The sequence below is a fragment of the Streptomyces sp. NPDC102270 genome (genome assembly GCF_044766405.1).
Lineage (GTDB): Bacteria > Actinomycetota > Actinomycetes > Streptomycetales > Streptomycetaceae > Streptomyces.
Window position 1 is genome coordinate 10,111 of sequence record NZ_JBIWLX010000025.1, and the last position, 56,278, is coordinate 66,388.

Sequence of the window (56,278 nt, forward strand, 5' to 3'; positions counted from 1 at the left end):
TACGGGCCTGCGCGACCGCGCCTACACGTGGACGGCCGCCGCCTACCTGCTCCTCGCCGGGGCGCACGCACAGCGGGACGACCGGTGAGACCGGTACGGGCGCCTCGCTCAGTCGAGGACCGCGGTGGCCTCGACCTCGACCAGGCGCCCTGGCCGGTACGGGCCTGCGCGACCGCGCCTACACGTGGACGGCCGCCGCCTACCTGCTCCTCGCCGGGGCGCACGCACAGCGGGACGACCGGTGAGACCGGTACGGGCGCCTCGCTCAGTCGAGGACCGCGGTGGCCTCGACCTCGACCAGGTGGTCGGGGACGTCCAGTGCCGCGACGCCCAGGAGTGTCGCCGGCGGAACGGGGGTGACTCCCAGTTTCGCGGCCGCCCGTGAGATTCCCTCCAGGAGCTGGGGCATCCGGTCGGGTGTCCAGTCGACGACGTGGACGTTCAGTTTCACCACGTCGTCGAAGGAACCGCCGGCTTCGGCCAGGGCCGTGCCGACGTTGAGGTAGCACTGCTCGACCTGCGCGGCGAGGTCGCCCTCGCCGACCGTGCGGCCCTCGGCGTCCCAGGAGACCTGCCCGGCGACGAAGACCAGCCTCGTGCCGGACGCGACCGACACCTGCCGGTAGACATCGATCTTCGGCAGTCCCTCGGGATTCAGCAAGGTGATGGACATCCTCTGTGCCTCCATCGTCGGGCGCTGCACGCCCGTAGTCTCTTGTGGTTACTGGAAAACCGTAGGAGAGCGTCCGCTGACATGGAAGAACGCACTTTTCCGTGACCGGGTAACCCGTTGGTGACCCAGCAGCTCAGCGGCCCGGACGGCGGTGTCGGTCGGGCCGTTTATGCTGCACCAACGATCACGCGGGACCAGGGGAGGGCGCGGCATGTTCGGCAAGCTGTTCGGAAAGGATGCGGAGAGACCGGGGGCGAATCCGTACGCCCTGCCCGTCCCGCGCAGACAGAAGAACGGGACGTACCGGCTGCGCGCTCTCGGGGACACCCGGGTGCTCGCGCTGGTGGAAGCGGCCGACACCGGTGACTGGGAGGCGGTCAAGTCGGCCCTGGCTCCCTTCGATCTCGGCCGTGACCACGCGGTGCTGAGCGAGCTCGCCGAGTTGGACGGTCTGCAGGACTGGATCGGGCGGGCCGTCGAGGAGGACAAGGAGCACCGGGCCACGGCCCTGCTGATATCCGGGGCGCGTCACATCAGTTGGGGCTGGGAGGCCCGCACCTCCGCACGCGCCGTGAACGTCACACAGGAGCAGTGGCGGATCTTCCACGAGCGACTCGAGGTCGCCGAGGAGCAGTTGCTCGAAGTCGCCGAGCTGCGGCCCGACTGGGTCACCCCGTGGCGCCGCCTCCTCACCTCGGGGCGTGGCATGTCGCTGGGCCCCGCCGTCAACGAGACCCGGCGCGACGCCGCCCTGCGCCGCGACCCGCTGGACCTGGAGACCCACATCGAGTGGGTGTCCCAGCTGCAGCCCCGGTGGGGCGGCGAGCCCGGCCAGGCCCTCGCGTTCGCCCGCAAGGCCTTCGCCGGCGCGCCCGACGGGCACCGCCTCGGCTGTGTGGTCGCCATGGCCCACATCGAGGAGTGGGTGGAGTCCGACAACCGTGACTGCCTGCAGGACCCTCGCATCCGGACCGAGTTGAGGGAGGCCGCGGAGCGCAGCATCCTGCACCACTCGTACGAACGCGGCCTGGGCTGGCAGGGCGACTACAACATCTTCGCCATGGCCCTTTCGCTGGCGGGCAGCAGCAAGGCCTCCAATGTCTTCCGCGAGCTGGACGGTGTCTTCACCGAGTGGCCGTGGACGTTCATGGCGGACGCCCAGAAAGCCTACGCACGCTTCCGCAAGGCCTTCTGAGCCGAAGGCCGCACGGTCCCCGCCCGTCCCGGCCGGACCATCGCCCACCCCTGCCGTTCCTTCTCCCCGGACTGCCCCATGCCTCTGCGCCACGACTCCGCCGACCACGCCGCCGCCGACCGCACCTTCCAGGTGGATCTGCGCGGCCTCGTCGACCTCCTCTCCCACCACCTCTACTCCAGCCCCCGCGTCTATCTGCGCGAGCTCCTCCAGAACGCGGTGGACGCGCTGACCGCCCGCCACGGTCTCGAACAGGGCGCCCCCGCCGACGCGTTCGGCATCCGCCTGTACGCCGACGGCGCCGTGGTACGCGTCGAGGACGACGGCGTCGGACTCACCGAGGCCGACGTGCACACCTTCCTCGCGACGATCGGCCGCAGCAGCAAGCGCGCCGAGCAGATCGCCGACCAGCGCGCCGACTTCATCGGCCAGTTCGGCATCGGACTGCTCTCCTGCTTCCTGGTCGCGGACGAGATCCACGTCCTGAGCCGCTCCGCCCGCGTCCCCGACGCGCCCGCGGTGGAGTGGCGCGGACGCGGCGACGGCAGCTACACCGTCCGCACCCTGCCCACCACCGCCCGCCCCCGGCCCGGCACCACCGTCACCCTGACGCCCCGCGCCGACGCGGGCGAGTGGACCCGCCCGGCCCAAGTGCACGCGCTGGCCCGGCACTTCGGCTCCCTGCTGCGCCACCCGGTGACCTTCGACGACGGCACCGCCGGACCGGGCGGACCGGGCGCGTCCGTGGGAGCACCCGTCAACCCCGAGCCCGCACCCTGGGCGCGCACCCACCCCACACCGGGAGCCCGCTCCCGCGCCCTGGCCGCCTACGGCGAGCAGGTCTTCGGGTTCACACCGCTGGACACCATCGAACTGGACCTGCCGGCCGTGGGCCTCAAGGGCATCGCCTGCGTGCTGCCCGAGGCGGTACCGGCCGGGCGCCGCCACGGCCACCGCGTCCACGTCAAAGGCATGCTGCTGTCCGAGCAGGCCGAGGAGATCCTGCCCGACTGGGCGTTCTTCGTCCGCTGTGTCATCGACGCCGAAAGCCTGCGCCCGACCGCGTCCCGCGAGTCCCTGTACGAGGACGACACCCTCGCCGCCGTACGCGACGCGCTCGCCGAACACCTGCGCGCGTGGATCGCCAGGGCCGCCGCCAGCGATCCCGAACTGCTCGGCCGCTTCCTCCAGGTCCACCACCTGGCCGTGAAGTCGCTCGCGGTGCACGACGACGAGATCATGCGGATGCTGCTGCCGTGGCTGCCGTTCGAGACCACCGACGGACACGCCACCCTCGACGAGTTCGCGCGCACCCACCGCACCGTGCTCGTCACGTCGAGCGTCGAGGAGTTCCGCCAGGTCGCGGCCATCGCCTCCGCCGCCGGACTCGGCGTCGTCAACGGCGGCTACACCTACGACCGCGCACTGGTCCACCGGCTGCCCGAGGTCAGGCCCGAGGTCAGCGTCGCCGACCTCGACCCGGCGACCCTCACCGCCCACCTCGACCCCGTCGACCGGGAGACCGAGCTGGCCGCCGCGGCCTACCTCGCCCAGGCCCGCGACGCCCTCGCCGTCTTCGACTGCGATGTCGCGCTGCGCACCTTCCAGCCCGCCTCCGCCCCCGCCCTGCTCCTCGACAGCCGGGAGGCCCGGCACGAACGCACCCGCTCCCAGCTCGCCCGCGAGCAGCAGGGCGGCGTGTGGGGCGACATCCTCGGCGCCCTGCGCCAGGAGGCCCCGCGGGCCCAGCTGATCCTCAACCAGCTCAACCCGCTGGTGCGCACCGCGGTCACCATCAATGAGCCCGAGCTGGCCCGTACCAGTGCCGAAGCTCTCTACGGACAGGCCGCGATGCTGTCCCGCCGCCCGCTCAGGCCCGCCGAGTCGAGCCTCATCAACCGCTCCTTCCTCGACCTCCTCGCCCACGCCCTCCGCAAGGACAGCTGACGATGCCCACCACGATCCAGACCACCGACGAGCTGTACCAGGCGCTCCAGGACAACGACGAGCGCCCCTACGGCCGTACCCGCACCGTCACCGCCGAGGAACTCGTCGACGCCGCCGAGCAGTTCGAGGAGCCCGTACCGCTGATCCACGCCCTCCTCGAACTCCAGGAGGCGTACACCTACGGCTCCGAACCCCGTAAGTCGCCCGTCGTCTTCGCCCGCCTGCTCACCCTCTTCGACGAGCAGCCCGACATCTTCGACGAGCGCCTGCGCCATCTGCTGTTCTGGCGGTTCAAGTGGGTGGGCCACGCCCTGCGTCAGCTGCCCGAGATACCGCTGGCCAGCCTGCGCCAGTGGCTGACCGAGATGCGCGACCGCTACGAGAAAGCCGGCCTCGGCCTCCAGCCGTACTACAGCCAGGCCTATCAACTCGCCGCCCACGTCGGCGAGGACACCACCGCCGCCTACGAGCTGTGGGCGGGCCGCGCCCGCACCCGGCTCAGCGACTGCGAGGCCTGCGAGATCTGCGAGCGCGCCCTGTTCCACCTCGCCGCGGGCGACGACGAGCGGGCCCTGCGCACCTGGGAGCCCGTCCTGAACGGGAAGGAGTCCTGTCAGGAGGAGCCGGCCCGCTCCCTCTCCCACGCCCTGCTGCCCCTGCTGCGCACCGGTGCCGCCGACCGGGCCCGCGAACTGCACCTCGCCGGCTACCGAGGTTGCCGCCGCAACCCCTCGATGTCCGGGGAGGTCGGCCGGCACCTGGAGTTCTGCGCGCTGACCGGCAACGAGGCCCGCGGCCTGGAACTGCTCGCCGAGAACCGGAACCTGTTCGACGAGGTCGACTCGCCCCTGGACCAGCTCGACTTCCTCACCGGCGTCGAGGTCCTCCTCCAACGCGTCGAGCACCTCGGCCACGGCGAACTGCCCGCCGCCGGATACCCCGGCCGCACCTGGACGGTGTCCGGGCTGCACGCCGAGGTGCGCGGCCGCGCGGACGACCTCGCCGCCCGCTTCGACGCCCGCAACGGAACCCGGACCCACACAGGCCGCCGCAGGGCCCGCCTCGACCGGGCCCCGCTCCTCGACGCGCTCGAACTGACCCTGCGCACCCGCGGCCTCGACGACGTCGCCCCGGCCGACCCGGTCACCGCGCCGGCCTCCCGTACGACCGCTGCGGTTCCCGATGCCCTGCCTGAACTCATTCTCCAGGCAAGGACGTTGGACGAACAGGGACACCCGGACGCCCAGGCATGCTTTGCCCGGCTGCGCACCCTGGTCGCCGCCCGCGACTACACCCACCCCGACGACCCGGCCGTGGGCCCGCTGGTCCGGCTGCGCGCCGACCTGCTGGCCGACGAGGCGACCTCGGCGGCCAACAAGGACGATTTCGCCGAAGCCGCCGCGCTCGACGAGGAGGCCGCCGCCCTCTACGACGACGCCGCGGAGCCCGGGCACGGGGCGATCGCCCGCGCCTGCGCCCTGCTCGCCACCGCCCAGATCCCCGAAGAGAACGGGGACGACACCGAGGCGAAGGCGGCCGCGCTGAGTGCCGCCCACGCGTCCGTGGTCCGCCTGCACGAGGAGACGGCCGGCCTCGCTCCCTTCCTGGAGGCCCGCCTGCTGCGGCTGCGGGCGACCGCGCTCGGCCTGCGCCTGCAGACGACGGGAAGCAAGGAGCACGTCGCACCCGTCTTCGCCGAGACGGAGCTGCTGCACGCCTTCGCCACCCGGCACGACCTCGCCGGGCAGATCTCCGGCGCCCTGCTGCTGCGGGCCAGCACATACGCCATCTCCGGCGACCTGCCCGCCGCGGTCACCGAGATCGACGCCCTCCTGGACCGGCTGAAGGCGCACGGCCCGGCCTGGCACCTGCCCCGTACCCTCGGGCTGCGCGGCCGGCTCCAGCTCGTGCTCCAGGACCCGCAGACCGCGCACGCGAACCTCACCGAAGCGCTGCGACTGGCTGCCGACTGGCCCGCCGACTCGGTCGACACCAGCCGCCTGCACGGTGATCTCGCCGAGGCCTGCATGCACCTGGGACGCCCCGACGAGGCGCTGCGGCACCTGACGCGCTCGGCGGAGGTGAACCTCCGCGGCGGCAACCGGATCGACGCGTTCTGCACCTACAGCAACGCCGCCCAGCTCAGCCTCGACCTGGGCCGCGTCGAGGACTGCATCGCGCTGCTCGACTCCCTGCTGGCCGAGCCGGACGTCGTCTCCGGAGAGCTGGACGACCGGCTCGCCGCCCAACTGCGTCTGACCCGCGCCCGCGCACTGCGCGCGGGGGAGGATCTCAAGGCCGCCACGGCCGAGTTCGCCGCGCTCGCGGCCGAGTCCGCCGGCTGGGACGACGACCCGGGCAGCCATGCCATGATCGCCGCCGAGACGGCCGTACTCCTCGGCGAGTCCGGCGAGTTCGGCCCGGCCCGCGAGGCCGCGGACCAGGCGATCGCCGCCCACGCCCGGGACCCGCGCTACGAGTTGCTCAGCAACTGCCTGCGTGAACTCGCCCGCCTCCAGGCCCAGCAGCGGGGCCCCGAGGGCCTGGCGGACGCCCGTGCCTTCCTGGCGGACGCCGACCGGATCGCCGACGAGGCCCGCGCCGCCGGGTACGAGGCCCGCGGCCGCTCCCTGGACACCGCCCTGGCCTATGAGCACGGGCGGGTCAACGCCTACGCGGGCGCGTACGAGGACGCGCTGGCCGCCCTGGAGAAGGCCCTGGCCCTGCTCGGCGAACTCGGACCGGAGGACGACCGGGCCGGTGAGTGGGCCGAGTGCGTCCGCCTCGCGGGCGCCGTGGAGGGCCTCTACCTGAAACGCCCGGCCCCCGCCCTCACCCGTCTCGACGCGGCGGTCGCCCACCTGACCGCCCTGGGTCACACCGAGGAGAGCGAGACCCTGGCCTCCCTGGCGGCCCGGCTGCGCGACGAGGAGTGAGTCCGCGTCGCCTAGCATGGTTCACGCAGACGTCAGTTGGCCTGGGGAATCCGCGTCGGGGAGGCGATGGTGCTCGGAAAGGGCACGTGGTTGCTCGTGGGCGCCATGGTCGTGGCCTGGATGGTCCTTTCGGGCCCCAGCGCCCCGAGCGGATCCCTCGACGCCAAAGCACTGCCCGCCAAGTCTGTCCGGGACGTCGTACCGAACCGGGTCATGACGTGGAACCTCTGCAACCCGTGCGAAACGGGCAACGACGACCGGGCGGCGGAGATCGCCGCGTTCGCGCCCCAGGTCATCGGCCTGCAGGAGGCGTGCGTGGGTGACGTCGAGAAGATCCGGGAGTATCTGGAGAACCTGCACGGGCTCGTCTACCACGTCGAGTACGGGTCGGTTCTGCAGAGCTGGGGCCGTTGCGGGGGAGCGCCCTGGAACCCGGGCGGCTACGGCGAGGCGATCCTCTCGGCGGCCCCGATGACCGACGTCGTCACCGAGGAATATCCCGACGGCGGCTCCGAGGACCGTGGCTACATGGAGGTCACCACCACGGTGGGCGGCCGCCCGGTCCGGGTCTTCAACACCCACCTCGCCGAACGGCGTCAGGAGGCGGTCCGGGCGGAGCAGGTCGCCGTCCTCGCCAAGGAGGTCGCCCGGCACGACCGCGCGATCGTCATCGGCGACTTCAACGCCGTGCCGGACGCCTCCGAACTCACCCGGATGTGGGCCCTGGCCAAGGACGCGGACCCCCAGTGCCGTCCCGGGTCCGACGGCACCTGCGAGCCGACCACCGACTGGCAGAGCAAGTTCGACTACGTGTTCCTGCGGGGCTACGTCCCCCTCGGGCAGCGAGTGCATCCGAGCCCGGTCTCGGACCACCACATGGTGTACGCCGACGTGGCCTGACTCCACGGTGAGCCATGGCGGGCCCGGCCTTTCACCGAGTCCGCCACGCCGTCAGCGCTGGAGGGTCAGCAGACCCGGACGGTAGGGCAGGAGGCCGTAGTCCCCGCCGGAGCCGGGGCTGCGCCCCTGGTAGAGGAAGTGCAGGTTGCAGGGATCGACGGTGAAGGTCTGATCGGCACTGGTGCGGATCAGTTCGCCGTGGCTGATGTCGGTGGTCCAGGTGGCGCCGCTGTTGGCCTTGCCGGCGAAGGGGTTGCTCTCGGTCGCGGCCTGGGGTGTCCATGAGCCGTTCAGACTCGTGGCCGTGAACGAGCGGAAGTAGCGGCCCTGCGAGCCGATCGCCTCGACGATCATGAGGTAGCGGTTCTGGCCCTGCAGCTTGTAGACCTGCGGGGCTTCGAACAGGTTGTTCGTCGTATCGCTCATGATCGTTGTGTAGGTCGAGCCGAAACTGCCCGGGAAGTTCCCGATCGGCATGCTGGCCCGGTAGATCTTGCCGTTGTCACCGGCGAAGAACAGGTACATGTTCGTCCCGTCACCGATGAGCGTCTGGTCGATGGGCCCTGTTCCGGAGCCGGAGATGCTTCCGGAGAAGAGCACCTGCGGAGACGACCAGCCGTTCGGGTTGGTGGGGTCGCTCGATGTCCGGTAGGAGAAGGCGCTCCCGCCCCACTGGTAGGCGAGCACCCAGATGTTCTTCGGCGCGAAGTAGAAGAGCGTGGGCGCGACGGTCGAGGACGACATCGTGTTCTGGCCGGCCGAGGCCATCTCTGACCAGTTGGTGAACGGGCTGAAGTTCATCGAACCCCAACTCGTCCCGGTGTCGTGCGTCGTCGCGTAGACGAGTTGCTTGCCGTTGTAGGGGGCGACGGTGAAGTCCTTGAGAGAGACCCATCCCGCCTTGGGCTGCGCCAGTGCGCCCGTCGATGACCAGCGGTACGTCGACGGAAGATCGCATGCACTGGAGTCGTCGCCGACCTTCACGAGCCGCCACTGCTGGTTGGCGCCGCCCCAGTCGTCGTACTGGACGGTGTTGGCGTTGTCGGCGGTGGAGGCGCCCTGTACTTCGAGGGCCTTGTTGCTGTGGCGCGAGATGAACCGCACGTAGCCGTCCGAGCTGTCGGCCAGCCGCCACTGCTGGTTGGTGGCGTTCAGGTCGGCCCACTGGACGATCGAGCCGCCGTTCGCGGTGGACCAGTTGTAGACGTCCAGGACCTTGCCCGAGTGGCGGGACTTGATGCGGTAGTAGCCGCCCCCGGAATCGACGAACTGCCACTGCTGCTGGGCCTGATCGTTCCTGGTCCACTGGGTGATGCGGGCGCCGTCGGCGGTCGCCATGTTGTAGACGTCCAGGGCCTTGCCGCTGTTGCGGTTGACCAGCACATATGAGGCGTTGGGGTCTACGGTCGCCGCGTCGGCGGGCTGGGCACCGAGGAAGGCGGCCACGAGCAGCAAGGGCGCGAGGACGGCCAGTAATCGTCTGAGGCGGACCGGGAACCGGTGGCGCAACAACATCGCGGGGCCTCCTTTGAAGGGCGGGGGACAATCCGAAAGTTTCGAAGAATTCCCGGATGGCTCGACGCCACAAGCTAGGAATGCGGGGCCCTCCGGTCAAGGCCTGTCACCGATCTGCCCACGCGAAGGGGGTTCCGGAAACTTTCGGTCGACGAACGGAAACTTCTTCTGCGCGGAGTATTGACGATGCCTCGTCAATGCCTCAATCATCCCTGTCTGAGAAAGCGGCCACAGTTCGAGATGCCGAACGGTGCCGGCCGTAGTCGCGATCGTCCCGGCCTGCCCAGTGGCTGATGGACGACACATTCCCCTGCGCTTCAGTCCTTGCGTGATGTCCACCTTGGAGGCACAGCCATGCGCTCGTCTGCCCTTCCCAGAACCGTCATCCGCCGGAAGATCAGCGGCCTGGTGCCGGCGCTGGTCGTCGGCGTCCTCGGCGCGGTCGCCGCACTGGCCCCGCCACCACCGACCGCACACGCCGCCGAGAACACGCTCGGCGCCGCGGCGGCGCAGAGCGGCCGCTACTTCGGCACCGCCATCGCCTCGGGCAGACTGGGCGACTCGGCGTACACGACGATCGCCGGCCGCGAGTTCAACATGGTGACGGCCGAGAACGAGATGAAGATCGACGCCACCGAACCGCAGCGAGGCCAGTTCAACTTCACTGCCGGTGACCGCGTCTACAACTGGGCGGTGCAGAACGGCAAGAAGGTGCGCGGCCACACCCTGGCCTGGCACTCCCAGCAGCCCGGCTGGATGCAGAGCCTCAGCGGCAGCACACTGCGCCAGGCCATGAACGACCACATCAACGGCGTGATGGCCCACTACAAGGGCAAGATCGCCCAGTGGGACGTCGTGAACGAGGCCTTCGCCGACGGCAGTTCGGGAGCCCGGCGCGACTCCAACCTGCAACGCACGGGCAACGACTGGATCGAGGTCGCCTTCCGCACCGCTCGCGCCGCGGATCCGGCGGCCAAGCTCTGCTACAACGACTACAACATCGAGGACTGGACCTGGGCCAAGACCCAGGCCGTGTACGCCATGGTGCGGGACTTCAAGCAGCGTGGCGTTCCGATCGACTGTGTCGGCTTCCAGTCGCACTTCAACAGCGGCAGCCCCTACAACAGCAACTTCCGCACCACGCTGCAGAGTTTCGCCGCCCTCGGCGTCGACGTGGCCATCACCGAACTCGACATCCAGGGTGCCTCGGCCACGACGTACGCCAACGTGACCAACGACTGCCTGGCTGTCTCGCGCTGCCTCGGCATCACGGTCTGGGGCGTGCGCGACACCGACTCCTGGCGATCCCAGGACACGCCGCTCCTCTTCAACGGCGACGGCAGCAAGAAGCCCGCCTACACCGCCGTCCTCAACGCACTCAACGGCGGCACCACCACGCCCCCTTCGGGTTCCGGAACGATCAAGGGCGTCGGGTCGGGCCGCTGCCTGGACGTGCCCAGCAGCAGTACGACGGACGGCACCCAGATCCAACTGTGGGACTGCAACAACGGCACCAACCAGCAGTGGACGTACACCGCTGCCGGTGAGCTCAGGGTCTACGGCAACAAGTGCCTGGACGCCGGCGGCACCGGCAACGGCGCCAGAGTCCAGATCTACAGCTGCTGGGGCGCCGACAACCAGAAATGGCGCCTCAACTCCGACGGCTCGATCGTCGGCGTCCAGTCCGGCCTCTGCCTCGACGCCGTCGCGAACGGCACCGCCAACGGCACCCTGATCCAGCTCTACTCCTGCTCGAACGGAAGCAACCAGCACTGGACCCGCACCTGACTTGCGAGTGAAAACCGATCGGTTTACCATACGTGTAAACCGATCGGTTTTCTTCGATGTCGGAGATGGCCTTGATGATGAGTGCGAATGTGCAGAAGAAGAAGTTCTACGCCCTGAACATGTTTGGCGTGGTCGACGTGCAGAAATACCTCGCGTATTTCAGTCGCCTGCCGGAGGCGGCTCCGCAATATGGTGGCCGCATGGTGGCGTTCGGTCGTTTCCGGGACAACGTGGCCGGTGACCTCGCGCCACGGCAGGTTCTGTTCCTCGTCGAATGGGAGTCCGAAGAGGCGTTCAACAGCTTCCGGGACGATCCGGACCTTGGCCGACCTGCATCCGCTGCGGGAGGACGGGACGGCGTCCTATGTCAGGCACCCTTTTCTGGTCTCTAGAAGAAGCCCAGCTTCCTCGGCGAGTACGACACCAGAAGGTTCTTCGTCTGTTGGTAGTGCTCCAGCATCATCTTGTGCGTCTCTCGCCCGATCCCCGACTGCTTGTACCCGCCGAACGCCGCATGGGCCGGGTACGCGTGGTAGCAGTTGGTCCAGACGCGGCCCGCCTGGATCGCCCGTCCGGCCCGGTACGCCGTGTTCATGTCCCGGGTCCACACGCCCGCCCCGAGGCCGTACAGCGTGTCGTTGGCGATCTTCAGGGCGTCGTCGAAGTCGTCGAAGGAGGTCACCGAGACGACGGGGCCGAAGATCTCCTCCTGGAAGATGCGCATACGGTTGTCGCCCTCGAAGATCGTCGGCTGGACGTAGTAGCCGCCCTTCAACTCACCGTCGTACTCGATGCGTTCGCCGCCGGTGAGGATCTTCGCGCCCTCCTGCCGGCCGACGTCCAGGTAGGAGAGGATCTTCTCCAACTGGTCGTTGGACGCCTGAGCACCGATCATCGTGTCGGTGTCGAGGGGGTGGCCCGGCTTGATGAGTTCGGTTCGTGCGATGGCGGCCTCGAGGAACTCGGCGTAGTTGCCGCGCTGGATCAGTGCCCGGGACGGGCAGGTGCAGACCTCGCCCTGGTTGAGGGCGAACATCGTGAACCCTTCGAGGGCCTTGTCCCGGAAGTCGTCGTCCCGCGCCCAGACGTCGTCGAAGAAGATGTTCGGTGACTTGCCACCGAGTTCGAGGGTGACCGGCTTGATGTTCTCCGAGGCGTACTGCATGATCAGCCGCCCCGTCGTGGTCTCCCCGGTGAACGCGACCTTGGCCACCCGCGCGCTGGACGCGAGCGGCTTGCCCGCCTCCACCCCGAAGCCGTTGACGATGTTCACCACGCCCGGCGGCAGCAGGTCCGCCACCAGGCTCATCCAGTAGTGGAGGGAGGCCGGGGTCTGCTCGGCGGGCTTGATGACGACCGCGTTGCCCGCCGCGAGGGCCGGGGCCAGCTTCCACACCGCCATCAGGATCGGGAAGTTCCACGGGATGATCTGCGCGACGACACCGAGCGGCTCATGGAAGTGGTACGCCACCGTGTCGTCGTCGAGTTCGCCGAGCGAACCCTCCTGCGCGCGGATCGCCCCCGCGAAGTACCGGAAGTGGTCGATGGCGAGGGGGATGTCGGCCGCCAGCGTCTCGCGCACCGGCTTGCCGTTCTCCCAGCTCTCCGCGACCGCCAGCTTTTCGAGGTTCGCCTCCATGCGGTCGGCGATCTTCAGCAGGATGCCGGACCGCTCGGTCACCGAGGTCCGGCCCCAGCCCGGGGCGGCGGCGTGCGCGGCGTCCAGCGCCCGCTCCACGTCCTCCGCGGTGCCCCGCGCGACCTCGGTGAACGGCTGCCCGTTCACCGGGGACGGATTCTCGAAGTACTGCCCGCGCACCGGCGGCACGTACTCGCCGCCGATGAAGTGGTCGTAGCGCGCCTGGTAGGAGACGATCGCGCCCTCGGTGCCGGGTGCCGCGTAACGGGTCATGGTGGCCAGCCTCCTTCAGCAGCGCTGCCCGCCGTTGGGCAGCTCTGCGCGTGAGGCTAGGAGCGCGGACGTTGCAACCACGTTGCCGTCGGCGCGGCCAGCTCCCACTCCAGCGCGGCCAGCCGGGCCCGGACGCTGGCTGTGGGACGTACGGCCGCGAGCGCCCGCCACACCTCGACGTCGTCCTCGCCCCACGGCGCGTGCGCCCAGTCCGCCAGCAGGTCGGGGTCCCGGCGGGCGACCAACGCCGTCCGCAGCGCGTCCGCGACCCGGTGCCTGAGCCGCACCACCGCCGGGGCCTGCGACGACGGCAGCAGCGGACCGGCGTACCCCTTCGCCGCCGCCGCGACCGCCCCGCTCTCCAGCCGGCGCTCGACGATCGCCGCGTCCGACTCGACCGGCACGGTCAGCCGGTACGGCCGTGACGCCAGCAGCCCCGGTCCGACAACCTTGCGCAGCCGCGCGAGTTCGGCCCGCAACGTCACCGGGGGCACCGACTCGTCCTCGTACAGCGCGCACAACAGCTCGTCCCCGGTCAGGCCCTCCGGATGCCGGGACAGCAACACCAGGATCTCGCTGTGCCGGCGGCTGAGCCTGACCCTGCGACCCCCGCCGACCAGCAGCGCTTCGTCGCGGCCCAGTGCGCTCAGCTCGGCCCTGCCGGTGGCCGGCTGCTGCGGGAGGAGCAGCGCCAGCTGGGACTCGGCGGCCCGCGCGACCGCCTGGACGAAGCCCAGGCTGTGCGGATGCGCGAGCCCGTCGCCGCCGGTGATGTCCACGGCCCCCAGCACCCGCCCGGTCCGCGGATCGTGCACCGGCGCCGCCGCGCAGGTCCACGGCTGCACCCGGCGGATGAAGTGCTCCGCCGCGAACACCTGCACCGGCCGGTCCACCGCGACCGCCGTCCCCGGAGCGTTCGTCCCGACAGCGGTCTCCGCCCACCGCGCACCCGGCACGAAGTTCATCCACTCCGCCTGCCGACGGGTCCCCGCATGGCCCTCCACCCAGAGCAGCCTGCCGTGCTCGTCGCACACGGCGAGCAGGTGCTCCCCGTCGGAGGCGAAGGTCCCCATGAGCTCACGGAACAGTGGCATGACCCGCGCCAGCGGATGCTCGGCCCGATACGAACCGAGGTCACCTTCGCCGAGTTCGACGTTCGCCGTCCCGTCGGGCCCGACGCCAGCCCGCGCGGAACGCCGCCACGAGTCGGCCACCACCGGGCGCACCGGCCGCTGCACCGTGCCCGCCTCGGTGAACGTCTCGTGCGCCCGCCGCAGCAGTCGGACCCGCTCGGCAGGGTCGGCCCCCGGCTCCAGGGCCACCCATGGATCGGTCAACTCGGCCTCCCGGGAAGGCGATGCGCTGGGGGACATCGTCACTCCCGGTACGCGCGCAGACAACCTCTCCGACCGCCGTCATCCGGACGATGCGCGACTCACACGGCTTCGACCATGCTCAGGTAGCGGTCCCAGTCCCAGTACGGCCCCGGGTCGGTGTGGTCCGCGCCCGGCACCTCGTAGTGCCCGATGATGTGCGCGCGGTCCCTGGGGATGCCGTATCTCTCGCAGATCCCCGCCGTCAGCTTGGCGGACTCCTGGTAGAGGGCCTCGGTGAAGTAGGCGGGCTTGTCCACCCATCCCTCGTGCTCGATGCCGATGCTGCGGGTGTTGTAGTCCCAGTTCCCGGCGTGCCAGGCGACGTCCGCCTCCCGTACGCACTGCGCGACATGACCGTCGGCCGATCGCACGACGTAGTGGGCGGACACCTTCTTCTCCGGGTTGCGGAAGATGTCCAGGGTGCCGGTGTAATCGGTCTGGGTGACGTGGACGACCACCCGGTCCACCTGGTAGGACCAGGGGCGGTCCGACACCGTGAAGTTGGACGGCGTGGCCGGCTGCCACTCGGCGAGCGGGTGGTCGACGGGCTGCGGGGCAGCCCCCGCCCGCGTCTCGGGGAGCAGTGCGTACGGTACGGCGGCCAGGACGGCCCCCTTCAGCAGCCGCCGTCGGTCGAGCAGCGGTCTGGCGCGTTCCATGGATCAACTGCCTTTCGTCTCAGCGGTGTTCGGCCGCGCGGCGGCACCGCGGTCTCCTGGAGCAGGTCGTGCGCTCCGCGGTGAGTCTCGCGCGTCGGCAGCCCTTCCTTGCGGATCTTCGCCACGCGGGTGTGGCTGGTGTCGCAGACGAACAGGACCTGGCCAAGATCGATCGTCCACGGCAGCTGCGTGCCTTGCGTGAATCACGGTACGGGGGCTGCCGGTTGGGCAGGGGAGCGCTCGCTGTTCCGGTGGACGACGTCGGGAATGTGGATAACCCGCTCACCCGAAGGGGTGAGTTGACGGGTGCTCAGGCCCGTTCGCCCACGGCTGCCGGGTCGTCCAGTACGGCCCGCACCACCGAGTGCGCGGCCCCCAGCAGCGGCCCCTGCGAACCGAGGCCCGACACGGACACCGGGCAGGCCGGACCGGCTGTCCGCCGGGCCAGCTCGTCCCGCAGGGAAGGGAGCAGCCAGGGTGCGAGCCCGGCCAGCGCACCGCCGAGCACCACGGCTTCGGGGTCCAGCAGATTGACCGCCCCGGTCAGCGCGATGCCGAGCGCCTCCCCGGCCTCGCGCAGGGCGCCCCGTACGGCCTCGTCGCCGTCCGCCGCGTGCTGGGCGAGCAGTCCGACCCGGTCCTCGCCCAGCTCCAGGCCGGCCGCCCGCAGCACCGCCTCCTCGCCGGCGTACTGCTCCAGACAGCCGCGCCCGCCGCACGGGCACCGCGGTCCGTCCGGGCGGACCGGAACATGGCCGAGCTCGCCCGCGAAACCACGGGTGCCGCGCAGCAGTTGCCCGTCCACGACCAGTGCCGCGCCGATGCCGATCTCCGCCGAGACGTGCAGGAAGTCATGGGGGGTGCCGTCGCCGAGCCAGAGTTCCGCCAGCGCGCCGAAGTTGGCCTCGTTCCCCACGGTCAGCGGGAGGTCCTCGGGCAGCAGGATGCCCAGGTCCGTGTCGTGCCAGTCGAGGTTCGGGGCGCGCACGACGGTGCGGGCGTCCCGTGCGACCAGACCGGGCACCGCCACCGCGAGACCGGCGGGCCACAGGCCCTCGCTCTCCGCCTCCGCCACCACCCGGCGCACCAGGGAGGTGAGTTCGGCGAGCACCGGTTCGGGGGAGCGGCCCCGGTTCGCGCCGTACCGCACCAGGCGCGAGCGCACCTGTCCGCGCAGATCCACCGCGCAGACCGCGAGGTGGTCCACGCCGACCTCGGCACCTATGCCGGCAGGCCCGCGGCCGCTGACGGCGAGCGCGGAACCCGGCCTGCCGACCCGGCCGGGACGCTCGGGGCCGAGCTCCTCCAGCAGCCCCGAGCGGATGAGTTCGTCGACGAGGGTCGACACCGCGGCCCGGGTCAGGCCGATGCGGGAGGCGACCGCGGCGCGCGACAGCGGTCCCTCGGCACTCACGGTGTGCATCACACGGGCCAGGTTGCGGCGGCGCATGCCCTGCTGGTTGTCGGGCAGGCCGCGCCCGGGCCTCGCCGGGTGGCCGTCACGCAGCGGTGCGGTCATGCCTCCCTCACTCCTCAGAGCTCCCCCGCTCCAGCAGCGGCGCCGCGTCGGAGAGTACCCCGGCGATCCTGGCCAGCGTCTCGTCGTCCCGCTCCACGGCCTCCAGTACCGGTCCGGCGGCCGTGTTCCAGCGCCGGGCGACCGCACCCGGGTCCTCGCCGGTCAGCAGCCCCGCGGCCTGCGCGGCGGCGCCGAGGGCGACCAGTTCCTTGGCCTCGGGCACCTGGACGGGCCGTCCGGAGAGCCGGCGTACGGTCTGCTGCCAGGCGGTGCCCTGGGCGCCGCCGCCGATCAGCAGCAGCGGCGTCGAACGGTCCGCGTCGTGGTCGAGTACCAGGTCCAGTGCCCCGAGCAGCGCCTGCACGGCACCGTCGTAGGCGGCCTGGAGGAGCTGGCCGCCGGTGGTGTCGTGGCGCAGGCCGTGCAGCAGTCCGGAGGCGTTCGGCAGGTTCGGGGTGCGCTCGCCGTCCAGGTAGGGAAGCAGGGTCACCCCCGAGACCGGCTTTACGGCCTCGCGGTCCAGGCCCAGCAGCGCCGCGATGCGGTCGACGGCGAGGGTGCAGTTCAGGGTGCAGGCCAGGGGCAGCCAGTCGCCGTGGGCGTCGGCGAAGCCCGCCACGGTGCCGGTCGGGTCGGTGGGACGGCGCTTGGACACGGCGTAGACCGTGCCCGAGGTGCCCAGGCTCATCACCGGCGTGCCGGGGCGCAGCCCGAGGCCGAGCGCCGCGGCCGCGTTGTCGCCGGTGCCGGGTGCGACCAGGGTGCCCTTGGAGAAGGGCAGGTCATGGCCGTCGCGCACGGTGCCGGCCACCTCGCCGGGCCGGACCACGCGGGGGAGCAGGGCGGGGTCGAGGCCCACGTGCGCGAGGATCTCGCTGTCGTACGACTCCGTCGCGGACGCCCACCAGCCGCTGCCGGAGGCGTCGCCGCGGTCGGTGGTGCCCTCCCCGGTGAGCCGCTCGGTGAGGTAGTCGTGGGGCAGGCGGACCGCCTTCGTGGCGCGCAGGGCCTCCGGCTCGTGCTCGGAGAGCCAGGCCCACTTCGTGACCGTGAAGGAGGCGCCCGGCACGCTTCCGGTCCGCTCCGCCCAGGCCTTCGGGCCGCCCAGCTCCTCGATGAGACGCCGGGCCTGCGGCGCGGAGCGGACGTCGTTCCAGAGCATGGCCGGGCGCACCGGCTCGCCCTGCGCGTCCAGCGTCACCAGGCCGTGCTGCTGGCCGCCGATCGACACCGCGGCAGCCTCGCGCGCGGCGTCCCCGCACTGGCGCAGGGCCTCGGACAGGGCGTCCCACCACTGGCGCGGGTCGCTTTCCCGGCCGGCTCCGGAGGACACGGTGTGCGGTGCCTGGCCGCGCGCGACGACCTGGCCGGTGGCAGCGTCGACCACCAGGGCCTTGGTGGACTGGGTGGACGTGTCCACGCCGACGACGAGCGGACCCTCGGCTGCTGACATCGGGCTCTCCTTTTTGCGCGGCTCATGATCTCGATGCGGCAGGTGTCTCCACCGCAGACGCCTTGTCTCTTCCCGGAGACGTGTGTGCATACTAATTTGTAAACCGCCATGACGAAATAGTCCGGAGCAGCAAGGAGCCGCGTCATGAACTACCAGCCCACCCCCGAGGACAGGTTCACCTTCGGCCTGTGGACCGTCGGCTGGCAGGGAAGGGACCCGTTCGGCGACGCCACCCGCCGTGCCCTCGACCCGGTCGAGACGGTGCAGCGCCTGGCCGAGCTCGGCGCCCACGGCGTGACCTTCCACGACGACGACCTGATCCCCTTCGGATCGTCCGACAGTGCGCGCGAGGGTCACATCAAGCGCTTCCGTGAGGCCCTGGACGCGACCGGCATGAAGGTGCCGATGGCGACCACCAACCTCTTCACGCACCCCGTCTTCAAGGACGGCGCGTTCACCGCCAACGACCGCGACGTGCGCCGTTACGCGCTGCGCAAGACGATCCGCAACATCGACCTGGCGGTCGAGCTCGGCGCCGAGACCTACGTCGCCTGGGGCGGCCGCGAGGGCGCCGAGTCCGGCGGGGCCAAGGACGTGCGGGTCGCCCTGGACCGCATGAAGGAGGCCTTCGATCTCCTGGGCGAGTACGTCACCGAGCAGGGTTACGACCTGAAGTTCGCCATCGAGCCCAAGCCGAACGAGCCGCGCGGCGACATCCTCCTGCCCACCGTCGGCCACGCGCTCGCGTTCATCGAGCGTCTGGAGCGCCCCGAGCTGTACGGCGTGAACCCCGAGGTCGGTCACGAGCAGATGGCCGGGCTGAACTTCCCGCACGGCATCGCGCAGGCCCTGTGGGCGGGCAAGCTCTTCCACATCGACCTCAACGGCCAGTCCGGCATCAAGTACGACCAGGACCTCCGCTTCGGCGCCGGCGACCTGCGCGCCGCCTTCTGGCTCGTCGACCTCCTGGAGAGCGCCGGGTACGCCGGCCCGAAGCACTTCGACTTCAAGCCGCCGCGGACCGAGGACCTCGACGGTGTGTGGGCGTCGGCCGCGGGCTGCATGCGCAACTACCTCATCCTCAAGGAGCGTGCCGCCGCCTTCCGCGCCGACCCGCAGGTCCAGGAGGCGCTGCGGGCCTCGCGTCTGGACGAGCTGGCACAGCAGACGGCGGCGGACGGCCTGAAGTCGCTGCTCGCCGACCGCAGTGCCTTCGAGGACTTCGACGTGGAGGCGGCCGCCGCACGCGGCATGGCCTTCGAGCAGCTGGACCAGCTCGCCATGGACCACCTCCTGGGTGCGCGCGGCTGAGCAGAGCCCACGCGCGTGTGCCGTAGGCCGTGAGTGGCCTCCGCCGACGGCACGCGCGCGTGCGGACTTGCCGTGATCGTCGCGGCCCTCGCGCCTGCCGGGTTTCTTGCGCGGGGTGCGACCTTCGCGCGTGGTGCGGCCTTCACGCGTGCTGCGACCTTCGCGCGGAGTGTGCCGGAATCGTGCGATCCACGGTATGAGGCCGTAGCAACGTCGGCGCGGGGGTCGCGGCATGGCCGGTTCGAGGCGACTCTGGACGGTATGGCCATGCCGCCGGTACCGCCCCAGCCGCCCGGACCGCCGGGTGACACCCCGCCTCCGGGCGGTGGCTTCGGACCACCTCCTGACGACTTCGGGCGCAACGGCCCGACCCCGTACGGCGGTACGCCGTCGACCCAGCCGATGGGTTCGGTCGGCGGCCCCGGACCGAACGGCCCGAGAAAGCGCCGCAGCCCGCTGCTCGCCCTGCTCGTCGTGATCGTGGCCGCGGTCGCGGTGGCCGCCGTGGTCGTCATGGCATCGGGCAGCGACGACTCGCCGGACAAGAACCCGGCCCCGGCCACCAGCACGAGCCGGTTACCGAAGCCGTCGTTCAGCCTGCCGACGCAGCTCCCCAGCGAGTTGCCCAGCGAGCTCCCGTCGCAGTTCCCGAGCGACCTCCCCAGCGAGTTCCCGAGTGACCTGGAGTCGCTGCTGCCGTCCTTGATCGGGTGAGTCGGTCTCCATCCGTGCGACGCCCTCGATCCTGCCCAGGTCGACGACCGGCTTCTTGGCGAGGACGGGCACGCCCGAGGCCGCCGGATCGTCGCGCGGCTCCGGTGACGAAGCGGTGCCCGTACCCGACGGCGACCGCCTTCTTCTTCGGCGAGAAACGCAACCTCGTCTTCGGCGAGAACCGAAACCTCGTCGCCGGTGCGCGGCTGGAAGACCGCGGCGGGCCCGAGCGTCGCGCAGGCTCGGGTCTCATCCGCTGAGGCCAACCCCCAGGTTCGGCCGACTGATATGCGGGTGGCGCGCCCGCCGAACAACGAACGGCAAGGGTTCGTTCACAGCTCCTCATGGCGAGGTGGGCGAGACGCGGGACATGCGACGGCCGACGTCGCGGCGCACGCGTGCGTGCCGCATGCTCAGCCGGACGAGCTGCGGGGTGGTCGGTGCGGTCCCAATCCTTGGAGCACATCGCCAAGTTCGCCTGCCGTGAGCGCGGGGGACGGGAGGGGGGCGACGGCCGGCGAGGCGCGCAGGCCGTCGAGGAGCAGGCTGAGAGGGCGACGCCAGGCTTCGGGGCCGACGGCCGCGGCGAGGGAGGGGACGGCCCGGCCGAGCGCGGCCAGCGCGAAAAGAACGTCCTCTGTCGTGACGTCCGCCCGGACGCTTCCCTCCTCGCGCCCACGGCGCAGGAGCAGTTCCATGGTCGCCCGGTTGTGGGCGTGCACGGCCTGCAACGACTCGACGCCCTCGAGATGCGTGGTCATCAGGTCGTTCGTACCGCGATCGGTCGCCAGGACGGCGAACACTGCTTCCATGTAGCCGACGAGTCCCTTCCAGGGGTCCGTCGTGGCCCGGGCCTGCTCACCGGCGGCCATGGTGCCCGCCAGGGGGGCACGGAAGACCGCGTCGACCAGGGCGGCCCGGCTCGGGAAATGCCGGTAGAGCGTGGCGTTTCCCACCCCCGCCCGCCGCGCGATGACGTCCAGGGGCGCCTCCAACCCCTGCTCCGTGAACACCTCGTGAGCGGCCTCGACCAGCAAATCCCGGTTGCGTCGCGCATCGCGGCGCCGTACCGGCGCCGTCGCGTCGTCCGCCATGATCGCCCCTTCGCGCTACCGGGGAGTGTTCCCCATTAGTGATGCTATCGTCGTCCAGGGAAACGGGGAGTACTCCCCAGTTGGCGGAGAGGGGTGGGACATGGGCAGCACAGCGCTCGTCCTCGGCGGAGGCGCCCTCGTCGGCGGAGCCTGGATGACGGGGGTTCTCGCCGGCCTGTGCGACGCCGGTGTCGACCCGGCCCGCGCGGATGTGGTCATCGGGACCTCGGCCGGGGCGATCTCCGGTTCGCGTCTCCGCGCGGGCGAGCCCGCCCGCGAGCTGTACGAACGGCAACTCTCGGGCGCCGACCGGGTGGACCTCACTGTGACGTCTGCTCAGATGCTTCGCTTCCTGTGGGCCGCGCTGGGCTCCCGCGATCCGGAGTGTTCCGTGCTTCGCCTCGGGCGAGCGGCGCTGAAGGCCCGCACGGGGCCAGAGTCCGATGTGTACGACGCTCTGCGCCCACTGCTGCGGAGCGTGGGCGACTGGCCCGACCGCGCACTGCGGATCACGGCCGTCGACGCCCTCTCCGGGCAACTGACGGCCTTCGACGCCGACTCGGACGTCACGCTCCTCGAAGCCGTCGCCGCGAGCTGCGCGGTGCCCGTGGTCTGGCCCCCGATCACCTTGACCGGGCGCCGCTGGATGGACGGGGGCAGCCGCTCCACGGCCAACATCCATCTCGCTCACGGCCATCACCACGTCCTGGCCATCGCGCCGATCCCCACCGCCGTGGGTCCTCATCCCGGTGCCGAACAGCAGGCGGCCGTCCTCGGCGCCGAAGGCGCCCACGTGACCCTCGTGACGCCGGATCGCGCCGCACGCCGGGCCATGGGCCGCGACATGACGTCCGACGCGCGCCGCCCCGCGGCCGCCCGGGCCGGCCACGCCCAGGGGACGGCCCTCGCGGCCTCGGTGCACCCGCTCTGGCACGCCCAGCGGTGACGGCCGGGCAGGGACGCCGTAAGCCTGACGACCCCTACCGAAAGGAATCACCGTGTCCGCGCCTACTCCGGAGGAGCTGACTCCGGACGGCCATGACTTCGCGTCGAACCCGTACCCCGTCTACGCCGCGCTGCGGACCGAGGGCCCCGTGCACCGCGTCCTCGTGCCCGGCAGTGGTGAGAGCTGGCTCGTCGTCGCCCATGACGCGGCGCGAGCCGCGCTGACCGACCCGCGCCTGCGCAACGACATCCGCCATTCCTCGTCCTGGCGCAGCGACGGCGGACACGCCGTCGGCCGCAACATGCACCAGAGCGACCCTCCGCAGCACACCCGGCTGCGTCGACTGGTGGCGGCTCACTTCACGCCGGGGAGGATCACCGCGCTTCGACCTGGCATCGAAGCCACAGCCCTCGAACTCCTGGACGCGCTCCCGGACGGGGAACGGCGGACCTGGTCGCCAGGTACGCGTTGCCGCTGCCCGTCACGGTGATCTGTGACCTTCTGGAGGTGCCCGCGGCCGACCGCGCGCCGTTCCACACCTGGGCCGACGAACTCGTCATGCCCGCCTCGGCCGAGACGGCGACCGCTGCCGCAGCCTCACTGACGGAATACCTCGCCGGTCTGCTCGCCCGAGCTCGCGAACGGCGGGCGACAGGCCTGCTCGGTGATCTCGTGGCAGCCTCGGACCTCACCTCCGAAGAGCTCCTCGGCATGGCGTTCCTGATCCTCGTAGCCGGCCACGAGACGACCGTCGACCTGATCTCCGGCACCGTCCACCCGCTGCTGGCCCACCCGGACCAACTCGCCCTGCTGCGCGCCGAACCGGACCTCACCGGCCCGGCCGTCGAGGAGTCCCTGGGCTACAACTCACCGGTCCACGCCACCGCGTTCCGCTTCGCGGCCGAGCCGCTCGACATCGACGGCACCCGGATCCAGGTGGGCGACTCCGTGCAGGTCTCGCTCGCCGCGGCCTCCCGCGATCCGCTGCGTCATTCCCGACCCCGACCGCTTCGACCTACGGCGTCCCACGCGTGGGCACCTGGCGTTCGGCCACGGTCCGCACCACTGCCTGGGCGCCCCGCTGGCCCGCGCGGAGGCGGCCGTCGCACTGCGCCTGCTGCTGCGCCACCGGCCCGCTCTCGCCTTCGCGACCGGTCCGGGTACGTTGACCTGGCGCAGCAGCACACTCCTGCGGGGCCTGGCAGAACTACCGCTGCGGTTCGGCTGAGGAGAGCTCCGCCAAGGACAGAGCCGTCGCCGGATCCAGGGCCGCCGGGCCCGCGAGTATCCAGCGGTCCCGCTCGTTCCGGTACGGCCACCAGCGCCCGTCCCGCCCCAGGCGCAGCTGGGTCGGCGCGCCGACGACCGTCCACCGGTTGCCGCTTGCCGTGAGTGACGGTCGTTCGTCCTCGTCCCAGGCCGAGTCCAGAGCGGCACGCGCGCGTGCGAGTGCGCCGCCCGAAGGCTCCCATTCCTCCTCCAGGACGGACAGCGCGTCCGCACCACCGAGCTCCCACGCGCGCGTGGCGTCCGCCAGCGACTGCGGATCGCGGCCCGATCCGGCGGCGAGCCGTTCCGTCAGTGCATGGTCGGGCGCCGCGACGGCAAGACGTACCGCGTCCTGAGCAACCGTCAATTCGGGGACCAGGACGGGGCGATCGGACGGTGGCCGAAGAGCCTCCGCGAGCAGCCGATGTGCCTCTACGGCGGTCCGGGCGGCCAGATGGCGGACGGCGACCGGGTCGACTCCGGGTCCCGGCAGGACCTCGGTGTCCAGCGAGGGCGGCAGGCCGGGCTCCTCGGGCAGCTCCGAGGGCACGGGAAGGGGCGGCAGGATGTCACCGGTCGCATACGCCTCGACGGCAGCCACCCCCTCCGCTCCGGGAACTTCCTCCGCGGGCACGGCGCTGCGGGCCTGCAGGTCTTCCAGGAGGGCATGTTCGCCGCGACCGCGCATCAGCAGCAGCACGAAGGGGTCCTGGTCCAGCAGCCGAGCCACCTGATAGCAGAGGGCAGCCGTGTGCCCGCAGTGGTCCCAGGCGTCGCAGTCGCACTCCGGTTCCAGATCGCCCAGCCCTGGCAGGAGCTCGATGCCCGCGGACGCCGCGTCCTCCACCAGGTGCGGCGGCATCTCGCGGTCCAGCAGTGCCGCGACGTGCCCGGCCCGTTCGACGGCCATGTCGAGGAGGCGGTCCCACTGCTCGGCCGACAGTTCGGCCAGCAGGACGTCGGCGCGGTGCGTGGTGCGGTCACGGTCCTGCACGACGGCCGTGATGCGCCCGGGACGTACCGACACCGCGCCCACGGCGCCCGCGCGTGCGAGGCCGCGGCCCGACTTCACCTGGCCCGAGTCCAGCGCGGCGTCCTCCAGGGCCCGCAGCCAGGCCATGCCCCACCATGTCTGCGCGAAGCCCCGCCCGTGCGCGGGCGGCAGCGCCGCGAACGTGCGCTCGGTGTCACCCTCGTGTCCGGTCATCGAACGCCCCCTCGCAGTTCCACCAGATCGGCCAGCTCAGCGTCCGTCAGCTCGGTCAGTGCCGCCTCGCCGGAGCCGAGCACGGCGTCCGCCAGCTCCCTTTTTCGGCGGAGCATGTCGGCGATGCGGTCCTCGACCGTCCCCTCGGCGATCAGACGGTGCACCTGCACGGGGCGGGTCTGGCCGATGCGGTACGCGCGGTCGGTGGCCTGTGCCTCGACGGCAGGGTTCCACCAGCGGTCGTAGTGCACGACGTGCTCGGCCCGGGTGAGGTTCAGGCCGGTGCCCGCCGCCTTCAACGACAGCAGGAACACGGGCACTTCACCCTCCTGGAACCGGCGCACCAACGCCTCACGCCGGGCGACCGGCGTCCCGCCGTGCAGGAACTGCGACGGCAGGCCACGCGCCGCGAGATGCCGCTCGATGAGACGGGCCATGCGCACGTACTGCGTGAACACCGGGACGCTCGCTCCTTCGGCGACGATGGTGTCGAGGAGCTCGTCCAGCAGCTCCAGCTTGCCGGAACGGCCGGCGATCGTCGGCTCCTCCTCCTTGAGGAACTGCGCCGGGTGGTTGCAGATCTGCTTCAGCCCGGTCAGCAGTTTCACGATCAGCCCGCGCCGCGCCATGCTGTCCGCCCCGGAGATCTCCGCCAGGGTCTCGCGCACCACGGCCTCGTACAGGCCGGTCTGTTCCGGGGTGAGCGACACGGCGCGGTCGGTCTCGGTCTTCGGCGGCAGCTCCGGGGCGATTCCCGGATCCGACTTGCGGCGCCGCAGCAGGAAGGGGCGCACCAGCCGGGCGAGACGCTCCGCGGCGGCCGGGTCCCGACCGCTCTCGACGGCTTGCGCGTACCGGGCCCGGAACGTGCCGAGCCGGCCCAGCAGACCCGGGGTCGTCCAGTCGAGGATCGCCCACAGCTCCGACAGGTTGTTCTCGACCGGGGTCCCGGTGAGCGCCACGCGTGCGCGTGCCCCGATCGAGCGCAGCGCCCGGGCCGTCGACGCGTACGGGTTCTTCACGTGCTGCGCCTCGTCCGCCACGAGCATCCCCCACGAGGCTTCGGCGAGCCGGGTCGCGTCCAGGCGCATCGTGCCGTAGGTGGTGAGCACGAACTCCCCGTCCGCCAGGCCGCCGAGCTCACGCCGTGGACCGTGGAAGCGGCGCACGGGCGTACCCGGTGCGAACCTCTCGATCTCGCGCTGCCAGTTGCCCATCAGCGACGTCGGGCACACCACGAGGGTGGGACCGGCGGTCGCCGCGTCGGTCTGCCGGTGCAGATGCAGCGCGATCAGGGTGATCGTCTTGCCGAGTCCCATGTCGTCGGCCAGACAGCAGCCGAGGCCCGAGGACGTCATACGGGCCAGCCAGTTCAGCCCCCGGCGCTGGTAGTCCCTGAGGGTCGCCGCGAGTGCGGCGGGTTGCGGGACCGGCTCCTGGGCCTCCGGGTCCGCGAGTCGGTCCCGCAGGGCCGCCAGCCACCCTGTGGGCTGTACGTCGACCCGGTGGCCGTCGACCTCGGCGGAGCCCGTCAGTGCGGCCCTCAGGGCGTCGACGGGTGTCACCTTGTGGTCCTGCCGGGCGCGGGCCCGGCGCACCTCCTGAGGGTCGACCAGCACCCACTGGTCACGCAGCCGCACCACCGGGCGGTTGGCCTCGGCGAGCCGGTCCAGTTCCTCGCGCGTGAGCTGCCGGTCGCCCAGCGCGAACGACCAGTCGAACGCGAGCAGGGCGTCGGCGGACAGGAACGACTCGGTGTCCGACGGTGCCCGGTCGGGGGCGTCCGGCGGACCGACCATCGCGCGCGTGGTGAGTTTTCCGGCCATGTTCTTCGGCCAGTGCACCTCGACGCCCAGGTCGGCGAGAGCTCGCGCGCCGGCTCCCAACAGCTCGGTGATGTCCTCGTCGGCGAGTTCGACCGCGTCCGGGACGGCCGCCGAGAGCAGCGGGGCGAGCGGGGGCCACGCGCGTGCGGCCCTGCGGAGCGCGAGCAGGCCGTCCATGCGCGCGTGCGGGCCGAAGGCGGTGGCGCCGCCCCACACATCGGCTGCGTCCGCCAGGATCGTCGGATCGTTCACGCTGTGCACCTGGAGCACGGCCCGGAAGGCGGGCGCCTCATCACCGGCCAGGCCTCGATCACCCGTCAGGCCGCCATCACCGGTCAGGCCGCGCACCTCGATCCGCAACGAGACGCGTACGCCCGCGTCGTGTCCCGCGGCGACATCCGCCGCCCACGCGCGCTGCTCGGGCACGTACTGCGGTTCCTGGGCGGCGTAGGCGGGTCCGCCCGTCAGGAGGGGCGCCGCGGGGGAGCGGGGCAGAGCGTCGGCGACCGCGTCCAGGAAGGCGCGCAGCAACTGTTCGGGATCGGGCAGCCGCAGCGGTTCGGCGGTGCTCAGCGGTACGGCGTGCGCCTCGGGCGGCATCGCCGCGGCGAGCCGGCGGACCCGCTCGACGTCCCCGGCGCCCAGGGGACCCACGCGCCAGGCGTCGTGATCGGTGGGGGACAGGCCGGGCAACAGCAGCCCCCGTGCCACGCACTGCAGGGCCAGCACGCCCGCGGCACCCCAGAAGACGGTTGCCCGGTGTCCGTCCGCGGAGGTACGCGCACGCGTGAGGACCGGCAGGGCGGCGCGCACCGGGAGCAGCACCGTGGGCAGGCTCACCAGCTCCACACCGCCGTCGCCGGGCGTCACGAGCGCCAGGTCCTCGGCCGTCCCCGCCGCGACAGCGGGAGGAGGGGTGCCGTCGGTCCGCCAGAAGGCCACACTGCCGGTGCGGGCCGGGTCGCCGGGCACGAACACGGCGCAGCACGACGCCAGTTCGGAGATCTCGGACGGTGATGCCGCGGGAAACCTCTGGACAGAGATCGCAGGACTCCTCAAACTTGACTACGTCGTCGAAGTGGTCGAGGGTACATCACCTCACGGGCCTTCAGGACAGTGCCCTGCGTCACATTCGCGCGGTGGTGTTGTCAACCCCCTATGCGCCCGGTGCTGGCCCCCGTCCCTACACGGGGGGTCGCCGCATGGTCTCGACAGGCCATCGGCTCGTACGTTTCCTCAGGTCAGCGCGTTTCCTGAGAGAGCCGGAGTCCGGACATGCCCCAGAGCGCCACAACCGTCGCACTCCACCCGCGCGGCACGTCCGGCTCCCCGCCCGGCCAAAGCGAGTTCGCACCCCTCCTGCGCGCGGTGAAGAGCCAGGGCCTCCTGGACCGCCGCCACGACTGGTACGTCCGGGCCATCGCCGTCAACGCGCTCGCCCTCGCCGGCCTCGTCACGGCCGTAGCCCTGTCCGGCGACTCCTGGCGAACTCTGCTGCTGGCCCCGCTTCTCGCCGTGTTCTGCGCCCGCACCGCCTTCATAGGACACGACGCGGGCCACGCGCAGATCACCGGCGACAAGGCGACCGGCCGCCTCATCGGTCTGATCCACGGCAACCTGCTGCTCGGGATGAGTTACTCCTGGTGGAACCACAAACACAACCGCCACCACGCCAACCCCAACCACATCGACAAGGACCCCGACGTCGCCGCCGACATTCTCGTCTTCACCGGTGAACAGGCGACGGTCCGCACCGGCTTCAGGCGCCGGCTCACCCGCCACCAGGCCTGGCTGTTCTTCCCGCTCACCCTCCTCGAAGGCATCGCCCTGAAGATCCAGGGATTCCGGGACCTGCGCCGACAGGCGCCGAGGGAGCGTGCCGTCGAGGGTGCTCTCCTGGTGAGCCACGTCGCCGCCTACGCCACGCTGCTGCTGACCGTCATGTCCCCCGGAAAGGCGCTCGTCTTCGCGGCGATCCACCAGGCGCTGTTCGGCCTGCACCTCGGGATGGCCTTCGCCCCCAACCACAAGGGCATGGAGATGCCGGACCCGGACGGCGAGCCCTGGGGCCACCTGCGACGCCAGGTGCTCACCTCCCGCAACATCCGCGGTGGCACCCTCACCGACTGGTTCCTCGGCGGCCTCAACTACCAGATCGAGCACCACCTCTTCCCCAGCATGCCCCGGCCGCATCTGCGCCTCGCGCAGCCGCTGGTGCGCGCCCACTGCAGGGATCTGGGTATCCCCTACACGGAGACCGGGCTCGTCGACTCCTACCGACAGGCCCTGGGCCACATGCACAAGGTGGGCGAGCCGCTGCGGGCGGACCGCTAGGAGGCGCCCATCCGGGGCGTCTCAGGGCGAGTTCTCAGGGATGTCTCAGGGCCGCGGTGCGGAACTGCAGGAAGCACGGACGCGTTCTTCTGGACAGAGAGCGGCAACCGCCGCGAAGGAGGCGACGCACATGTCGAAGAACGCGAAGATCGCCGCTGGGGGAGTGGCGGTCGGGCTGCTCCTGCTGATCTGGCTGCCGTGGTGGGCCGCATTCCTGATCATCGTGGGAGTCCCGGCCGCCGCGTACCTCACCCTGGACCCCTCACAGCGGCGCAGGCTGCGGCGCGTGACCCGCAAGGAACTCGGCCGCTGACGCAACCCGCACCGGCCGGGATCCGACAGACCCGGACGGTGCGGCGCGGCGGCTCAGCTGGGACGTACGGCCATCTTGTCGAGCGCTTCCAGCAGTCCGGGCAGCTCCGGGCCCCGGCCCACCGGCAGGACCTCCCCGGGCTCGTCGTCGAGCAGCACGAACGCGATGTCGTCGGTCCTGGCCACCAGTGACCAGCCGGGACCGTCGGCGCGCAGCATCCGCGCGTGGCCCGACGCGAAGGACGACCGCACCCGCCCGAGGGGCGGCGGCGAATCCACGTAGCCGCGAGCCTCCGCGAGGACACGCCGGACGCCGCTGTGGCCCTTGGGGCCTTTCTTCTGGGCCACACCCGAGGCCGTGTGTCCCACACCACTGTCTCCCGCGGCCGCACTGTTCGTGGCCTGGTCCTGTGAGGCATCGCGGGACGAGGCGCCGCCGCCCGTGGCCACGCGATCCACGAGCTCGCCGTCCGTGAGCTCGCCGTCCACGGTCCGGCCGGCCGCGGTCTGGTCGCCTCCCGCGGACCCGCCGCTCGGCCTCGCGAAGCTCGCGTCGTCGATCTGGCCTCGCCACATCGCCCACCTGAGCGCGATCTCATCGGCGCCCAGACGCCGCTGCGCGGATCCCCACGTGGACGTGTCCGGCGGGGTCAGCGGCGGGCCGTCGCCGGCCTCGGGATCGGGGTCGTGCGGCGCCGGCACACCGGGCGCGGCGACGGCGACCGCGAGCGGCCAGCCGGGCAGGGCGGCCACGACCGAGCGCTCGTCGGGCGACAGGTCGTACTCCATGCCGCAGTCCCAGGACGCGATGGCGACGGCGACCAGCGAGACGTCGTCGACGACGACCGTCCACCGGGCGCCGCTGCCGTCCTGGCCGATCACCAGGCCGTACCCGTCGGCCAGCGGCGCCAGACCGAGCGCCGCGCAGGCCTCCGGATAGTCGTCGCCCAGCACGCTCGGGAACTTCGCCGGCGTCAACAGCACCGCCGTCAGCACATAGAGCGCGTCGTCCGCGGCGGCGACGGCGTCCTCGTCCGTCCCGGCCATCCCAGCCTCCCCATCGGTTTGTCCAACGGCGCGCACCTTAGTGTGTGCGGAAGGCGCTTGTCACGACTCCCAAGAGCACCCGGAGCTGCAGTTTTCCGGCTGGACGGGGGCGAATCGACCCTCACTTGCCGGCCGCTCAGGCCGCCGGCAGTCCGAGAAGCGCACGGGCCACCGTACGCGGCGACTCGCCGCGCTCCCGCGCGAGGGCGATGACGGCCCGGCACGCGAGCTCGTTGACCCCGAACGACAGAGCTTCCGGCGAGACCCAGGCCGATGCCTCGTCGATACGGTCCTGATCGTCCTCCGCGCAGGCCGAGACGTACGCGGCGGCGGCCTCGAAGAGATTGTGCGTGCGGGCCTGCCGACCGGTGGGCGCCTCGATGCGCGACGAATTGACGAATCCGGCGCTGTACTTGCGGATCCTGTCCCACATACCGACCACCTTCCCCCTGCGTGACGTGATCCCGTCGAACGTTCATCTTCTGCTCCTCAACGTAGTGTCGGAGCTTTGGCCGCAGAAGAGGGCCGGAGTTCCCGTGTCGCTCAGAAGGGCCGGAAAACGGTCAACCAGGTGGGCGGGACGAGATACTTGTGTCTTCTCGCGAACGGCGACCAGGGGGAGCGATCGGTGAATTCTGCCGGAGAGACGGGCGGTCGGGGAGAAGCCGGCGGCAGGGGCGGACGGCACGCCGTCGTCGTCGGCGGGAGCCTCGCAGGGCTTTTCGCGGCGCACGTCCTGGCCGGGCACGCAGACCGGGTGACGATCCTCGAGCGAGACCGGTTCCCGGAGGGTGCGAAGCCGCGGCCCGGCGTGCCGCAGGGCCGTCACCCGCATGTGCTGCTCCAGGGCGGACAGACGGCCCTGGAGTCGCTGCTGCCGGGGTTCGTGGCGGAGCTGCGGGAGGCGGGGGCCCCTCGGGTGGGCATGCCGGCCGACATGGCGCTGTGGCAGAGCGGCCGCTGGTTCAGGCGGGTGCCCGCGACGACGCACATCTACACCGGCTCCCGCGCACAGCTCGAGGCACTGGTGCGGCGACGGGTTCTCGCCAACCCGGCGATCGGCGTACAGGAGGGCACCGACGTCATCGGGTTCCTCGGCGACGCCACGCGCGTGCGGGGCGTGCTGGTGCGGGATCGCTCAGGCGACACCCGCGCGGAGCCCCGTCCCCTGGCGGCCGACCTGGTCGTCGACGCCTCCGGCAGCGGCACGAAGGCCCCGCAGTGGCTCGCGGCGATCGGCGCCGGGCGCCCGCGCGAGGAGGCCATCGACACCGGACTCGCCTACGCCTCCCGCGTCTATCGCGGCACGAACGGCGCACTCGACGGCGAGACCCGCGGCTACTACGTCTATCCCGACCCCGAGCAGGTGCACGCCGGCGGCGCACTGCCCCTGGAGGACGGCAGCCATCTGGTGATCGTCTCGGGGCTGCGCGGCAACGAACCGCCCACGGGCGAGGACGAGTTCGTGACGTACGCCAAGAGGTTGCCGCATCCGCTCCTGCACCGGTGGCTGGAGGACGCCGAGCCGCTCTCCCCGCCGTTCGGCTACCGCCGGACCTCGAACATCCGCCGACGCTACGACCTTCCCGGCCATCCGGCGGGCTTCCTCGCCACCGGCGACGCCCTGTGCACCTTCAACCCGATCTACGGGCAGGGCATGGCCGTGGCCGCCATGAGCGCGGTCGCCCTGCGTGACGTGCTGGCCGACCGGCGCCGGACGCCCACCACGCGGCGCGTGCAGCAGGCGCTCCTCGCGGCGTCCCGGCTCGCGTGGGACATCTCTGCCGGGGCGGATCGCAAGATGCCGGGCGCGGTCGGCACCGCGATCGACGGTGGGCCCGCGGACCGGCTCGCGGGGTGGTACCTGAGCCGCGTCCAGGAGCGCGCCCCCGGCGACCCGGTCGTGGGGCGGGCCTTCCGCGCCGTCGTGACCCTCTCCGAACCCGTCACCGCCCTGTTCGCTCCGCCCGTGGCCAGGGCCGTCCTCTTCCGCCCACCCGCGCCGACGCCGACCGAGCCGCCCGAGACACCGGAGGAGACCGGGTCGTCCCGGGCGTAGCGCTCGGCTCACGCGGACCGTGCGCTTCGGTGGCGATCCCCTGCGCTGGGCAAGGCCTACGAAGAGGCCGCGTCGAGCGACGTGATCGTCTCCCGCAGCCACCTGAGTTCGGCCCGGGACGTGGCGCGGGCGATGGTCAGCACACCGCGCCTGAAGGGATCGTCCACCTCCTCGGCGCTCAGCGGGCGATCGCCCTCGTAGAAGAAGCTCGCGGGCTCCTCCAGGAAGGCGCGCCGGCGCCGCAGTACGGCCGCCTGCGCGCCGGCGTCGTCCAGGTGCCGGAGGAAGGCGAGCACGGTGAACCACCGGTTCTCGTCGCTGATGTCACGCGCCGCCGGTTCGGCGAGCCGGCGGCGCAACTCCTGGCGGCCTTCATCGGTGAGTGTCAGGACATGGCGAGGAGCAGCCACGGCACCGGGTTCCGTCGCGCGCGCCAACAACCCCGACCTCTCCAGCCGCTTGATGGCCGGATACAGCGTGCTCTCGGCCACGGGGCGCACGTGACCCGCCAGCGCCGCGATGCGTTTGCGCAGCTCATAGCCGTGCAGCGGGGTGCCGTAGAGAAATCCGAGGATGGCGAGCTCCAACATGCCCGCATTCTGCCGCATCGGCGTTGTACATCCTTGCCGGGTTACTACGAAGTCGCAATACATCGGTAACGATGTATTGTCCTTCATGACGCACCGGGAGGGCACATGAGGCAGGCCGAGTTCGACGGCAGGGGAAGCTGCATCCGCTGGACCGAGACGCCCGGCGAGGAGCCGACACGCGTGTACGTGCACGGCCTGGGAGCCGTCTCGACCGTCTACCACGCCCACATCGCCGCCCGGCCGGAACTCGCGGGCAGGCGCAGCCTGTTCGTCGATCTGCCGGGACACGGCGTCAGCGACCGTCCCGAGCGCTTCGGGTACACGCTGGTGGACCACGCGGACGCTCTGGCCGCCGCGCTGGACGCCGCGCACGTGACCGGTGCCGAGCTGATCGCGCACAGCATGGGGGGCTCGGTCGCCCTCGTGCTCGCCCACCGGAGACCCGAACTCGTCTCCCGACTGGTCCTCACGGAGGCCAACCTCGACGCCTCACCCCCGGCCACGGCGGGCAGCACCTGGATCGACGCCTACGAGGAGGACGACTTCGTCGCAGGCGCCCACGCGCGCGTGCTCGAGAAGGCCGGCCCCCTGTGGGCGGCGACCATGCGGCTGGCCGATCCCCGCGCCCTGCACCGCAGCGCGGCCGGCCTCAGGCGCGGATCGGCGCCCATGATGCGCGCGATCCTCGAAGGGCTGCCGATCGACCGTGTGTACCTCCAGGGCGAGCTCAGTGGTGAACTGGAGGGGCGAAAGGCGCTGGAGGCGGCAGGCGTGCGTGTGGTGACCGTCCCCGGCGCCGGGCACAACGTCATGTTCGACAACGCCGACGCCTTCGCCGCGACGGTCGCCGGGACCGCGTGAACGCGTTCAGTCCTCGCGGACGGCCAGGGCCAGGAAGCGGGAGTCCTCGTCGACGTACGACGTCATGCGCCATCCGGAACCGGCCAGCAGGGGACGGAGGTTGGGCTCCGCGCGCAGGTCCTCAAGGGTGATCTGGCGCCCCTGGCGCGCGGCGAGCGCCGCCCTGCCGATCGGATGGAACAGGGCCAGGACGCCGCCGGGCCGTACCACCCGGGCCAACTCGCGCAGATTGTCGGTCGGTCGGGGCAGATGGGAGATCAGGCCCGCTCCGAAGACGGCGTCGAGCGAGCCGGAGCGGAGCGGCAGGGCGGCCACGTCGGCGAGCAGGAGCTGTCCGTCCCGGCCCCTACCGGCCCGTACGGCGGCTTCCAGCATGGCCGGGGTCAGATCGGCTCCTAGGACCACTCCTGAGGGCCCCACGGCCGCACGCAGGGGCGGCAGGGCCCGGCCGGTGCCGCAGCCCGCGTCGAGTACGCGGTCGCCCTCGCGCAGACCGAGTTCCGTGACCGCGGCGGCGTAGGCCGGACCGTCGTCCGGGAACCGGCTGTCCCAACCGGCGGCACGGGCCGAGAAGAACTCCTGAACGTGTGTGTGGTCATCGCTCATGTTCCGCATGGTCCCTCACCGACAGGGATGAAGGCGCGGTGCACACGTTCGAACGTGACGCGATCGTTCAGACGCATCTTGCGCCAGATTGCAACACCTTTCGAAATGCGCCCTCTTTGTGCGCCCCTGCCCCGGCTAGCGTCCCTTGGCCATGGGACACCTGGACCACGCAGCCCTGGGCTGGCTGACGCCCACGCTTTCGTACGTCATGGCCTGTATCGGCGCCGCGCTCGGCCTGCGCTGCACCATGCGTGCCCTCGGAGCCACCGGACGTTCGCGCCGCAACTGGCTCATCACCGCGGCCTCGGCCATCGCGACCGGCATCTGGACCATGCACTTCGTGGCCATGCTCGGCTTCAGTGTCAGCGGCACCGACATCCGCTACGACGTACCACGGACCATCGCGAGCCTCCTGGTCGCGATGGTCGTCGTCTCCGCCGGCGTCTTCGCGGTCGGCTACAGCCATGACCGCGTCCGTGCGCTCTTCCTGGGCGGACTCACCACCGGCCTGGGCGTGGCGAGCATGCACTACCTGGGCATGGCCGCCGTACGGCTGCACGGCAGCGTCCACTACGACCCGGTCCTCGTCGGACTCTCCGTCCTCATCGCCGTCGTCGCGGCGACGGCGGCCCTGTGGGCGGCGCTCAACATCAAGTCGCCCGTCGCCGTCACCATCGCCTCCCTGATCATGGGCGCAGCGGTCAGCAGCATGCACTACACCGGGATGTTCGCGGTGAGCGTGCGGGTCTCGCCCTCCGGCGGCGTCCTGCCCGGGGCGACGGCGATGCAGTTCATCTTCCCGCTCGCCGTCGGACTCGGCTCGTACCTGTTCCTGACCTCGGCCTTCGTCGCGCTGTCGCCCACGACAGGAGAGAGCGAGGCAACCGCCTCGGCCCAGCGCACGGTCGAGAGCGTCACCTCCTAGCGGCGGATCCGGGCCCCGGACGGCCCGACGACACGCCCCCGAACCACTCCCGAGCGAGGAGGCCATGCGTACATCGCGTAGGACCCCCGGAGTCGGCGCCGAGTCGCCGCACCAGACACCCGCGCGCGGGCGCCGCGCACATGCCGGACCACCGGCCGACGAAAGCCCGGACGACCCCGTGGGTCCTCCGGCCGAGGACATACCCGTGCACGCGGGACACTGGCGGATACGGCCCCGTACGGTCCGCGCCAAGATCGTCTGCCTGCTCATGGTGCCCGTCGTCTCGCTGCTCGCGCTGTGGGCGTACGCCACCGTCAGCACCGCCCAGGACGTGTCCCGGCTGCGGCAGTTGCAACGCGTGGACGACGCGGTCCGCTCGCCCGTCGCCGACGCCGTGACCGCGCTCCAGACGGAGCGTGCCGCCGCCGTCCGCTACGCGACCGACCCGTCCGCCGCGCAGAGCGACGACCTCCGCAAGCTCGCCGAGCGCACCGACCAGGCCGTGGCACGGCTGCGGCTCGGCGACGACAACACCGTCGCCGACGGCGAGGAGCTGCCCGCCGGTGTCGCCCAGCGGCTCGAAGCCTTCGTGACCGGCGCGGAAAGGCTGCGCTCCGTGCGCGCCGCCGTGCTGGACCGCAGCGCCGGGTGGGACGAGACGTACGGCCGCTACACCAGGACCATCGCCGGCGCCTTCGCGGTGGGCGGTGCCCTCACCGGCATCCAGGACGCCGAGCTCGGCTCCGACGCGCGCGTGCTGCTCGAGTTCTCCCGCGCGGGCGAGTCACTGGCCCAGGAGGACGTCGTACTGTCGAGCGCGCGGCTGGCGGGCGTCCTCGCCGGAGAGCGGCTGCGGCTGTTCACCGGGGCCGTCGACACCCGCCGGACCCTCACCGAGGCGGCCGTGACCGACCTGCGCGGCTCCGACCGCGCCGCCTGGCAGAAGATCGCCGACAGCGGCGCCTACGCCACCGTGACCGCCGCAGAGGACCGGATACTGGCCGCCGCTCCCGGCGTCCGCGCCGTCGAGTCGACGCCGGAGGCCACCTGGCGGGCGGGGCATACGCGCGTGCAGGACGGCATGCGGGCGGTCGAAGAAGCGGCGGGCAGCGGGGTCGCCCACCGTGCCGACCCGTTCACCCGGGGTCTGCTCACCCCGGCCGGGGCCGCGGTCCTGCTCGGCCTGATCGCCGTGGCCGCGTCGCTCGTCATCTCCGTGCGCATCGGTCGCGGCCTCGTCGTCGAGCTCGTGAGCCTGCGCAACAGCGCCCTGGAGATCGCCCGCCGCAAACTCCCGGAGGCCATGGGGCGGCTGCGCGCAGGCGACGAGATCGACATCCGGTCCGAGGCCCCGCCGGGACCGCCTGCGGAGGACGAGGCCGGCCAGGTCGCCGAGGCCCTGAACACCGTGCACCGCGCCGCGCTGCGGGCCGCGGTGGAGCGCGCCGAACTCGCCAGCGGCATCTCCGGGGTCTTCGTCAACCTCGCCCGCCGCAGCCAGATCCTCGTCCACCGTCAGCTCAGCCTGCTCGACAGCATGGAACGCCGCTCCGACGACCCCAACGAACTGAGTGACCTCTTCCGGCTCGACCACCTCACCACCCGCATGCGCCGCCACGCGGAGAGCCTGATCATCCTCTCCGGAGCGGCACCCGGCCGCGCCTGGCGCATGCCGGTCTCACTGACCAACGTGGTCCGCGCCGCCGTCTCCGAGGTGGAGGACTACGCGCGCGTGGAGGTGCGTCAGCTGCCGGACGCCTCCGTCGTCGGCGCGGCGGTCGCCGACCTCACGCACCTGCTGGCCGAGATCATCGAGAACGCCGCCCAGTTCTCACCGCCCCACACGCGCGTGCGTGTCACCGGCGAACCCGTCGGCAACGGTTACGCCGTCGAGGTCGAGGACCGCGGTCTGGGCATGGGCAAGGAAACCCTCGCGGAGGCCAACCGGCGCATCGAGCAGTCCGAGGCGCTCGACCTGTTCGACAGCGACCAACTGGGCCTGTTCGTGGTCAGCAGGCTCGCGGCACGGCACGGCATCAAGGTGCACCTGCGCACCTCGCCCTACGGCGGCACCACCGCGGTCGTCCTGCTGCCCACGGCGCTGCTGCACATCAAGGCGGCGGAACGTTCTCCCGCCAAGGCCACCGACCGGGAACGGCTCACGGAACGCGAGTACGCGCGCGTGGCCGCCGCCGAACGGGACCAGGAGTCCGTCCCCGCCCCGGCCGAGCGCCCCGCCCTGGTGGCTCCCCTGACGGCCGCCGCCGACCCGGGAACGGCCGAGGCGCCGCCTTCCGGAGTCACCGCCCTGCGTCTGCACCGGCCGCCCGACGAGCCGGAGGAGTCCGACGACCTTCCCCGCCGGGTACGGCAGGCGAGCCTGGCTCCCCAGCTGCGCGAGCAGCGCTCCGAGGAACCGGCCCCGGCAGCCGACCGCCGGGACGACGAAGGACGTACACCCGAAGCCGTCCGGGACCGGATGGCGGCGTACCGGGACGGCTGGGCGCGCGGCGGCGGCAGGCAGCCCGGGCGCGGTGCCACCCCAGATTCCCCAGCGGGCAGAGACAGCAGCGAAGGAGACCGAGGATGATCCAGGACCCGAACATCAGGGCCGACATGGGGGTCCCCCCGCGCGAGCGCAAGCGGGAGTGGGCCAGGTCCGGCGAACTCGACTGGCTGCTGGACGACCTGGTGCTGCGCGTGAGCGAGGTACGGCATGCCGTGGTGCTCTCCAACGACGGCCTCGCCGTGGGCTCCTCGACGGACCTGCGCCGTGAAGACGCGGAACACCTCGCCGCGGTCTCCTCCGGTTTCCACAGTCTGGCCAAGGGCGCGGGCCGGCACTTCGGCGCCGGGGGAGTGCGCCAGACCATGGTCGAGATGGACGACGGTTTCCTGTTCGTGGCCGCCGCGGGAGACGGCTCCTGTCTCGCCGTCCTCACCGCGGTGACCGCAGACATAGGCCTCGTCGCCTACGAGATGGCACGCCTGGTCAAGAGGGTCGGCGAACACCTCTACACGCCGCCGCGCGTGGGCGCGCGACCGCCCGCCGCCGGATGAGAACGAAGGGCGGTCGGCTCGGATGACCGAGGACATGGCGGGCGTCCCGTACGAACAGGGCAGCCAGTGGTACGACGGCGAGGCCGGGCCCCTCGTCCGCCCCTACGCGATGACGGGCGGACGCACCCAACCCGGCCCCACCGGGGTGCGTTTCGATCTGATCGCCCTCGTCACCCTCGACGCCGGCGCGCCCGGGGCCGGTGACGACACGGCGCTCGGACCGGAACACCGGGCCCTGATCGACCTGTGCCGCACGGAGACGCAGTCGGTGGCGGAACTCTCGGCGGGGGCCGACCTGCCCGTGGGCGTGGTCAGGGTGCTCCTGGGGGACCTCCTGGAACTCGGCTGCGTCACCGTCAGCCGTCCGGTGCCGCCCGCGCAGCTGCCCGACGAACGGATTCTGCGCGAGGTGATCGAAGGACTCCGGGCTCTGTAGATGAACGTTCAGAACCGGGCAATAAGCGGCCCAACCCCTCGAAGGGGATTCCCAGTTGTCATGATGCTGCCTTCGCGACCGATGCTGCCTTCGCGACCCCGTACAGACGTCGCCGCCCGATGCCGGCCCTCCCGAGAGAAGTGATCGATGGTCTCCGAGAACTCCGACGCCCAGGGCGGCGACACGACCGCCCTCGCGCTGAAGATACTGGTCGCCGGCGGGTTCGGCGTGGGCAAGACCACCCTGGTGGGCGCGGTCAGCGAGATCAGGCCACTGCGCACGGAGGAACTGCTCAGCGAGGCCGGGCAGTTGGTGGACGACACCGATGGTGTGGACCAGAAGGTCACCACCACGGTCGCCATGGACTTCGGGCGGATCACCATCCGCTCCGGCCTGTCGCTCTATCTCTTCGGCACCCCGGGCCAGGACCGCTTCTGGTTCCTGTGGGACGAGTTGTCGCAAGGGGCCCTGGGTGCCGTCGTCCTCGCGGACACCCGGCGCCTGGAGGACTGTTTCCCCGCCGTGGACTACTTCGAGCACCGGCACATCCCGTTCGTGGTGGCCGTCAACTGCTTTGTCGGTGCCCGGAGTTACGGCGCCCACGACGTCTCGCGCGCGCTCGACCTCGACCAGGGCACACCTGTGGTGCTGTGCGACGCACGGGACCGAGACTCGGGCAAGGAGGTGCTGATCCGGCTGGTCGAGTACGCCGGGCGGATGCACACCGCCCGGCTCCTCGACTCGGTGGGCTGACCACGGCGACGGCCGGCCCACCGGCACGTCACTCGGCGACGGCCTTCTCCGCCAGCACCCTGTCGATCCGCACACGGACGAGGAGCTCCCCCGGTACGCCGTTGCGTGCACCGAACTCCTCGGCCCGTTCCTCGCCCATGTACCGCGCGCCGATCCGCCCGGCCCAGTGCCGGAGCTCGTCGAGATCCTCCGAGATCGTGGCGCGGCCCTGCAGCACCACATAGTCGAAGGGCGGCCGGTCGTCGTCCACGCACAGGGCGACACGCCCGTCCCGCGCCAGATTGCGCCCCTTCACGGTCGTCTTCCCGGTGTTGAACACCAGGTCGTCGCCGTCGAGAACGAACCAGATCGGCGCCACATGCGGGCTTCCGTCGGCCCGGACGGTCGACAACTTGCCGGTGCGGGTGCCGTGCGAGACGAACGCCCGCCATTGCTCATCGGTCATCTTCTGTGCCATGTCCCCATTCTCCTTGCCCCGTTGACGGTCGTGGGGAAGGCTTGCTGGGAGATCCTCCGGACAGGAGGAGACGTCACACGGGGAGACGGGACACATGCCGCAGAAGCAGGGGCTCGGCCGGCTGCTGGACGATCTGACCGAGCGCGTCGACCATGTGCGGCACGCGCTGGTGCTGTCCAACGACGGGCTGGTGACAGGCGCCAGCACCGGACTGCGCCGTGAGGACGCGGACCATCTCGCCGCCGTGTCGTCCGGACTGCACAGCCTGGCCAAGGGCTCCGGACGCCACTTCGGCGCGGGCAGGGTACGGCAGACGATGATCGAGTTCGACGACGCGGTGCTGTTCGTCACCGCGGCGGGCACCGGCAGCTGTCTGTGCGTGCTCAGCGGCTCCGACGCCGACATCGGCCGGATCGCCTACGAGATGACCCTGCTCGTCAACCGGGTCGGCGAGCACCTCGACGTGGACGCCCGCCGACCCGAGCGGAGCCCGGTGACAGACCTCTGACCTGGGTTTTTATCCGGCCCGCTGGAGTTATCCACAGGCTCGCCACGCATCCCGCCCCACCGGCTACGGTTTCTGTCACGGCGAACGCACACAGCGTGAGCGACGACTCCACGGGGGAGCGACCATGACGAGCAACACCATCACGCCACTTCACCACAACGCCTACGCCCCCAGCCGCGCCGCGCGGGAACTGGGCCTCAAGCGAAGCGAATTCGACCTCGCCGTACACCTCGGCCAGATCCGGACGGTGCCCGACGAAGGGGGCGGAGGCCGACGCGTCAGCCGTTCCGAGATCGACCGGCTGCGGGCGACGGGCGGCTTCCCCGACGCACTGCGTCAACGCGTACGACTCGTGGGCACCACCGAGGGCGCGGAGGCCATGGAGATCTCCGTCGGCAGGTTCACCCGCCTGGCGCGCCTGGGCCTGTTCTCGCCGGTGCGCTTCTATCTGAACCGGTACCGGGCCGTCGTGTGGCTGTATCTGGCCGACGAACTGGAGGAGTTCACGGCAGTCGAGGAGAACACCCCGCTGCTGACCGCGCGGCGTCTGCCCGAGGGGCTGCGCGACATGCTCGACGAGGGCGTGGACCTGCGCGCCCGCAACTGGCGAGGACGCCACCGCGGATTCCTGCTGCGTCTGGCCGAAGACCCCTGGGAGAGCGCCGGAGCCCTCGCCGCCTTCCTCGACCCCGTCCAGATCGCGGAACTCGTCCCGGACCCCTACGAGCGGTCCCACCTGGGCCGCTTCCGGCCGGGACCGCCTGCGCACGGGGCGCAGGGCTCACCCGCCGCCCACCTCATCGAGAAGATCATGACGTCGGACGACCCGGCCGAGATCGCATGGCTGAGGACCGAGCTGGCCCAAGTCCTGGCCGACGCGCGCCGGTTCCGTCCCGCGCCACGCCCGGCAGCCCGGCAGGCCCCGCCCGCACTGCCCCCGGGGGAGCCGGCGTCGCAGGAACCGCCCCGCGGGCTGCTGGGCCGGCTCCGCCGCAGAAGCGCCTGACCTAGGCCCGACCTACAGCGGCCGGAACAGCCCCTCCTGGACGACGGACACCAGCAGACGTCCCTCCAGGTCGTAGATCCGGCCACGGGCCAGACCGCGTCCACCCGTCGCGATCGGCGACTCCTGGTCGTACAGGAACCACTCGTCCGTGCGGAACGGCCGGTGGAACCACATGGCGTGATCCAGCGACGCGATGTCGAAGCTCCGCGGGCCCCACAGGGGCTGGACCGGGAGGCGGACGGCGTCCAGGAGAGTCATGTCGCTCGCGTAGGTCAGCGCGCAGGTGTGCACGACCGGGTCGTCCCCGAGCGGCCCCACCGCGCGCATCCACACCGCGCTGCGCGGCTCGGCGTCCTTGATCTCCTCGGCGCTCCATCGCAGCCGGTCGACATACCGGATGTCGAAGGGCTGGCGGCGCGCCATCCGCTCCAACTGCTCGGGCAGCTCGCCCAGATGCTCGCGGATCTCGTCGCCGACCGTCGGCAGGGACTCCGGCGGCGGGACCTTGCGGGCGGGAGGCAGCTGGTGCTCGAAGGGACCTTCCTCAGGCTTGTGAAAGGAGGCGGTGAGATTGAAGATCGTGCGGCCCTGCTGCACTGCGGTGACCCGGCGGGTGGTGAACGACCGCCCGTCGCGCACCCGCTCGACCTGGTACACGATCGGTACGCCGGGCCGGCCCGGGCGCAGGAAATACGCGTGCAGCGAGTGCACCGGGCGCTCGCCGTCCGTGGTGCGGGCGGCGGCGACCAGCGCCTGGCCCGCCACCTGGCCGCCGAAGACCCGCTGGAGGGACTCGTGCGGACTTCGGCCACGGAAGATGTTGACCTCGATCTGCTCCAGGTCGAGCAGGTCGACGAGCCTCTCGGCCGGGTTCGTCATGGGTGGGATTCTCCTGTGTTCACAGCCGGTTGGTGGCTCACAGCTGGCCGACGTCGGTGACCCGGACGACCGCACGGCCCTCCGCGTCGGAGGCGGTGAGGTCGATCTCCGCGCTGATGCCCCAGTCGTGGTCGCCGTTCGGGTCGGCGAAGGTCTGCCGGACGCGCCACAGCCGGTTCTGCGGCTCTTCCTCGATCTGCAGAAGCTTGGGGCCGCGGGCGTCGGGGCCGGTGCCGAGGTCGTCGTACTCGTCCCAGTACTTGTCCATCGCCTCGCCCCAGGCGTCGGCGTCCCAGCCGGCCTCGCCGTCCATCTCACCGAGCTCTTCGACCTGGTCCAGGGCGGCGAGTTCGACGCGGCGGAACAGGGCGTTGCGGACCAGGACGCGGAAGGCGCGCGCGTTGGCGGTGACGGGCTTGACCTCGTCGGCCTTCTCCTGGGCCTCCTCGGCGGTCATCACCTCCGGGTTGGCGAGCTGCTCCCACTCGTCCAGCAGGCTGGAGTCGACCTGGCGGACCGTCTCGCCGAGCCATTCGATCAGGTCCTGCAGGTCCTCGGACTTGATGTCGTCAGGGATGTTGTGGTCGAGCGCCTTGTAGGCGCCGGCCAGGTAGCGCAGGACGATGCCCTCGGTGCGGGCGAGGTCGTAGAGGGAGACCAACTCCGTGAAGGTCAACGCCCGTTCGTACATGTCGCGGATGACGGACTTCGGGGAGAGCGGATGGTCGCCGACCCAGGGGTGGCTCTTGCGGTAGGTGTCGTACGCGTGGAAGAGCAGCTCCTCCAGGGGCTTCGGGTACGTGATGTCCTGGAGGCGTTCCATGCGCTCCTCGTACTCGACACCGTCCGCCTTCATCGCGGCCACGGCCTCGCCCTTGGCCTTGTTCAGCTGGGCCACGAGGATCTGCCGGGGGTCGTCCAGCGTGGACTCCACGACGGACACCATGTCCAGGGCGTAGGAGGGCGATTCGGGGTCGAGCAGTTCGAACGCGGCGAGCGCGAACGTGGACAGCGGCTGGTTGAGCGCGAAGTCCTGCTGCAGGTCCACGGTGAGGCGGACGATGCGGCCGGAGGCGTCGGGCTCGTCGAGCTTCTCGACGATGCCGCCGTCCAGCAGCGAGCGGTAGATGGCGATCGCCCGCCGGATGTGCTTCAGCTGCTGCTTGCGCGGCTCGTGGTTGTCCTCCAGGAGGTGCCGCATGGCCGCGAAGGCGTTGCCGGGACGGGCGATCACCGACAGCAGCATCGTGTGCGTGACCCGGAAGCGGGACATCAGCGGCTCCGGATCGGAGGTGATCAGCTTCTCGAAGGTGTTCTCCGTCCAGCCGACGAACCCCTCGGGTGCCTTCTTGCGCACGACCTTGCGGCGCTTCTTCGGGTCGTCGCCCGCCTTGTTGAGCGCCTTCTCGTTCTCGATGACGTGCTCAGGAGCCTGGGCGACGACGAAGCCCGCCGTGTCGTAGCCGGCCCGGCCCGCGCGGCCGGCGATCTGGTGGAACTCGCGGGCGCGCAGGGTACGGACGCGGTTGCCGTCGTACTTGGTCAGCGCCGTGAACAGCACCGTGCGAATGGGCACGTTGACACCGACGCCGAGGGTGTCCGTCCCGCAGATGACCTTCAGCAGACCGGCCTGCGCGAGCTTCTCCACCAGCCGCCGGTACTTGGGCAGCATGCCGGCGTGATGGACGCCGATGCCGTGCCGGACGTAACGGGAGAGGTTGCGGCCGAACTTGGTGGTGAAGCGGAAGTTCCCGATCAGGTCGGCGATCCGCTCCTTCTCCTCGCGCGTGCACATGTTGATGCTCATCAGCGCCTGCGCCCGCTCCACGGCCTGCGCCTGCGTGAAGTGCACGATGTACACCGGTGCCTGCCTGGTCTCCAGGAGTTCCGTCAGCGTCTCGGTGAGCGGGGTGAACTTGTACTCGTAGGAGAGCGGCACGGGCCGGGTCGCCGAGCGGACCAGCGATGTCGGCCGGCCGGTGCGCCGGGTCAGGTCCTTCTCGAACATCGAGACATCGCCGAGTGTGGCCGACATCAGGACGAACTGCGCCTGGGGCAGCTCCAGGATCGGGATCTGCCAGGCCCAGCCGCGGTCCGCCTCGGCGTAGAAGTGGAACTCGTCCATGACGACCTGGCCGACGTCCGCGTTCTTGCCGTCGCGCAGCGCGATCGAGGCGAGCACCTCTGCGGTGCAGCAGATGACCGGAGCGTCGGCGTTGACGGAGGCGTCGCCGGTCAGCATGCCGACGTTCTCCGTGCCGAACATCTTGCACAGCTCGAAGAACTTCTCGGACACGAGCGCCTTGATGGGCGCGGTGTAGAAGGTGACCTCGTCACGGGCGAGGGCGGCGAAGTGCGCACCCGCCGCGATCATGCTCTTGCCCGACCCGGTGGGCGTCGACACGATCACGTTCGCGCCGGAGACCACCTCGATCAGCGCCTCCTCCTGATGGGGGTAGAGCGTCAGACCCCGCTCCTCGGCCCACGACTCGAAGGCTTCGTAGAGGGCGTCGGGGTCGGCGGTCGGCGGCAGCTGATCGATGAGGGTCACCCACCCATCTTGCCTGCCCGGATGCCCGATGGGGGAATCGGATGCGAGGCCGAAGATCACGACCAGTACGCTGTGTCGCCGACGGAGCGTCAGCGCAGCCGGTCAACTGGACAGTGGCACAAGAGGAACGGGGCGATCAACGCCGATGATGGGACCAGCACACTCACTGTCGGGCGCCGCGGCCTGGCTGGGCGTAGGCGCGGCCGCCGCCGCCACGGGGCACACCATGCCGTGGCCCGTGCTGCTGGCCGGAGCCCTGATCTGCGCGGGCGCCGCGCTCGCTCCCGACCTCGACCACAAGGCGGCCACGATCTCGCGGGCCTTCGGGCCGATCTCATGGGCCCTGTGCGAAATCGTCGACAAGCTCTCGTACGCCGTCTACAAGGCCACCAGGAAGCAGGGCGACCCGCGTCGCTCCGGCGGGCACCGCACGCTCACCCACACCTGGCTGTGGGCGGTGCTGATCGGCGCGGGCTGCTCGGTGGCGGCGATCACCGGTGGCCGCTGGGCGGTGCTGACGATCCTCTTCGTGCACTTGGTGCTGGCGATCGAGGGCCTGCTGTGGCGGGCGACTCGCGGCTCCAGCGCGGACGTCCTGGTCTGGCTGCTGGCCGCGGCCAGCGCCTGGATCGTCGCGGGCGTCCTGGACAAGCCTGGCAACGGTTCGGACTGGCTGTTCACGCAGCCGGGCCAGGAGTACCTGTGGCTGGGGCTGCCGGTCGTGCTGGGCGCGCTCGTGCACGACATCGGGGACGCGCTGACGGTCTCCGGCTGCCCGATCCTGTGGCCGATCCCGCTGGGCCGCAAGCGCTGGTACCCGATCGGCCCGCCCAAGGTCATGCGCTTCCGGGCGGGCAGCTGGGTGGAGCTGAAGGTGCTGATGCCGGCGTTCATGCTGCTCGGGGGAGTGGGCTGCGCGGCGGCCCTCAACTTCATCTGAGGCCGGGGCGCCGCAGGCCCCCGTCAGCTGCCCTGACCGGTCCCGCCTCCGTAGCGCCGTTCGAAGGCGGCCACGCGTCCCTCCGAGTCCACCGTCCGCGCCTTGCCGGTGTAGAAGGGGTGGCTCTCGGAGGAGATCTCCACGTCCACCACCGGGTAGGTCTCGCCGTCGTCCCACTCGATGGTCTGGTCGCTGGTGGCGGTGGACCGGGTCAGGAAGGCGTAGCCGGCGGAGCGGTCGCGGAAGACGACCTCGTGGTAGTCGGGGTGCTTGTCCTGCTGCATGGCTGCTCCTCGGGAGGCGCGGAATACGGCATGGGCAGTGCGACGGTGGACGGAGTGGACGGTGTGGAAGCGGCCGGGCAGCCGCAGCGGTCAGCCGGGCAGGTACTCCTCGTCGACGATGTGCATCGCGGCCTCCTCCGCGGACGCGGCGGCACCGTCGATGCCGACGTCCGTGGCGATCAGCGCGCTCTCCTCGTCCTCGTGGGCCCCTTCGTCGGGGGCCACGAGACGGCCGGAACGCATCGCGCCGACCTCGTTGTCCAGGAGCTCGCCGTCGGTGCCGTCGCAGTCACCGATGCCGTCACCGTCGGCCGGCGCGAGCTCGGGCGTCTCCTCTGCGAGTCGTTGGTCCAGCGTCTCGCCCTGCCGGCGCTCCGCGGCCGTCACACCGCTGTGCTCCACCGCCCACGGTCGCTCCGGCGGGGACCAGCCGCGGTCGAGGGGGTCACCGACTCCGTCGTCCTCCAGGGTGTCCTCCGCGTCGAGCAGACCCGCGTCGTCCTGGATCTCGGAGTCGTCGGGCTGGTAGACGTCGTCTCCCCATCCGTCGGAGCTGTCCACGGGTACCTCCAGGTGAAGGGGGACGGACCCGGTCCTCCCGCGGCCCGGGGCGGACCACGGGCTCACGGGGCACTTGCCGCGCCCGCCGTCGAACCGTGCCGTCCGCGGGCGCTCCCTGAGCCGGTGCTGCTGTCCAGCCTTCCACCCCCTTTCGGCACTGCGCAACGCCACGTGGTCGCTGCGCTCGCTGGAGCGGGGGTTATGCGGGGGGCCGGGGTGTGGGCTGCGCCCTGGTCCGGGGGCCGGGTGCATGGCTGCATCGGGCTTCGCAGGGGTACGACCTGCAGTGCGCCCGAACATCTCCAGCACCTGGCACAGGACACACCCAGACACTCGCCCCGCCCCGTCTCCCCCTCACCCGTGCCAAGACCTCCACAACGCCGCATACGCCCCGTCCGCCGCGACCAGCTCCTCATGGCTGCCCAGTTCGCTGATGCGGCCGTTCTCGACGACGGCGATGACGTCCGCGTCGTGGGCGGTGTGCAAGCGGTGGGCGATGGCGACCACGGTGCGGCCGTCGAGGACGCGGGCCAGGGAGCGTTCCAGGTGACGGGCCGCCCGGGGATCCAGCAGCGACGTCGCCTCGTCCAGGACCAGCGTGTGCGGGTCGGCCAGCACCAGCCTGGCCAGGGCGACCTGCTGGGCCTGGGCCGGAGTGACGGTGAGTCCGCCGGAGCCGACCTCGGTGTCCAGGCCGTCGTCGAGCGCCCGCACCCATCCGTCCGCGTCGACCGCGCCGAGGGCCGCCCAGAGCTCGGCGTCCGTGGCGTCCGTCCGGGCGAGCAGGAGGTTGTCGCGCAGGGAGCCCACGAAGACGTGGTGCTCCTGGTTGACGAGGGCCACGTGCTCACGGACCCGTTCGGCGGGCATCCGGGACAGCTCGGCCCCGCCGAGGGTGATCCGGCCGTCCCGGGGCGCGTAGATGCCGGCCAGCAGCCTGCCCAGTGTGGACTTGCCGGCGCCCGAGGGGCCGACCAGCGCCAGCCTGGTGCCGGGCGCGACCTGAAGGGACACCTCACGCAGGACGTCCACGCCCTCCAGGTAGCCGAAGTGCACCCGGTCCGCGTGGACGTCCCGCCCCTCGGGAGCGAGCCCGGAGTCCGCGCCGGCCGGCTCGATGTCCCGGACTCCGACCAGCCGGGCCAGCGACACCTGGGCCACCTGCAGCTCGTCGTACCAGCGCAGGATCAGCCCGACCGGATCGACCAGCATCTGGGCGATCAGCGCGCCGGTGGTCAGCTGGCCGACCCCGATCCAGCCCTGGAGGACGAACACCCCGCCGACCATCAGCACCGACGAAAGGATCATCACGTGGCTGACGTTGATGCACGGGAAGAGCACCGACCGCAGCCACAGCGTGTACCGCTCCCAGGCCGTCCACTCCTTGATCCGCCGCTCCGACAGCTCGATGCGGCGCGCGCTCAGCCGGTGCGCCTCGACGGTGCGTCCGGCGTCCACGGTCTCCGCGAGCGCTGCGGCCACGGCGGCGTACCCGGCGGCCTCCGAGCGGTAGGCCGAGGGCGCCCGCTTGAAGTACCAGCGGCAGCCGATCACCAGCAGCGGCAGGGCGAGCAGCACGGCCGCGGCCAGGGGCGGCGCGGTGATCACGAGCCCGCCGAGGAGGAGGGCCGCCCACACCACGCCGATCGCCAGCTGGGGCACGGCCTCGCGCATCGCGTTGCCGAGCCGGTCGATGTCCGTGGTGATCCGGGAGAGCAGGTCACCGGTCCCGGCCCGTTCCAGGACACCAGGCGGCAGGCCGACCGCCCGCACGAGGAAGTCCTCGCGCAGGTCGGCCAGCATGCGCTCACCGAGCATCGAACCGCGCAGCCGCACTTGTCGTACGAACACGGCCTGCACGAGCAGTGCGATCACGAACAGCCCGGCCGTCAGCTCCAGATGGAGTTCGCGAGCCCCGTCCGACACCCGCTCGACGAGGTCGCCGAGGAGCCAGGGGCCGACCATGGAGGCCACCACCGAGACGGTGTTGACGCCGACGAGGACCGCGAAGGCGCGGCGGTGCCGGTGGAACAGCTCGGCCACGTAGGCGCGTACGGTCGCGGTGGCTCCGACGGGCAGGGTGTTCGCCGTCGTCGGTGCCGCCGGGTCGTAGGCCGGTGGCGCCACGCCGATCATGCTGTCTCCTCGATCTCTTCCAGTTCGTTCAGTACGGCGTCTTCGTTCAGTACGGCGTCTTCGGTGAGTACGGCGTCTTCGTTCCGTACGCCGTCGCGGGCCGCCTCTTCGTCGGTCTCGCGGGTGACGACCGCCCGGTACCGCGGCTCCTTGCGCACCAGTTCGCGGTGCACGCCGACCGCCACGACCTCGCCCTCGTGCACGAGCACCACGCGGTCGGCGTGGTCCAGGAGCAGCGGCGAGGAGGTGAACACCACGGTGGTGCGTCCGGCCCGCAGGTCCCGCACGCCCTGCGCGATCCGTGCCTCGGTGTGCGAGTCGACGGCGGAGGTCGGTTCGTCCAGGACGAGCACCTCCGGGTCGGTGAACAGGGACCGGGCCAGGGCGAGCCGCTGGCGCTGGCCGCCCGACAGGGATCGCCCGCGTTCGGTGATGCGCGCGTCCATAGGGTCCTCGGTGTCGAGGGATCCCTGGACCAGGGCCGCCAGCACGTCCGCGCACTGCGCGGCCGCGAGCGCCTCCTCGGCGCCGACGGCACCCGAGGCGGGCACGTCGAGCAGGTCGCGCAGGGTCCCGGAGAGCAGGACCGGGTCCTTGTCCTGGACCAGGACCGCCGTGCGCGCCGAGCCGAGCGGCAGCTCGTTCAGCGGCACCCCGCCCAGCAGCACCGACGTGCCCACTTCCGAAGGGTGCCCGCCGAGGCGCTCGGCCAGCAGCCCCGCCGCGTCCGGGTCGCCGCACACCACCGCGGTGAGCCGGCCGGAAGGGGCGAGCAGACCGGTGGCCGGGTCGTACAGATCCCCGCTCGGCAGGTCGTCCCCGGCCCTGTCCCGCGAGCCTTCGGCGGACGTGGCCCGCTCCAGCGACAGCACCCGGGCGGCCCGTGTGGCCGAGGGCCGGGAGAAGGAGTACGCCATGGCGATCTCCTCGAAGTGCCGCAGCGGATAGGTGAGGATCATGACCGAGCTGTAGACGGCGACCAGTTCGCCGATCTCCACGCGGCCCTGCCGGGCCAGATGGACGCCGTACCAGACGACCGCGATCAGCAGCAGCCCCGGCAGCAGTACCTGGATCGCGGCGATCAGGGACCACATCCGGGCGCTGCGCACGGCCGCGTGGCGGACCTCCTGGGAGGCCTCGCGGTAGCGGTCGAGGAAGAGTTCCTCGCCGCCGATGCCGCGCAGCACCCGCAGGCCGGCGACCGTGTCGGAGGCCAGTTCGGTGGCGCGGCCGGCCTTCTCGCGCTGGAAGTCGGCGCGTTTGGTCGCGCGGGGCAGCAGGGGCAGTGCCGCGAGGGCCAGGAAGGGCAGGCCCACGGCGACCACCCCGCCGAGTGCGGGCTGGTAGACGACCAGGCCGGCGCAGACCACGACGACGGTGACCGCCGCCGCGGTGAACCGTGACCATGCCTCCACGAACCAGCCGATCTTCTCGACGTCGCCGGTGGAGACGGCCACGACCTCGCCTGCCGCGACCCGCCGGGTCAGCGCAGAGCCCAGGTTCGCGGCCTTGTGGGCCAGGAGTTGCTGGACGCGTGCGGCCGCCGTGATCCAGTTGGTGACGGCGGTGCGGTGCAGGAAGGTGTCGCCGAGCGCGCTGCCGGCGCAGCACAGCGCCAACAGGCCGCCGGCGAGGGCGAGTCGGCGGCCGGAGTGGTCGACGACCGCCTGGATGGCCACGCCGACGCAGAAGGGCAGCGCGGAGATGGAGAGGAAGTGCAGCAGTCCCCAGGCCAGTGACTTGAGCTGTCCGCCCAGCTGGTTCCTGAAGAGCCACCACAGGAACCGGGGGCCCGAGCGGGCGTCCGGCACTCCCGGGTCGGGGTACGGAAGGTCTTGGATCTGCATGACGTGTGACGTCCCAGTGGCTCGTGTCAGGGGGGTGGGAGGGAGCCGCACACGGCGGCTGCAAACCGTGAAAGGTTCGCGGCAGAGCGTGGTCGGAGGCAACAGGTTTTCCGCCGTGCCGGACAGATCCGGCTGCGTTCGTGGAAGCGGCCTTCCTGCGCTCGCGGCGCGACCATGGAGCGATGCGAGGTGCAGGCGCACGGCCTGCCGTGGTGACGACGACGCTCCTGGGTGCGCTGCTGACCCCCCTGGGAGGATGCGGCGGTCCGGGCTCGGCAGGCACCGGCAACACCCACGCGAAAGTCGCCGGCAAACCCGCGGACCGACCGACCCGTATCCCCGGCGTCGGCGACCGTCTCCAGCGCCGCGTCCCCGCGGCCTCCCGCCAGGTCGTCGCGGTCTACGGCGACGGCAAGGACTCCCCGGACGCCACCGTCGAGCTCTACGCCAAGCGTGGTTCCGTCTGGGACCGGGTCCGCGGCTGGCCCGCGTACAACGGCAAGAAGGGCTGGACCACCGACCACAGCGAGGGCGACAGGCACAGCCCTGTCGGCGTGTTCACGCTGAGCGACGCGGGCGGCGCGCTCCCTGACCCCGGGGCCCGGCTGCCGTACAAGACGTCCGCCGCCATCGCGGCCCCGCGCTGGTGGCCAAGGACCTACTGGCACGACTTCGACCACGTCATCGCCATCGACTACAACCGGGTCACGGGCACCCCGCCGAACAACCAGACGCGGCCCGGGGGTTACGGCAAGGGCGGCGGCATCTGGCTGCACATGGACCACGGCAGCGGTACGTCGGCCTGTGCCAGCGTGTCCAGGTCGGCGATGCGGTATCTGCTGCGCACGCTTGATCCGGACCGGCGTCCTGTGGTGGTGATGGGAGACAGGGCGAACTTGAGGGACTGAGGGCGTCGGGGAGGCGCCACCCGGAGCGAGCGCGAGGCCTCGCCGCGGACCGGGTGCTGACACTCGACACCGGTACCTGGCGGTGCCGTCGAAGGCGCCGTCCCTCCAGTGCGTTGTCACCGGCCCCCGTCTTCGGCAACAAGCCTCGAACGACGAGTCGGTCACTGTCGACGGCCGCGCCCCAGCCCGGACCGTACGCGGTGGCACCGGCCGGACGACACCTACGTGAGCGACGCCACGTACACGGTCGACGTCCCGCTGATCGCGCGGCTGAGGCACATCGTGTGCGATGCGTCACAGGCCAGGTGATTTACCCGGCCGAAACGCGGCGGTCTCGCGCGTGATCAACCGTCCCTCCAGAGTGATGGCACGGAAACCGCTTTCCGTATCGCAGAAGTCTTCCCCCGGCTTCTGTACGTCCCCACCGCTCAAGGAGTGCCCGTGCCGCCGTCCGTCCCGTCCCTGCCGCGACGCGTCGCACGCATACTGCGTACCTCACTCTTCGCGCAGGTCGCCTGCGCGCTCGTGCTCGGCATCCTCGTCGGAAAGGTGTGGCCCGGCTTCGCCTCGGACCTCCAGCCGCTCGGCGACGGCTTCACCCGCCTCATCAAGACGATCATCTCGCCGCTCGTGTTCTGCGTGGTCGTCGTCGGCATCGCCAAGGCCGGTGACCTGAAGGCGTTCGGCCGGATCGGGCTCAAGGCGCTGATCTGGTTCGAGGTCGCGAGCACGCTGGCGCTGATCATCGGCCTGCTCGCCGCCAACATCGTGCAGCCCGGCTCGGGGATGCACGTCGACCCGGCCACGCTCAACACCGCGGCCGTGGACGCCAAGACCGGCGGCGGCCACCTGCCCTCGACGACGGAGTTCATCGTCAACGCGCTGCCCACCAGTTTCATCGGCGCCTTCGCCGAGAACTCCCTGCTCCAGGTGCTCATCCTGGCCTGTCTGGTGGGCGCCGCGCTGCTGCACCTCGGCCACACCAAGGTGCCGCAGGTGCTGCCCGCCATCGAGCAGGCCCAGGAGATCATCTTCGCGGTCGTCGGCTTCGTGATGCGCCTCGCGCCGATCGCGGTCTTCGGCGCGATGGCCGTCCTGATCGGCCAGTACGGCCTCGGCGTCATCGAGACCTACGCCCAGCTGATCGTCCTGTGCTACGCGGCCGCCGCCCTGTTCATCGCCCTGCTCGCCGTCGCGCTCAAGGCGGTCGCCGGGCTGAGCCTCTGGAAGTTCCTGCGCTACATCCGCGAGGAGATGCTCCTCGCGCTCGGCACCGCGTCCACCGAGTCCGTCATGCCGCGCGTGATGCAGAAGCTGCGCAAGGCCGGCGCCCGCGACGACGCCGTGGGTCTGGTGCTGCCGACCGGTTACTCCTTCAACCTGGACGGCGCCTCCCTCTATCTCTCCATCGGCACTCTGTTCATCGCCCAGGCGGTGGGCGTCGACCTGAGCCTGGGGCAGCAGATCACCGTGGTACTGGTCCTGATGCTGACCAGTAAGGGCATGGCGGGCATCCCCGGCTCGGCCTTCCTCGCCCTGTCCGCGACCGCCTCCTCGCTCGGCGCCATCCCCGCCGGTGCAGTCGCCCTGCTCCTCGGCGTGGACCGCATCATGGACTCGATGCGCGTCGTGACGAACCTGCTCGGCAACTGTGTCGCGGTCTTCGCGGTCTCCCGCTGGGAGGGGGCGCTGGACATCGACAAGGCCAAGAGGGTGCTGGACGGCGAGACCGCGCCCACCGTAGTGGAGGCACTGGTACCGGCTCAGCCCGCCAAGGAACACGCCAAGGAACCCGCCCCCGAGGTCGGTTGACACGCCTGACGGAACAGGCCGCGGCCACCGCTCCCGTCGTACGGAACGGTGGCCGCGGCCTGTTGGCCCAGTACTGCCTTCGCCCAGTACTGCCTTCGCGCAATGCTGCCCTCGTCGGTGCCGCCCGCGCTCAGTGCTGCCCGTCCACCAGCATGTCCAGCAGTCCGCCGAGTACGTCCCGCTGTTCGTCCGTCAGCGGCGCGAGGATCTCCTCCGCGGCGGCCCGGCGCACATCCCTCAGTCCCTGAAGGGTTTTGCGGCCGTCCTCGGTCAGCTCGATGCGGATCACCCGGCGATTCGCCGGATCGGGCACCCGGCGCACCTTGCCGCTCGCTTCCAGCCCGTCGACGAGCGTGGTCACCGCACGCGGCACCACCTCCAGCCGCTCCGCGAGATCGGCCATGCGGGGCGGTGTGTCCCAGTGCGCGAGGGTGCGCAGCAGCCGGGACTGGGCCGGGGTCACGCCGAGACCGCGCTCATGGAGCTGGCGCTTCTGGATGCCGTGCACCCGGCGCGTGAGCCTGAGCAACTGCTCGGCGAGCAGGCTGTCGGAATCTGGCGTGGTCATGCGGGAACAATATCAGGACCTGGTTCATTGTGAGCATAGGTAACAATGAGCTAGGCTCCGTCAGTCCGCATCACCTCACCTTCCGTAGGAGACCATGCCCCGCGATCACATCGACTGGACCCCCACCCCCGGCACCTCGACCGACCAGCCCCGTCAGGTGCGCCGCATCCTCCGGCTCTTCAAGCCCTACCGCGCGAAGCTCGCCGTCGTCGGCCTGCTGGTCGCCGCCGCCTCCCTCGTCACCGTGGCCACCCCGTTCCTGCTGAAGGAAACGCTGGACGTGGCCATCCCCGAGGGCCGTACCGGGCTGCTCAGCCTGCTCGCGCTGGGCATGATCCTCAGTGCCGTCCTCACCGGCATCTTCGGCGTGCTCCAGACCCTGATCTCCACGACGGTCGGCCAGCGCGTCATGCACGATCTGCGCACCGCGGTCTACGGCCGCCTGCAGCGCATGTCGCTCGCCTTCTTCACCCGCACCCGCACCGGCGAGGTGCAGTCCCGCATCGCCAACGACATCGGCGGCATGCAGGCCACCGTCACCTCGACGGCCACCTCCCTGGTCTCCAACCTGACCAGCGTCATCGCCACCATCGTCGCGATGATCGCCCTGGACTGGCGCCTGACCGTTGTCTCGCTGCTGCTGCTCCCGGTCTTCGTGTGGATCAGCCGCCGCGTCGGCAACGAGCGCAAGAAGATCACCACCCAGCGCCAGAAGCAGATGGCCGCGATGGCCGCGACCGTCACCGAGTCGCTCTCCGTCAGCGGCATCCTGCTCGGCCGCACCATGGGCCGCTCCGACTCGCTGACCCGGTCCTTCGCCGACGAGTCCGAGGGGCTGGTCGACCTCGAAGTGCGGTCGAACATGGCCGGCCGCTGGCGCATGGCCGTCATCGGGATCGTCATGTCGGCGATGCCCGCCTTCATCTACTGGACCGCGGGCATCGCCCTCCAGGCCGGCGGCCCCGACATCTCCATCGGCACCATCGTCGCCTTCGTCTCGCTCCAGCAGGGCCTGTTCCGCCCGGCCGTGAGCCTGCTGTCGACCGGCGTCCAGATCCAGACCTCGCTCGCGCTCTTCCAGCGCATCTTCGAGTACCTCGACCTGCCGATCGACATCACCGAGCGCGAGGACCCGGTCCACCTCGACCGCGTCAAGGGCGAGGTCCGCCTGGAGAACGTCGAGTTCCGGTACGACGGCAAGGGCGGCCCCATCCTCGACGGCATCGACATCGACGTCCCCGCGGGCAGCAGTCTCGCGGTCGTCGGCCCGACCGGCGCCGGCAAGTCCACGCTCGGCTATCTGGTCCCGCGGCTCTACGACGTGACCGGCGGCCGGGTCACCCTCGACGGGATCGATGTCCGCGACCTGGACTTCGACACCCTCGCCCGTGCCATCGGGGTCGTCTCGCAGGAGACGTACCTCTTCCACGCCTCGGTCGCCGACAACCTGCGCTTCGCCAAGCCGGACGCGACCGACGAGGAACTCGAACAGGCGGCGCGGGCGGCCCAGATCCACGACCACATCGCCTCCCTGCCGGACGGGTACGACACCGTCGTCGGCGAGCGCGGCCACCGGTTCTCCGGTGGTGAGAAGCAGCGCCTGGCCATCGCGCGGACCATTCTGCGAGACCCGCCCGTCCTCATCCTGGACGAGGCGACCAGTGCGCTGGACACCCGTACCGAGCACGCCGTGCAGGAGGCCATCGACGCGCTGTCGGCCAACCGCACCACGCTCACCATCGCGCATCGCCTGTCCACCATCCGGAACGCCGACCAGATCGTGGTCCTCGACTCCGGCCGGGTCGCCGAGCGCGGTACGCACGAGGAACTGCTGGAGAAGGAGGGACGGTACGCGGAACTCGTACGCCGGGACGCCCGACTGGACCCCGCGCACGAAGACGCGGAACTGGAACCGACCAGCTGAACCGAAACCGACAAGCCGAAGATATGCCTGGTTTGTGACGTTATGCGGGTTACCGTGCCCGCATGTACAGGAACACTCCTCCGCCACGGAGCACGATTCGACTGACGCGCCGGGGCCGTCTCGTCCTCATCGCGACCGGGGCCGTCGTGGCCGGCACCGCCGTGGCGGTGCCGCTGCTCAGCCTGCGGGGCGAGGGGGAGAAGGAGCCCGCCACCCTGGTGATCCCGGAGGGCTGGCGGGCCGGGCAGATCTACGACGCCGTCGACAAGGCCCTCGCCCGGCCTCCGGGCACCGCCAAGAAATCCCTGGCCAAGGCGAACCTCAGGCTGCCGGCCGACGCGGACGGCAATCCGGAGGGCTACCTCTTCCCGGCGACGTATCCCCTGGAGCGCAACGGGAGGAAGACGACGCCCGAGGAGCTGCTGTCGTTCATGGTCGACACCGCGAACAAGAAGTTCAGCGGCGCCCCCGTCGCGGCAGGCGCTCAGCGCAACGCGTTGAATGTCTACCAGGCCGTCACCATCGCGAGCATCGTCCAGGCCGAGGCGGCGACCGAGGCCGACATGGGGAAGGTGGCCCGGGTCGTCTTCAACCGCCTGGAGCGCGGGATGCCGTTGCAGATGGACTCCACCATCAACTACGCCCTGAACCGCTCCACGCTGCGGACGACCGGC

Annotated in this window: 48 protein-coding genes and 1 pseudogene (1 of these 49 cut by a window edge); 27 read left to right on the forward strand and 22 right to left on the reverse strand. The window is 71.2% G+C overall.

All coding sequences use genetic code 11. From position 1 onward, the window contains the following. Positions 1-245, forward strand: a 245-nt coding sequence (locus tag ACIRP7_RS39620; protein ID WP_403669994.1) for a hypothetical protein, incomplete at its 5' end; no start/stop codon positions are given. Positions 246-265: 20 nt separating this feature from the next. On the opposite strand, the gene ACIRP7_RS39625 is transcribed toward ACIRP7_RS39620, so the two are convergent. After that, positions 266-673: a RidA family protein gene (locus tag ACIRP7_RS39625; RefSeq protein ID WP_403669997.1), complete on the reverse strand. Its 408-nt coding sequence runs from the start codon at positions 671-673 to the stop codon at positions 266-268. Between the two features lie 211 nt (positions 674-884). Between ACIRP7_RS39625 and ACIRP7_RS39630 the strand changes: the two genes are divergently transcribed. From ACIRP7_RS39630 to ACIRP7_RS39645, 4 genes are all read left to right on the forward strand, one after another. Then, a complete protein-coding gene (locus ACIRP7_RS39630; protein WP_403669999.1) occupies positions 885-1,868 on the forward strand; it encodes a hypothetical protein in 984 nt (327 codons plus the stop codon). A gap of 78 nt (positions 1,869-1,946) precedes the next feature. Continuing rightward, positions 1,947-3,815, forward strand: a complete 1,869-nt coding sequence (locus tag ACIRP7_RS39635; protein ID WP_403670002.1) for an HSP90 family protein — start codon at positions 1,947-1,949, stop codon at positions 3,813-3,815. A gap of 2 nt (positions 3,816-3,817) precedes the next feature. Beyond that, a complete protein-coding gene (locus ACIRP7_RS39640; protein ID WP_403670005.1) occupies positions 3,818-6,751 on the forward strand; it encodes a hypothetical protein in 2,934 nt (977 codons plus the stop codon). Positions 6,752-6,817: 66 nt separating this feature from the next. Continuing rightward, on the forward strand, positions 6,818-7,651 hold the full coding sequence (locus tag ACIRP7_RS39645; protein WP_403670007.1) for an endonuclease/exonuclease/phosphatase family protein: 834 nt from the start codon (positions 6,818-6,820) through the stop codon (positions 7,649-7,651). Positions 7,652-7,702: 51 nt separating this feature from the next. Here the strand turns inward: ACIRP7_RS39645 and ACIRP7_RS39650 are convergent, their stop codons facing one another. Then, positions 7,703-9,166, reverse strand: a complete 1,464-nt coding sequence (locus tag ACIRP7_RS39650; protein ID WP_403670010.1) for a non-reducing end alpha-L-arabinofuranosidase family hydrolase — start codon at positions 9,164-9,166, stop codon at positions 7,703-7,705. Between the two features lie 354 nt (positions 9,167-9,520). On the opposite strand from ACIRP7_RS39650, the gene ACIRP7_RS39655 reads away from it, so the two are divergent. Both ACIRP7_RS39655 and ACIRP7_RS39660 read left to right on the forward strand, forming a co-directional pair. Continuing rightward, positions 9,521-10,954 carry an endo-1,4-beta-xylanase gene (locus ACIRP7_RS39655; RefSeq protein WP_403670012.1) on the forward strand — a complete coding sequence of 478 codons (1,434 nt, stop codon included), beginning with the start codon at positions 9,521-9,523 and terminating at the stop codon, positions 10,952-10,954. 65 nt (positions 10,955-11,019) lie between these two features. Further along, positions 11,020-11,346 (forward strand): DUF1330 domain-containing protein, encoded by a 327-nt coding sequence (locus ACIRP7_RS39660; RefSeq protein WP_403670015.1) that lies wholly within the window; start codon positions 11,020-11,022, stop codon positions 11,344-11,346. Here the strand turns inward: ACIRP7_RS39660 and ACIRP7_RS39665 are convergent. The 5 genes from ACIRP7_RS39665 to xylB all read right to left on the reverse strand — a co-directional run bounded on the left by ACIRP7_RS39665 (position 11,343) and on the right by xylB (position 17,873). Next, a complete protein-coding gene (locus ACIRP7_RS39665; protein ID WP_403670018.1) occupies positions 11,343-12,866 on the reverse strand; it encodes an aldehyde dehydrogenase family protein in 1,524 nt (507 codons plus the stop codon). The two genes, ACIRP7_RS39660 and ACIRP7_RS39665, sit on opposite strands and share 4 nt — an antisense overlap. A 56-nt stretch (positions 12,867-12,922) precedes the next feature. Beyond that, positions 12,923-14,239, reverse strand: coding sequence for a GAF domain-containing protein (locus tag ACIRP7_RS39670; protein WP_403670021.1), 1,317 nt, complete (start codon positions 14,237-14,239; stop codon positions 12,923-12,925). A 62-nt stretch (positions 14,240-14,301) separates the two neighbouring features. Then, positions 14,302-14,901 (reverse strand): N-acetylmuramoyl-L-alanine amidase, encoded by a 600-nt coding sequence (locus ACIRP7_RS39675; RefSeq protein WP_403670024.1) that lies wholly within the window; start codon positions 14,899-14,901, stop codon positions 14,302-14,304. A 310-nt stretch (positions 14,902-15,211) separates the two neighbouring features. Beyond that, the gene (locus ACIRP7_RS39680) at positions 15,212-16,420 is read right to left on the reverse strand and encodes an ROK family protein (RefSeq protein WP_403670027.1); all 1,209 of its coding nucleotides are present in this window, start codon (positions 16,418-16,420) and stop codon (positions 15,212-15,214) included. A 7-nt stretch (positions 16,421-16,427) separates the two neighbouring features. Beyond that, the gene (gene xylB / locus ACIRP7_RS39685) at positions 16,428-17,873 is read right to left on the reverse strand and encodes a xylulokinase (protein ID WP_403670030.1); all 1,446 of its coding nucleotides are present in this window, start codon (positions 17,871-17,873) and stop codon (positions 16,428-16,430) included. Between the two features lie 144 nt (positions 17,874-18,017). Between xylB and xylA the strand changes: the two genes are divergently transcribed. Beyond that, the gene (gene xylA, locus ACIRP7_RS39690; protein WP_069762445.1) at positions 18,018-19,184 is read left to right on the forward strand and encodes a xylose isomerase; all 1,167 of its coding nucleotides are present in this window, start codon (positions 18,018-18,020) and stop codon (positions 19,182-19,184) included. Positions 19,185-19,445: 261 nt separating this feature from the next. Beyond that, entirely contained in the window at positions 19,446-19,898 is a 453-nt protein-coding gene (locus ACIRP7_RS39695) for a hypothetical protein (RefSeq protein ID WP_403670033.1), read from the forward strand. Positions 19,899-20,311: 413 nt separating this feature from the next. Here the strand turns inward: ACIRP7_RS39695 and ACIRP7_RS39700 are convergent, their stop codons facing one another. Then, positions 20,312-20,992, reverse strand: a complete 681-nt coding sequence (locus tag ACIRP7_RS39700; RefSeq protein ID WP_403670036.1) for a TetR/AcrR family transcriptional regulator — start codon at positions 20,990-20,992, stop codon at positions 20,312-20,314. Positions 20,993-21,092: 100 nt separating this feature from the next. Here ACIRP7_RS39700 and ACIRP7_RS39705 point away from each other — a divergent pair, with 100 nt between their 5' ends. After that, positions 21,093-21,938, forward strand: coding sequence for a patatin-like phospholipase family protein (locus ACIRP7_RS39705; RefSeq protein WP_403670039.1), 846 nt, complete (start codon positions 21,093-21,095; stop codon positions 21,936-21,938). Positions 21,939-21,990: 52 nt separating this feature from the next. Further along, positions 21,991-23,166, forward strand: a pseudogene (locus ACIRP7_RS39710) (cytochrome P450). Here ACIRP7_RS39710 and ACIRP7_RS39715 read toward each other — a convergent pair. Together ACIRP7_RS39715 and ACIRP7_RS39720 are read right to left on the reverse strand one after the other, a co-directional pair. Continuing rightward, positions 23,146-24,414 (reverse strand): SWF or SNF family helicase, encoded by a 1,269-nt coding sequence (locus ACIRP7_RS39715; protein ID WP_403670041.1) that lies wholly within the window; start codon positions 24,412-24,414, stop codon positions 23,146-23,148. The pseudogene ACIRP7_RS39710 and the gene ACIRP7_RS39715 overlap by 21 nt on opposite strands. After that, entirely contained in the window at positions 24,411-27,218 is a 2,808-nt protein-coding gene (locus ACIRP7_RS39720) for a DEAD/DEAH box helicase (protein ID WP_403670044.1), read from the reverse strand. Before ACIRP7_RS39720 ends, ACIRP7_RS39715 begins: the two co-directional genes overlap by 4 nt. Positions 27,219-27,515: 297 nt before the next feature. Between ACIRP7_RS39720 and ACIRP7_RS39725 the strand changes: the two genes are divergently transcribed. Further along, positions 27,516-28,574, forward strand: coding sequence for a fatty acid desaturase family protein (locus tag ACIRP7_RS39725; protein ID WP_403670047.1), 1,059 nt, complete (start codon positions 27,516-27,518; stop codon positions 28,572-28,574). Between the two features lie 130 nt (positions 28,575-28,704). Next, positions 28,705-28,887 (forward strand): hypothetical protein, encoded by a 183-nt coding sequence (locus ACIRP7_RS39730; RefSeq protein ID WP_403670050.1) that lies wholly within the window; start codon positions 28,705-28,707, stop codon positions 28,885-28,887. Between the two features lie 53 nt (positions 28,888-28,940). On the opposite strand, the gene ACIRP7_RS39735 is transcribed toward ACIRP7_RS39730, so the two are convergent. Beyond that, a complete protein-coding gene (locus tag ACIRP7_RS39735; protein WP_403670053.1) occupies positions 28,941-29,933 on the reverse strand; it encodes a hypothetical protein in 993 nt (330 codons plus the stop codon). Between the two features lie 136 nt (positions 29,934-30,069). Further along, positions 30,070-30,366 carry a hypothetical protein gene (locus tag ACIRP7_RS39740; protein WP_403670056.1) on the reverse strand — a complete coding sequence of 99 codons (297 nt, stop codon included), beginning with the start codon at positions 30,364-30,366 and terminating at the stop codon, positions 30,070-30,072. A gap of 195 nt (positions 30,367-30,561) precedes the next feature. Between ACIRP7_RS39740 and ACIRP7_RS39745 the strand changes: the two genes are divergently transcribed. Next, entirely contained in the window at positions 30,562-31,992 is a 1,431-nt protein-coding gene (locus ACIRP7_RS39745) for an FAD-dependent oxidoreductase (RefSeq protein ID WP_403670058.1), read from the forward strand. Between the two features lie 56 nt (positions 31,993-32,048). Here ACIRP7_RS39745 and ACIRP7_RS39750 read toward each other — a convergent pair whose 3' ends face one another. Beyond that, positions 32,049-32,582, reverse strand: coding sequence for a PadR family transcriptional regulator (locus tag ACIRP7_RS39750; RefSeq protein WP_403670061.1), 534 nt, complete (start codon positions 32,580-32,582; stop codon positions 32,049-32,051). Between the two features lie 105 nt (positions 32,583-32,687). Here ACIRP7_RS39750 and ACIRP7_RS39755 point away from each other — a divergent pair, with 105 nt between their 5' ends. Next, positions 32,688-33,443, forward strand: a complete 756-nt coding sequence (locus tag ACIRP7_RS39755) for an alpha/beta fold hydrolase (protein ID WP_403670064.1) — start codon at positions 32,688-32,690, stop codon at positions 33,441-33,443. A 6-nt stretch (positions 33,444-33,449) separates the two neighbouring features. On the opposite strand, the gene ACIRP7_RS39760 is transcribed toward ACIRP7_RS39755, so the two are convergent. Then, complete coding sequence (locus ACIRP7_RS39760; protein ID WP_403670068.1) at positions 33,450-34,049, reverse strand: class I SAM-dependent methyltransferase; 600 nt, start codon at positions 34,047-34,049, stop codon at positions 33,450-33,452. Positions 34,050-34,200: 151 nt separating this feature from the next. Between ACIRP7_RS39760 and ACIRP7_RS39765 the strand changes: the two genes are divergently transcribed. From ACIRP7_RS39765 to ACIRP7_RS39785, 5 genes are all read left to right on the forward strand, one after another. Beyond that, on the forward strand, positions 34,201-34,974 hold the full coding sequence (locus tag ACIRP7_RS39765; RefSeq protein WP_403670071.1) for an MHYT domain-containing protein: 774 nt from the start codon (positions 34,201-34,203) through the stop codon (positions 34,972-34,974). Positions 34,975-35,038: 64 nt separating this feature from the next. After that, the gene (locus ACIRP7_RS39770; protein WP_403670074.1) at positions 35,039-37,564 is read left to right on the forward strand and encodes a nitrate- and nitrite sensing domain-containing protein; all 2,526 of its coding nucleotides are present in this window, start codon (positions 35,039-35,041) and stop codon (positions 37,562-37,564) included. Then, entirely contained in the window at positions 37,561-38,034 is a 474-nt protein-coding gene (locus tag ACIRP7_RS39775; RefSeq protein ID WP_403670077.1) for a roadblock/LC7 domain-containing protein, read from the forward strand. Before ACIRP7_RS39770 ends, ACIRP7_RS39775 begins: the two co-directional genes overlap by 4 nt. A 22-nt stretch (positions 38,035-38,056) precedes the next feature. Next, positions 38,057-38,470 carry a DUF742 domain-containing protein gene (locus ACIRP7_RS39780; RefSeq protein ID WP_403670081.1) on the forward strand — a complete coding sequence of 138 codons (414 nt, stop codon included), beginning with the start codon at positions 38,057-38,059 and terminating at the stop codon, positions 38,468-38,470. A 147-nt stretch (positions 38,471-38,617) separates the two neighbouring features. Beyond that, complete coding sequence (locus ACIRP7_RS39785) at positions 38,618-39,223, forward strand: GTP-binding protein (RefSeq protein WP_403670084.1); 606 nt, start codon at positions 38,618-38,620, stop codon at positions 39,221-39,223. A gap of 28 nt (positions 39,224-39,251) precedes the next feature. Here ACIRP7_RS39785 and ACIRP7_RS39790 read toward each other — a convergent pair whose 3' ends face one another. Then, positions 39,252-39,680, reverse strand: a complete 429-nt coding sequence (locus tag ACIRP7_RS39790; protein ID WP_403670087.1) for a PPOX class F420-dependent oxidoreductase — start codon at positions 39,678-39,680, stop codon at positions 39,252-39,254. A 94-nt stretch (positions 39,681-39,774) separates the two neighbouring features. Between ACIRP7_RS39790 and ACIRP7_RS39795 the strand changes: the two genes are divergently transcribed. Next, positions 39,775-40,188 carry a roadblock/LC7 domain-containing protein gene (locus ACIRP7_RS39795; RefSeq protein WP_403670090.1) on the forward strand — a complete coding sequence of 138 codons (414 nt, stop codon included), beginning with the start codon at positions 39,775-39,777 and terminating at the stop codon, positions 40,186-40,188. Between the two features lie 124 nt (positions 40,189-40,312). After that, positions 40,313-41,194 (forward strand): DUF6397 family protein, encoded by an 882-nt coding sequence (locus ACIRP7_RS39800; RefSeq protein WP_403670093.1) that lies wholly within the window; start codon positions 40,313-40,315, stop codon positions 41,192-41,194. A gap of 12 nt (positions 41,195-41,206) precedes the next feature. Here the strand turns inward: ACIRP7_RS39800 and ACIRP7_RS39805 are convergent, their stop codons facing one another. Further along, a complete protein-coding gene (locus ACIRP7_RS39805; protein WP_403670096.1) occupies positions 41,207-42,073 on the reverse strand; it encodes an acyl-CoA thioesterase in 867 nt (288 codons plus the stop codon). A gap of 37 nt (positions 42,074-42,110) precedes the next feature. Beyond that, positions 42,111-44,624, reverse strand: a complete 2,514-nt coding sequence (locus ACIRP7_RS39810; protein ID WP_403670099.1) for a DEAD/DEAH box helicase — start codon at positions 44,622-44,624, stop codon at positions 42,111-42,113. Between the two features lie 145 nt (positions 44,625-44,769). Between ACIRP7_RS39810 and ACIRP7_RS39815 the strand changes: the two genes are divergently transcribed. Beyond that, the gene (locus ACIRP7_RS39815; protein WP_403670102.1) at positions 44,770-45,564 is read left to right on the forward strand and encodes a metal-dependent hydrolase; all 795 of its coding nucleotides are present in this window, start codon (positions 44,770-44,772) and stop codon (positions 45,562-45,564) included. A 23-nt stretch (positions 45,565-45,587) separates the two neighbouring features. Here the strand turns inward: ACIRP7_RS39815 and ACIRP7_RS39820 are convergent, their stop codons facing one another. The 4 genes from ACIRP7_RS39820 to ACIRP7_RS39835 form a co-directional block, all read right to left on the reverse strand. Next, a complete protein-coding gene (locus ACIRP7_RS39820) occupies positions 45,588-45,848 on the reverse strand; it encodes a type B 50S ribosomal protein L31 (RefSeq protein WP_020118411.1) in 261 nt (86 codons plus the stop codon). A gap of 90 nt (positions 45,849-45,938) precedes the next feature. Further along, complete coding sequence (locus ACIRP7_RS39825; RefSeq protein ID WP_403670105.1) at positions 45,939-46,409, reverse strand: DUF5709 domain-containing protein; 471 nt, start codon at positions 46,407-46,409, stop codon at positions 45,939-45,941. 354 nt (positions 46,410-46,763) lie between these two features. Beyond that, positions 46,764-48,545, reverse strand: coding sequence for an ABC transporter ATP-binding protein (locus ACIRP7_RS39830; RefSeq protein ID WP_403670108.1), 1,782 nt, complete (start codon positions 48,543-48,545; stop codon positions 46,764-46,766). Next, positions 48,542-50,392 (reverse strand): ABC transporter transmembrane domain-containing protein, encoded by a 1,851-nt coding sequence (locus ACIRP7_RS39835; protein WP_403670111.1) that lies wholly within the window; start codon positions 50,390-50,392, stop codon positions 48,542-48,544. Before ACIRP7_RS39835 ends, ACIRP7_RS39830 begins: the two co-directional genes overlap by 4 nt. A gap of 182 nt (positions 50,393-50,574) precedes the next feature. On the opposite strand from ACIRP7_RS39835, the gene ACIRP7_RS39840 reads away from it, so the two are divergent. Together ACIRP7_RS39840 and ACIRP7_RS39845 are read left to right on the forward strand one after the other, a co-directional pair. Further along, positions 50,575-51,300: a hypothetical protein gene (locus ACIRP7_RS39840; RefSeq protein ID WP_403670114.1), complete on the forward strand. Its 726-nt coding sequence runs from the start codon at positions 50,575-50,577 to the stop codon at positions 51,298-51,300. 441 nt (positions 51,301-51,741) lie between these two features. Beyond that, positions 51,742-53,112 (forward strand): cation:dicarboxylate symporter family transporter, encoded by a 1,371-nt coding sequence (locus ACIRP7_RS39845; protein ID WP_403670116.1) that lies wholly within the window; start codon positions 51,742-51,744, stop codon positions 53,110-53,112. A gap of 130 nt (positions 53,113-53,242) precedes the next feature. On the opposite strand, the gene ACIRP7_RS39850 is transcribed toward ACIRP7_RS39845, so the two are convergent. Continuing rightward, positions 53,243-53,680: a MarR family winged helix-turn-helix transcriptional regulator gene (locus ACIRP7_RS39850; protein WP_403670119.1), complete on the reverse strand. Its 438-nt coding sequence runs from the start codon at positions 53,678-53,680 to the stop codon at positions 53,243-53,245. Positions 53,681-53,774: 94 nt separating this feature from the next. Here ACIRP7_RS39850 and ACIRP7_RS39855 point away from each other — a divergent pair, with 94 nt between their 5' ends. Then, positions 53,775-55,604, forward strand: a complete 1,830-nt coding sequence (locus ACIRP7_RS39855; protein ID WP_403670121.1) for an ABC transporter ATP-binding protein — start codon at positions 53,775-53,777, stop codon at positions 55,602-55,604. A 62-nt stretch (positions 55,605-55,666) separates the two neighbouring features. Continuing rightward, on the forward strand, positions 55,667-56,278 hold the 5' portion of the coding sequence (gene mltG / locus ACIRP7_RS39860) for an endolytic transglycosylase MltG (protein WP_403670124.1). It continues 240 nt past the right edge of the window; 612 of the gene's 852 nt are visible here — the first part of the coding sequence; the start codon lies at positions 55,667-55,669; the stop codon falls past the right edge of the window.

What these genes read in the sequence shown, in the direction of transcription:
- xylB (WP_403670030.1), bottom strand. Translation starts at nt 17,873, where the DNA reads ATGTCAGCAGCCGAGGGTCCGCTCGTCGTCGGCGTGGACACGTCCACC.
- ACIRP7_RS39800 (WP_403670093.1), top strand. Translation starts at nt 40,313, where the DNA reads ATGACGAGCAACACCATCACGCCACTTCACCACAACGCCTACGCCCCC.
- ACIRP7_RS39625 (WP_403669997.1), bottom strand. Translation starts at nt 673, where the DNA reads ATGTCCATCACCTTGCTGAATCCCGAGGGACTGCCGAAGATCGATGTC.
- ACIRP7_RS39730 (WP_403670050.1), top strand. Translation starts at nt 28,705, where the DNA reads ATGTCGAAGAACGCGAAGATCGCCGCTGGGGGAGTGGCGGTCGGGCTG.
- ACIRP7_RS39840 (WP_403670114.1), top strand. Translation starts at nt 50,575, where the DNA reads ATGCGAGGTGCAGGCGCACGGCCTGCCGTGGTGACGACGACGCTCCTG.
- ACIRP7_RS39815 (WP_403670102.1), top strand. Translation starts at nt 44,770, where the DNA reads ATGATGGGACCAGCACACTCACTGTCGGGCGCCGCGGCCTGGCTGGGC.
- ACIRP7_RS39760 (WP_403670068.1), bottom strand. Translation starts at nt 34,049, where the DNA reads ATGAGCGATGACCACACACACGTTCAGGAGTTCTTCTCGGCCCGTGCC.
- ACIRP7_RS39665 (WP_403670018.1), bottom strand. Translation starts at nt 12,866, where the DNA reads ATGACCCGTTACGCGGCACCCGGCACCGAGGGCGCGATCGTCTCCTAC.
- ACIRP7_RS39780 (WP_403670081.1), top strand. Translation starts at nt 38,057, where the DNA reads ATGACCGAGGACATGGCGGGCGTCCCGTACGAACAGGGCAGCCAGTGG.
- ACIRP7_RS39790 (WP_403670087.1), bottom strand. Translation starts at nt 39,680, where the DNA reads ATGGCACAGAAGATGACCGATGAGCAATGGCGGGCGTTCGTCTCGCAC.
- ACIRP7_RS39680 (WP_403670027.1), bottom strand. Translation starts at nt 16,420, where the DNA reads ATGACCGCACCGCTGCGTGACGGCCACCCGGCGAGGCCCGGGCGCGGC.
- ACIRP7_RS39695 (WP_403670033.1), top strand. Translation starts at nt 19,446, where the DNA reads ATGGCCATGCCGCCGGTACCGCCCCAGCCGCCCGGACCGCCGGGTGAC.
- ACIRP7_RS39655 (WP_403670012.1), top strand. Translation starts at nt 9,521, where the DNA reads ATGCGCTCGTCTGCCCTTCCCAGAACCGTCATCCGCCGGAAGATCAGC.
- ACIRP7_RS39795 (WP_403670090.1), top strand. Translation starts at nt 39,775, where the DNA reads ATGCCGCAGAAGCAGGGGCTCGGCCGGCTGCTGGACGATCTGACCGAG.
- ACIRP7_RS39750 (WP_403670061.1), bottom strand. Translation starts at nt 32,582, where the DNA reads ATGTTGGAGCTCGCCATCCTCGGATTTCTCTACGGCACCCCGCTGCAC.
- ACIRP7_RS39820 (WP_020118411.1), bottom strand. Translation starts at nt 45,848, where the DNA reads ATGCAGCAGGACAAGCACCCCGACTACCACGAGGTCGTCTTCCGCGAC.
- ACIRP7_RS39850 (WP_403670119.1), bottom strand. Translation starts at nt 53,680, where the DNA reads ATGACCACGCCAGATTCCGACAGCCTGCTCGCCGAGCAGTTGCTCAGG.
- xylA (WP_069762445.1), top strand. Translation starts at nt 18,018, where the DNA reads ATGAACTACCAGCCCACCCCCGAGGACAGGTTCACCTTCGGCCTGTGG.
- ACIRP7_RS39650 (WP_403670010.1), bottom strand. Translation starts at nt 9,166, where the DNA reads ATGTTGTTGCGCCACCGGTTCCCGGTCCGCCTCAGACGATTACTGGCC.
- ACIRP7_RS39835 (WP_403670111.1), bottom strand. Translation starts at nt 50,392, where the DNA reads ATGCAGATCCAAGACCTTCCGTACCCCGACCCGGGAGTGCCGGACGCC.
- ACIRP7_RS39805 (WP_403670096.1), bottom strand. Translation starts at nt 42,073, where the DNA reads ATGACGAACCCGGCCGAGAGGCTCGTCGACCTGCTCGACCTGGAGCAG.
- ACIRP7_RS39645 (WP_403670007.1), top strand. Translation starts at nt 6,818, where the DNA reads ATGGTGCTCGGAAAGGGCACGTGGTTGCTCGTGGGCGCCATGGTCGTG.
- ACIRP7_RS39675 (WP_403670024.1), bottom strand. Translation starts at nt 14,901, where the DNA reads ATGGAACGCGCCAGACCGCTGCTCGACCGACGGCGGCTGCTGAAGGGG.
- ACIRP7_RS39715 (WP_403670041.1), bottom strand. Translation starts at nt 24,414, where the DNA reads ATGACCGGACACGAGGGTGACACCGAGCGCACGTTCGCGGCGCTGCCG.
- ACIRP7_RS39755 (WP_403670064.1), top strand. Translation starts at nt 32,688, where the DNA reads ATGAGGCAGGCCGAGTTCGACGGCAGGGGAAGCTGCATCCGCTGGACC.
- ACIRP7_RS39640 (WP_403670005.1), top strand. Translation starts at nt 3,818, where the DNA reads ATGCCCACCACGATCCAGACCACCGACGAGCTGTACCAGGCGCTCCAG.
- ACIRP7_RS39765 (WP_403670071.1), top strand. Translation starts at nt 34,201, where the DNA reads ATGGGACACCTGGACCACGCAGCCCTGGGCTGGCTGACGCCCACGCTT.
- ACIRP7_RS39740 (WP_403670056.1), bottom strand. Translation starts at nt 30,366, where the DNA reads ATGTGGGACAGGATCCGCAAGTACAGCGCCGGATTCGTCAATTCGTCG.
- ACIRP7_RS39855 (WP_403670121.1), top strand. Translation starts at nt 53,775, where the DNA reads ATGCCCCGCGATCACATCGACTGGACCCCCACCCCCGGCACCTCGACC.
- ACIRP7_RS39660 (WP_403670015.1), top strand. Translation starts at nt 11,020, where the DNA reads ATGGCCTTGATGATGAGTGCGAATGTGCAGAAGAAGAAGTTCTACGCC.
- ACIRP7_RS39770 (WP_403670074.1), top strand. Translation starts at nt 35,039, where the DNA reads ATGCGTACATCGCGTAGGACCCCCGGAGTCGGCGCCGAGTCGCCGCAC.
- ACIRP7_RS39830 (WP_403670108.1), bottom strand. Translation starts at nt 48,545, where the DNA reads ATGATCGGCGTGGCGCCACCGGCCTACGACCCGGCGGCACCGACGACG.
- ACIRP7_RS39775 (WP_403670077.1), top strand. Translation starts at nt 37,561, where the DNA reads ATGATCCAGGACCCGAACATCAGGGCCGACATGGGGGTCCCCCCGCGC.
- ACIRP7_RS39635 (WP_403670002.1), top strand. Translation starts at nt 1,947, where the DNA reads ATGCCTCTGCGCCACGACTCCGCCGACCACGCCGCCGCCGACCGCACC.
- ACIRP7_RS39705 (WP_403670039.1), top strand. Translation starts at nt 21,093, where the DNA reads ATGGGCAGCACAGCGCTCGTCCTCGGCGGAGGCGCCCTCGTCGGCGGA.
- ACIRP7_RS39700 (WP_403670036.1), bottom strand. Translation starts at nt 20,992, where the DNA reads ATGGCGGACGACGCGACGGCGCCGGTACGGCGCCGCGATGCGCGACGC.
- ACIRP7_RS39725 (WP_403670047.1), top strand. Translation starts at nt 27,516, where the DNA reads ATGCCCCAGAGCGCCACAACCGTCGCACTCCACCCGCGCGGCACGTCC.
- ACIRP7_RS39735 (WP_403670053.1), bottom strand. Translation starts at nt 29,933, where the DNA reads ATGGCCGGGACGGACGAGGACGCCGTCGCCGCCGCGGACGACGCGCTC.
- ACIRP7_RS39670 (WP_403670021.1), bottom strand. Translation starts at nt 14,239, where the DNA reads ATGTCCCCCAGCGCATCGCCTTCCCGGGAGGCCGAGTTGACCGATCCA.
- ACIRP7_RS39785 (WP_403670084.1), top strand. Translation starts at nt 38,618, where the DNA reads ATGGTCTCCGAGAACTCCGACGCCCAGGGCGGCGACACGACCGCCCTC.
- ACIRP7_RS39630 (WP_403669999.1), top strand. Translation starts at nt 885, where the DNA reads ATGTTCGGCAAGCTGTTCGGAAAGGATGCGGAGAGACCGGGGGCGAAT.